The sequence below is a fragment of the Labilibaculum sp. genome (assembly GCF_041595635.1).
Lineage (GTDB): Bacteria > Bacteroidota > Bacteroidia > Bacteroidales > Marinifilaceae > Labilibaculum.
Genome location: NZ_JBFHJW010000023.1, coordinates 1 through 54,866, shown reverse-complemented (window position 1 = coordinate 54,866; position 54,866 = coordinate 1). Strand labels below are relative to the sequence as shown.

Annotated in this window: 45 protein-coding genes and 3 tRNA genes; 23 read left to right on the top strand and 25 right to left on the bottom strand. The window is 35.9% G+C overall.

Going from position 1 to position 54,866, the window contains the following annotated elements:
• Positions 1-37 precede the first annotated feature (37 nt).
• Positions 38-1,588, top strand: a complete 1,551-nt coding sequence (locus ABYT26_RS08830) for a hypothetical protein (protein ID WP_372752974.1) — start codon at positions 38-40, stop codon at positions 1,586-1,588.
• Positions 1,589-2,025: 437 nt separating this feature from the next.
• Here the strand turns inward: ABYT26_RS08830 and ABYT26_RS08825 are convergent, their stop codons facing one another.
• From ABYT26_RS08825 to ABYT26_RS08810, 4 genes are all read right to left on the bottom strand, one after another.
• Entirely contained in the window at positions 2,026-4,095 is a 2,070-nt protein-coding gene (locus tag ABYT26_RS08825) for an Ig-like domain-containing protein (protein ID WP_372752972.1), read from the bottom strand.
• Positions 4,096-4,347: 252 nt separating this feature from the next.
• A complete protein-coding gene (locus ABYT26_RS08820; protein ID WP_372752970.1) occupies positions 4,348-5,781 on the bottom strand; it encodes an MFS transporter in 1,434 nt (477 codons plus the stop codon).
• Positions 5,782-5,804: 23 nt separating this feature from the next.
• The gene (locus tag ABYT26_RS08815) at positions 5,805-6,521 is read right to left on the bottom strand and encodes a phosphatase PAP2 family protein (RefSeq protein WP_372752968.1); all 717 of its coding nucleotides are present in this window, start codon (positions 6,519-6,521) and stop codon (positions 5,805-5,807) included.
• Between the two features lie 144 nt (positions 6,522-6,665).
• Positions 6,666-6,739: transfer RNA gene (locus ABYT26_RS08810), tRNA-Asn, on the bottom strand.
• 373 nt (positions 6,740-7,112) lie between these two features.
• Here ABYT26_RS08810 and kbl point away from each other — a divergent pair.
• A complete protein-coding gene (gene kbl, locus ABYT26_RS08805; protein WP_372752966.1) occupies positions 7,113-8,303 on the top strand; it encodes a glycine C-acetyltransferase in 1,191 nt (396 codons plus the stop codon).
• A 90-nt stretch (positions 8,304-8,393) separates the two neighbouring features.
• Complete coding sequence (locus ABYT26_RS08800; protein WP_372752964.1) at positions 8,394-9,047, top strand: outer membrane beta-barrel protein; 654 nt, start codon at positions 8,394-8,396, stop codon at positions 9,045-9,047.
• 67 nt (positions 9,048-9,114) lie between these two features.
• On the opposite strand, the gene ABYT26_RS08795 is transcribed toward ABYT26_RS08800, so the two are convergent.
• The 4 genes from ABYT26_RS08795 to ABYT26_RS08780 form a co-directional block, all read right to left on the bottom strand.
• Positions 9,115-9,729 carry a deoxynucleoside kinase gene (locus ABYT26_RS08795; protein WP_372752962.1) on the bottom strand — a complete coding sequence of 205 codons (615 nt, stop codon included), beginning with the start codon at positions 9,727-9,729 and terminating at the stop codon, positions 9,115-9,117.
• Positions 9,730-9,799: 70 nt separating this feature from the next.
• Positions 9,800-10,417, bottom strand: a complete 618-nt coding sequence (locus ABYT26_RS08790) for a deoxynucleoside kinase (protein WP_372752960.1) — start codon at positions 10,415-10,417, stop codon at positions 9,800-9,802.
• Positions 10,418-10,516: 99 nt separating this feature from the next.
• Complete coding sequence (locus ABYT26_RS08785; protein WP_372752958.1) at positions 10,517-11,287, bottom strand: hypothetical protein; 771 nt, start codon at positions 11,285-11,287, stop codon at positions 10,517-10,519.
• A 5-nt stretch (positions 11,288-11,292) separates the two neighbouring features.
• Complete coding sequence (locus tag ABYT26_RS08780) at positions 11,293-12,804, bottom strand: GH3 auxin-responsive promoter family protein (protein ID WP_372752956.1); 1,512 nt, start codon at positions 12,802-12,804, stop codon at positions 11,293-11,295.
• Between the two features lie 137 nt (positions 12,805-12,941).
• Here ABYT26_RS08780 and ABYT26_RS08775 point away from each other — a divergent pair, with 137 nt between their 5' ends.
• From ABYT26_RS08775 to ABYT26_RS08760, 4 genes are all read left to right on the top strand, one after another.
• The gene (locus ABYT26_RS08775) at positions 12,942-13,481 is read left to right on the top strand and encodes a CvpA family protein (protein WP_372752954.1); all 540 of its coding nucleotides are present in this window, start codon (positions 12,942-12,944) and stop codon (positions 13,479-13,481) included.
• Positions 13,482-13,630: 149 nt separating this feature from the next.
• Entirely contained in the window at positions 13,631-14,482 is an 852-nt protein-coding gene (locus ABYT26_RS08770) for a DUF3667 domain-containing protein (protein ID WP_372752952.1), read from the top strand.
• Between the two features lie 98 nt (positions 14,483-14,580).
• Positions 14,581-15,873, top strand: a complete 1,293-nt coding sequence (gene tyrS / locus ABYT26_RS08765) for a tyrosine--tRNA ligase (protein WP_372752950.1) — start codon at positions 14,581-14,583, stop codon at positions 15,871-15,873.
• 68 nt (positions 15,874-15,941) lie between these two features.
• Positions 15,942-16,412 (top strand): DUF4625 domain-containing protein, encoded by a 471-nt coding sequence (locus ABYT26_RS08760; protein WP_372752949.1) that lies wholly within the window; start codon positions 15,942-15,944, stop codon positions 16,410-16,412.
• 51 nt (positions 16,413-16,463) lie between these two features.
• Here ABYT26_RS08760 and ABYT26_RS08755 read toward each other — a convergent pair whose 3' ends face one another.
• From ABYT26_RS08755 to ABYT26_RS08715, 9 genes are all read right to left on the bottom strand, one after another.
• Positions 16,464-17,651, bottom strand: coding sequence for a PP2C family protein-serine/threonine phosphatase (locus tag ABYT26_RS08755; RefSeq protein ID WP_372752947.1), 1,188 nt, complete (start codon positions 17,649-17,651; stop codon positions 16,464-16,466).
• A 160-nt stretch (positions 17,652-17,811) separates the two neighbouring features.
• Positions 17,812-18,381, bottom strand: a complete 570-nt coding sequence (gene efp / locus ABYT26_RS08750; protein ID WP_372752945.1) for an elongation factor P — start codon at positions 18,379-18,381, stop codon at positions 17,812-17,814.
• A 146-nt stretch (positions 18,382-18,527) separates the two neighbouring features.
• Positions 18,528-19,295, bottom strand: coding sequence for a DUF3108 domain-containing protein (locus tag ABYT26_RS08745; RefSeq protein WP_372752943.1), 768 nt, complete (start codon positions 19,293-19,295; stop codon positions 18,528-18,530).
• Between the two features lie 11 nt (positions 19,296-19,306).
• Positions 19,307-20,026 carry a tRNA (adenosine(37)-N6)-threonylcarbamoyltransferase complex dimerization subunit type 1 TsaB gene (gene tsaB, locus ABYT26_RS08740; RefSeq protein ID WP_372752941.1) on the bottom strand — a complete coding sequence of 240 codons (720 nt, stop codon included), beginning with the start codon at positions 20,024-20,026 and terminating at the stop codon, positions 19,307-19,309.
• A gap of 226 nt (positions 20,027-20,252) precedes the next feature.
• Positions 20,253-21,614, bottom strand: coding sequence for a TolC family protein (locus ABYT26_RS08735; RefSeq protein ID WP_372752939.1), 1,362 nt, complete (start codon positions 21,612-21,614; stop codon positions 20,253-20,255).
• Between the two features lie 112 nt (positions 21,615-21,726).
• The gene (locus ABYT26_RS08730) at positions 21,727-22,848 is read right to left on the bottom strand and encodes an efflux RND transporter periplasmic adaptor subunit (protein ID WP_372752937.1); all 1,122 of its coding nucleotides are present in this window, start codon (positions 22,846-22,848) and stop codon (positions 21,727-21,729) included.
• A gap of 32 nt (positions 22,849-22,880) precedes the next feature.
• Positions 22,881-24,131, bottom strand: coding sequence for an ABC transporter permease (locus ABYT26_RS08725; RefSeq protein ID WP_372752935.1), 1,251 nt, complete (start codon positions 24,129-24,131; stop codon positions 22,881-22,883).
• A gap of 26 nt (positions 24,132-24,157) precedes the next feature.
• Positions 24,158-25,411, bottom strand: a complete 1,254-nt coding sequence (locus tag ABYT26_RS08720; protein ID WP_372752933.1) for an ABC transporter permease — start codon at positions 25,409-25,411, stop codon at positions 24,158-24,160.
• 37 nt (positions 25,412-25,448) lie between these two features.
• Positions 25,449-26,162 carry an ABC transporter ATP-binding protein gene (locus ABYT26_RS08715; RefSeq protein ID WP_372752931.1) on the bottom strand — a complete coding sequence of 238 codons (714 nt, stop codon included), beginning with the start codon at positions 26,160-26,162 and terminating at the stop codon, positions 25,449-25,451.
• 417 nt (positions 26,163-26,579) lie between these two features.
• Here ABYT26_RS08715 and ABYT26_RS08710 point away from each other — a divergent pair, with 417 nt between their 5' ends.
• The 3 genes from ABYT26_RS08710 to ABYT26_RS08700 all read left to right on the top strand — a co-directional run bounded on the left by ABYT26_RS08710 (position 26,580) and on the right by ABYT26_RS08700 (position 28,795).
• Positions 26,580-27,926, top strand: a complete 1,347-nt coding sequence (locus ABYT26_RS08710) for a deoxyguanosinetriphosphate triphosphohydrolase (RefSeq protein ID WP_372752929.1) — start codon at positions 26,580-26,582, stop codon at positions 27,924-27,926.
• Between the two features lie 30 nt (positions 27,927-27,956).
• On the top strand, positions 27,957-28,481 hold the full coding sequence (locus tag ABYT26_RS08705) for a hypothetical protein (RefSeq protein ID WP_372752928.1): 525 nt from the start codon (positions 27,957-27,959) through the stop codon (positions 28,479-28,481).
• A 161-nt stretch (positions 28,482-28,642) separates the two neighbouring features.
• Positions 28,643-28,795, top strand: coding sequence for a hypothetical protein (locus tag ABYT26_RS08700; RefSeq protein WP_372752926.1), 153 nt, complete (start codon positions 28,643-28,645; stop codon positions 28,793-28,795).
• Between the two features lie 252 nt (positions 28,796-29,047).
• Here the strand turns inward: ABYT26_RS08700 and ABYT26_RS08695 are convergent, their stop codons facing one another.
• Positions 29,048-29,440, bottom strand: coding sequence for a pyridoxamine 5'-phosphate oxidase family protein (locus ABYT26_RS08695; RefSeq protein WP_372752924.1), 393 nt, complete (start codon positions 29,438-29,440; stop codon positions 29,048-29,050).
• 478 nt (positions 29,441-29,918) lie between these two features.
• Between ABYT26_RS08695 and ABYT26_RS08690 the strand changes: the two genes are divergently transcribed.
• Positions 29,919-31,571 carry a glycoside hydrolase family 43 protein gene (locus tag ABYT26_RS08690; protein ID WP_372752922.1) on the top strand — a complete coding sequence of 551 codons (1,653 nt, stop codon included), beginning with the start codon at positions 29,919-29,921 and terminating at the stop codon, positions 31,569-31,571.
• A 38-nt stretch (positions 31,572-31,609) separates the two neighbouring features.
• On the opposite strand, the gene ABYT26_RS08685 is transcribed toward ABYT26_RS08690, so the two are convergent.
• Positions 31,610-32,488 carry a radical SAM protein gene (locus ABYT26_RS08685; RefSeq protein WP_372752920.1) on the bottom strand — a complete coding sequence of 293 codons (879 nt, stop codon included), beginning with the start codon at positions 32,486-32,488 and terminating at the stop codon, positions 31,610-31,612.
• Between the two features lie 168 nt (positions 32,489-32,656).
• On the opposite strand from ABYT26_RS08685, the gene ABYT26_RS08680 reads away from it, so the two are divergent.
• Positions 32,657-32,929: an acylphosphatase gene (locus ABYT26_RS08680; protein ID WP_372752918.1), complete on the top strand. Its 273-nt coding sequence runs from the start codon at positions 32,657-32,659 to the stop codon at positions 32,927-32,929.
• A 30-nt stretch (positions 32,930-32,959) separates the two neighbouring features.
• On the opposite strand, the gene ABYT26_RS08675 is transcribed toward ABYT26_RS08680, so the two are convergent.
• Positions 32,960-33,030, bottom strand: a tRNA-Gln gene (locus ABYT26_RS08675).
• A 156-nt stretch (positions 33,031-33,186) separates the two neighbouring features.
• On the opposite strand from ABYT26_RS08675, the gene ABYT26_RS08670 reads away from it, so the two are divergent.
• On the top strand, positions 33,187-33,558 hold the full coding sequence (locus tag ABYT26_RS08670) for a hypothetical protein (RefSeq protein WP_372752916.1): 372 nt from the start codon (positions 33,187-33,189) through the stop codon (positions 33,556-33,558).
• A gap of 54 nt (positions 33,559-33,612) precedes the next feature.
• On the opposite strand, the gene ABYT26_RS08665 is transcribed toward ABYT26_RS08670, so the two are convergent.
• Positions 33,613-33,683, bottom strand: a tRNA-Gln gene (locus tag ABYT26_RS08665).
• A 165-nt stretch (positions 33,684-33,848) separates the two neighbouring features.
• Between ABYT26_RS08665 and ABYT26_RS08660 the strand changes: the two genes are divergently transcribed.
• The 5 genes from ABYT26_RS08660 to ABYT26_RS08640 all read left to right on the top strand — a co-directional run bounded on the left by ABYT26_RS08660 (position 33,849) and on the right by ABYT26_RS08640 (position 43,351).
• Complete coding sequence (locus ABYT26_RS08660) at positions 33,849-36,923, top strand: DUF2723 domain-containing protein (RefSeq protein ID WP_372752914.1); 3,075 nt, start codon at positions 33,849-33,851, stop codon at positions 36,921-36,923.
• Between the two features lie 256 nt (positions 36,924-37,179).
• Positions 37,180-40,239: a DUF2723 domain-containing protein gene (locus tag ABYT26_RS08655; protein WP_372752912.1), complete on the top strand. Its 3,060-nt coding sequence runs from the start codon at positions 37,180-37,182 to the stop codon at positions 40,237-40,239.
• Positions 40,236-40,856 (top strand): polysaccharide deacetylase family protein, encoded by a 621-nt coding sequence (locus ABYT26_RS08650; protein WP_372752910.1) that lies wholly within the window; start codon positions 40,236-40,238, stop codon positions 40,854-40,856. The genes ABYT26_RS08655 and ABYT26_RS08650 overlap by 4 nt, the downstream gene beginning before the upstream one ends.
• Positions 40,857-41,021: 165 nt before the next feature.
• Positions 41,022-42,293 carry a phosphoribosylamine--glycine ligase gene (purD, locus tag ABYT26_RS08645; RefSeq protein ID WP_372752908.1) on the top strand — a complete coding sequence of 424 codons (1,272 nt, stop codon included), beginning with the start codon at positions 41,022-41,024 and terminating at the stop codon, positions 42,291-42,293.
• Positions 42,294-42,370: 77 nt separating this feature from the next.
• The gene (locus tag ABYT26_RS08640) at positions 42,371-43,351 is read left to right on the top strand and encodes a DUF6427 family protein (RefSeq protein WP_372752906.1); all 981 of its coding nucleotides are present in this window, start codon (positions 42,371-42,373) and stop codon (positions 43,349-43,351) included.
• Between the two features lie 294 nt (positions 43,352-43,645).
• Here the strand turns inward: ABYT26_RS08640 and ABYT26_RS08635 are convergent, their stop codons facing one another.
• Positions 43,646-45,541: a DUF4114 domain-containing protein gene (locus ABYT26_RS08635; RefSeq protein ID WP_372752904.1), complete on the bottom strand. Its 1,896-nt coding sequence runs from the start codon at positions 45,539-45,541 to the stop codon at positions 43,646-43,648.
• A gap of 305 nt (positions 45,542-45,846) precedes the next feature.
• A complete protein-coding gene (locus ABYT26_RS08630) occupies positions 45,847-46,917 on the bottom strand; it encodes a YbhN family protein (protein ID WP_372752902.1) in 1,071 nt (356 codons plus the stop codon).
• A 387-nt stretch (positions 46,918-47,304) separates the two neighbouring features.
• Between ABYT26_RS08630 and ABYT26_RS08625 the strand changes: the two genes are divergently transcribed.
• Positions 47,305-49,527, top strand: a complete 2,223-nt coding sequence (locus ABYT26_RS08625; protein WP_372752900.1) for an amino acid permease — start codon at positions 47,305-47,307, stop codon at positions 49,525-49,527.
• Between the two features lie 65 nt (positions 49,528-49,592).
• Here ABYT26_RS08625 and ABYT26_RS08620 read toward each other — a convergent pair whose 3' ends face one another.
• Both ABYT26_RS08620 and ABYT26_RS08615 read right to left on the bottom strand, forming a co-directional pair.
• Positions 49,593-50,000: a hypothetical protein gene (locus ABYT26_RS08620; RefSeq protein ID WP_372752898.1), complete on the bottom strand. Its 408-nt coding sequence runs from the start codon at positions 49,998-50,000 to the stop codon at positions 49,593-49,595.
• A gap of 59 nt (positions 50,001-50,059) precedes the next feature.
• The gene (locus ABYT26_RS08615; RefSeq protein ID WP_372752896.1) at positions 50,060-50,629 is read right to left on the bottom strand and encodes an RNA polymerase sigma factor; all 570 of its coding nucleotides are present in this window, start codon (positions 50,627-50,629) and stop codon (positions 50,060-50,062) included.
• A 172-nt stretch (positions 50,630-50,801) separates the two neighbouring features.
• Between ABYT26_RS08615 and ABYT26_RS08610 the strand changes: the two genes are divergently transcribed.
• The 4 genes from ABYT26_RS08610 to ABYT26_RS08595 all read left to right on the top strand — a co-directional run bounded on the left by ABYT26_RS08610 (position 50,802) and on the right by ABYT26_RS08595 (position 54,108).
• The gene (locus ABYT26_RS08610; RefSeq protein WP_372752894.1) at positions 50,802-51,401 is read left to right on the top strand and encodes a hypothetical protein; all 600 of its coding nucleotides are present in this window, start codon (positions 50,802-50,804) and stop codon (positions 51,399-51,401) included.
• A gap of 69 nt (positions 51,402-51,470) precedes the next feature.
• A complete protein-coding gene (locus tag ABYT26_RS08605) occupies positions 51,471-52,586 on the top strand; it encodes a L,D-transpeptidase family protein (RefSeq protein WP_372752892.1) in 1,116 nt (371 codons plus the stop codon).
• 6 nt (positions 52,587-52,592) lie between these two features.
• The gene (locus ABYT26_RS08600) at positions 52,593-53,306 is read left to right on the top strand and encodes a L,D-transpeptidase family protein (protein ID WP_372752890.1); all 714 of its coding nucleotides are present in this window, start codon (positions 52,593-52,595) and stop codon (positions 53,304-53,306) included.
• A 58-nt stretch (positions 53,307-53,364) separates the two neighbouring features.
• Positions 53,365-54,108 (top strand): hypothetical protein, encoded by a 744-nt coding sequence (locus ABYT26_RS08595; RefSeq protein ID WP_372752888.1) that lies wholly within the window; start codon positions 53,365-53,367, stop codon positions 54,106-54,108.
• Positions 54,109-54,866: the final 758 nt, after the last annotated feature.

Sequence of the window (54,866 nt, the reverse complement as noted above, 5' to 3'; positions counted from 1 at the left end):
TTTAATCAGTCATTTTAAAACCAAAAAATAAGATACGATGAAAAAAATTATATATATGTTATCGCTTTTGGCATTTATTTTTGCTGGCTGTGATACGATGGAAGATACGTATGATGAATTAGAAGAAGCGGGTGTAAGTGACTACGTACAAAGTCTTACTTATACCTTAACCGAGGACGATTACGATTCCATGGGTGAGGAATATGGTGAGCCTGGAAAATATGACAATTTTTCAAGTTCTATTGATCCTGCTGATTACCTGGTAGACTTTATTGAAACTAAATTTGCTGTGCTTGATGCAGGGTCGGATGTGAACATCACTTACGATTACTATTTAGGTGGATTGGATTATATCTACGACTACGAGGATTTGAATTACTTCCAGCTTACAGATGATGACTACGATTCTATGGGAACCTCTTATGGCGAGCCAGGTTATTACAATAACTTTGCTTACAATATTCTTCCTGAAGACTACTTGCCAGATTTTTTGGCTACTGTTTATACTGATGCTGAAAGCGGATACACTGTAGAGGTAAACTATAAATATTATTCAGATTATACAACTTCTAACGTTTCTCAATATTGGGCTTACGATGGAAGTGTGTGGGCAAATGCAGCTTTAGATTCTTATACCTTGACTGATGACGATTACGATAGCATGGGAACAGATAAGGATGAGCCTGGAGAGTATAATAATTTTGCCTACGATGTGGCTATTGAGGATTTCTTACCAGATTTCTTAGCTACAAAGTACCCTGATGCTGTAGCTAACGATCTTGTAGATATTACTTACGATTACTACGATGGATCGGAATCTTCGACTTTAACCAGCTACTTTTCTTTTGATGGTTCTACTTGGAGTGTTTACGAATCTGGTATTGAAGTTCCGTCTGGAGTAACTCAGTACGATCTTGTTGATGCTGATTATGAAGAAATGGGTTTTGAGGAGTATTTTGATGAGGAAGACGATGCAGATCTAATTGCTACTTTCTTAGAGCAAACATATCCTTATGCTTCTGATGAAGAAATCTATTGTGTTACATTTAAGTATTTAGATGATGATGTAGTTACAAGAAGTGCTACTCAGTATACAAAAACTGATGGGGTTTGGACTGCTTACGAATCTTCTACTACTAAAACAGACCAATATATCTATTCTACTACAGGTTGGGTTTTCGATCCTTCGGTTCTTTATACATTTACTGGAGACGATTACCAAATTATTGTAGACTATGTTTCTGATAATTTTGGTTCTGATTATATCGATAGTTATGGTACAGCTGATTACTACTATGGTGCTGGTGCTTACTACGAAAACTTCAGTATTTCTTCAGGATATTGGAATGATGAAGTATTTGATACTTGGCAAGAAGCAGTAACTGAAGCAATCGGTGTTTGGTTGCCTCTTAAGTTCCCTACAGCTTCGGCTCAGGTTGATGGTGTTGATATTAACTACGTAATTACTTTCGAAACTTACGATGGTTCAAATACCAACTATAACATTACTTTCCAGTGTACTGAAACAGGTACTGGTTCTTCTAATCCTTCTACATTCGAATATGTTGTAGGTCCAACAGCAGAATAAAAGTATATTTAAATAAAATTGAAGGCTGAACCCACATCGGGTTCAGCCTTTTTTTGTGCTATAATTGGCTCGTTGTATGATCAGCTTAAAATAAATTCATTCGTATTAAATCGATTGGAAATCATTTTGACATCAGCAAAAGAATATTTTAGCCTTCGGTATAGTTCTAAACTGTGTTTTTAATGATATTATTGACTTGTAAGCAATAATAAATTAGTGTATGGGAGAAGTATTGGCAGAATCTATTTATCTGGTCTTAGGCTTTATTTATACTAAGATTATAACAGATTAAGCTAGTAGAGAAAAGGATTGCTTTCTTGCCTTAGTATTTTATATTACTGCTTGGTATTAGTTTTCTTAAAGAGGAAATTTTGATGAATAAAAAAAGACTGAGCCCAATTTGAGTTCAGTCTTTTATATGTAGTAATAAATGTATTTTACTGCTTTAAAAGTTTCTTGGTAATGGAACTACCACTCGTTGAAACGAAAGTCACAAAATAAATTCCTTTGGGTAAATCGCTAACAGAAATACTTGAGTCTGGTGATAGTAATTCAAGAATACGGCGTCCGGTTAAGTTGGTAATATGCATTGATTCAACATTATCCATATTAGTCAGGTAGATTTCTGTTCTTGCCGGATTAGGGTAGAATGAAGGTGCATCTCCATTGTTACTATATACATCTTCTATTCCTGTAGCTGTTTCGCTAGTAAACGACCATTCACTTGAAGAACTTATTCCTGCGAATGCAACTCCCTCTGAATTAACAAAAGCATCTTCATCAATAAGAACATAGTAATCAGTGTTTGATTCTAAATCTTCTGATAATTCTATTGTAACCATTTCTCCGTTGAAAGTGGCTGCTACTGATGCTAACATACTCATTATTTCAATACCGTCGTTGTAGATGGATATGTATCCGTTTCCAGCTTCTATTTCTTGATCAAAAGTAATTTCTAAATCGGTATCAAAAGCAACATTAGTACTGTTGTTTGTGGGGAAAAGTTCTACAATTAGCGGAGCGGGATAAATCGTAGTGAAGTTCCAGCTGGAACTACTTTCTATTCCTTCAAATGCGTTCAAAGAGGTATCGGTAATGGCTGCACTATCTATGGTCACATAGTATTTTGTTCCTCTATCAAATGAATTTTCAGGATTGATGTAAACAGTATCGTTCGAAAAAGTAACATTCGTACTAGCAATATTTATACTTTCAAATAAGGCATTATCGGCGTACTGATAAATGGAGATATTTCCGCTTCCAGCAGCTACCACTTCGCTAAATGATATTGCTAAATTTGTGTCGATAGAAATAGATTTACTTCCGTTTTCCGGATTTGTAGATACAATACTTGGAGGTGTTGCAGTACTTGTAAATGTCCAGATCGTATTGTCTGAGATCCCGTCGAATACATTCGACGCGCTATCGGTAAAAGCTCCTGAATCAATCTGAATGTAGTATTGAGTTTCTTCTTCCAGGCTATTTTCTAGATCAATAGTTACTGTATTGTTGGTGATACTGATTTGATCTCCTGTAACATCTATTGATTCCAAAACGGAATCATCGCTGTATCGTAGAATATTGATATTTCCAGTACCTACAAGTATTTCTTCCGTAAAGCTAATGCTTAAATCGGCTGTTAGTGAAACCGATACAGATGCATTTTCAGGCGATAAGCTGGCAATCATCGGCGCGTTACTGTCTGTTTCTACCCAAATACTATCTACCCATTCTGAGTGATCAATAAATGGATTTCTGTTTCCTTGTATGGCATATACTTTTTCATTGCGAATTATTTCAGTAGAATCAACTGGATCTTCTGTATTCCAGGCGATGAGTGTGGATAGCTTTCCGAAATATGGTTCCGTATAATTGTCTTTACTGTAGGTCATGTCGTTAGTCATCTCTAAATCAGGATCACCATCTTCTCCTTCATAGCAAACTGCCATGTAAAAGATCATTCTTGCGATATCTCCTTTTACAGCATCGCGTGGTTCCCAGGAATCATTATCGTAATAACATTCAGTAGCTTCGCTATGAGCTACTCCTCCTTCGTCGAAAAATAGATTGCTACGGTCACTATTTACACTTCTGTCGCATGCACGTAAGTGGTGAATATCCGTACCAGCACCTTCCTCGGTACCAAAATCGCCGTGAGATTTTGCCCAAATATGTTCCCTATTCCAAGCATCATCATCACCAGAACCAGTATCCTGATTTGCTTTCGGTTCACTTCTATTGGTATATATCAGAAGTACATTGTCTGTATTGTCAGGATCTTCATCCGTTTCTTTAAGTGCATCCCAAACGTCATAATCACTTGAGGTATACGGAAGTTCAGTATGATCGTGAATGATATAGTGAAGGGCTGTTTTTAACTCTCCGCCAGTTTTTCCAGTAGCGTTCAGGTAGTATTCTTCAGTGGTAGTTTGAGCCTTTGCCGAGAAAGCAAAAGCTGCGAAAACTGAGAGGAAAAATAAAATTTTTACGTGTAGAGTTTTTATCATATATTTTGCCTTAAAGTGATGTTAATTAGGCTGAGTATCATGCTACTAATTGAGTACTTTTAATGTATACGGAATAAAACAGTAAAAGTGATTTAATTGGTGTGCAAATTATAAAATATAATGCAGAAGTCCTTGATAATCTACTAGATTTTGATTGATTACAAAAAAAAATCCCGTTTAAACGGGATTAATTTATTTTAAACTACTTACATCTCAAGAATTACTGATTTTTATTAGATAGTAAGGGTCAACTTATTTTTTTTTATTCATGATGAATTTATCGTAAAAGAAAAGTGCAATTACGGCGCATAGTCCTATGGTTAAAATTACGTACCATATTTTGGATGGATTGTAGCTGTTCCAAAGGTAGTTGGTTAACTCCTGAGGTTTCATATTCATCGACTGAGCAGCCTGGTTAAAGTATTCGTTTTGCGATAGGTTTGCTGAAATTTCCAGACCTCTTTTAGCGACTTCCTGCTTTACGAAAACTGTTTTGTCCGACATATCCTGGTAAACGCTACCCGAAATAATACCGGCAAATACATTCCCCAAAAATACAGGAATAAAGGAGTAGCCCATATAAAGAGCTTTTTTATCGGCAGGAGCAATTCGACCAATGTATTCGGTAATTTTCGGCGAACCAGCCATTTCTCCAATTGCAAAAATATAGATTGCAGCGAAAGTAAAAAGTACATTTTGGGTAAAAAGAGTCAACGACATCCCTATAGCACAAACCAAGAATCCTGTCATCATGGTTTTAAGAGGCTTCCATTTCATTACAATGGTGGAAACAATAAGTTGGAAGATGATGATGAATAGGGCATCGAAATTAACGATGAATTCGGCTTCCATTTGTCCACTTGGAGTACCATAATTTTCACTGAAGAAGGGGATATTGCTTTGGAAATAATCGAAAAGAATCGATGTGTCGACCCATTGCGCAATAAATACTGGAAGCGTGAAGAAAAGTTGGTTGTACATGGTCCAGAAACCTGCAACAATGAGTAAAAAGAGCATGAACTTTAGGTCGACAACCACTAATCCGATATTCTTGAACACATTTAGAATTGAGGTTTTTAGGCTATCGGTATTGGGTTTACGGTCGGGTTCCTTGTAGAAAAGGAGTAGAATAAAGTTAAGAGCAACGATTCCTGCCGAGATGTAAAAAACCAAATTGTAAGAGGAGTGTTTGAATAGTAAAGTTACCATAGGACCAAAGAAAGCACCTACGTTCACCATCAGGTAGAAAATACCAAATCCGATGGAGGCTGTTTCGTCGGTGGTGGTTTTGGCTATGGTTGCAGATATGACGGGTTTAAAGAGGGCAGCTCCAAGGGCCAAATACAGATACATGATAAAAACACCTGTGAAAGTATCGAATAAGGGAAGAAGAATAAATGCTGAGGTGTAAATTACGAAGGCAATAAAAAGAACCTTTTTGTAGCCATATTTATCGGCAATCGATCCGGTAATTACGGGAAGGAAATAGAGAATTCCTGTACCAACGCCCATTAATATTCCCTTTTGTGCCTGTGTAAATTCAAGTCCTCCAGCATCAGAAGATCCCGTTAAGTAGTTCGCAAATAGCATAAAAAAACCATACCATGCCCAACGTTCGAATAGTTCGATTGTATTGGCAACCCAAAAGGTCTTGGGGAATTTTTTAAAGACTGCTGAGATATTCATATTTTGAATTTTTGGTTGTCTGCTTAAAATTTAATGACAATTCCATTCCCATTGAATAGGATTCGTTGATTTTCTCGTTTGTGAAAGTATAGACCTGCAAAGTAGCCAATTCCTCCTCCTAAAACAACATCTGATAACCAATGTCTATTTCGATACATTCTGCTGAAGCTTACCGAGGCAGGCACAAGGTAGATCCATTTGCTGTACTCTTCGGCAAATGGGGTGAATACCGCCCAGCTAAGGAATGCATGTCCCGAAGGAAATGATTTGGTATCGTTGTTATTGCCACCAAAGGCGTCGAAGTGCATATTTCCGCGGTTCATGTCAGGTCGCGATCGTACAGCTACCATTTTAATGCTTTCGGTTAGTAAAGCACCTGTTACTAGCGCTTTCGCTGATTTAAGGGCAGTACTCGATAAACGCTCATCTTTAATGGCTGTTCCAAGTGCCCAAGTGGCTATAGTGGCAGGAGCGATGTATTTTTTTTCGCCAAATGCAGTAAATAGATCAGTATAGGAATCGAGGAATGAATTTTGATTTTCTTGTAAGCGTTTGTTCGACCATTCGTCGAGAAGAAAGGAGCTTCCGAGTAAGCCTCCAAAAATCAATAAATTTTTGGAGCTGAAGACTTTTTTTCCCAAACCAGGGTTAAGTTTTTTATTTTTAGTAAGTAGGGTGCTGTCAATGTTTTCTTGAGAATATCCACGCAGAGGACTTATCAGGAATAAAGTTAGGCACATCAAGGTAAAGAAGCTAGATTGTTTCAAGTCGTGTAAATTTCTGTTGAAACAAAATTAAACGAAAATTATGAAGGAGAATGTTATTATCGTAGAAAATAAAAAATCAGAACGCAAAAAAAGCCACCCGTTATGGATGGCTTTTTGCTCCCTCTCTAGGACTTGAACCTAGGACCCTCTGATTAACAGTCAGATGCTCTAACCAACTGAGCTAAGAAGGAATGTTATTCCAAAATTCTTCTAAAGGGTACGTTTGACGCACTTTCTAGAGGAAAATTGCGATGCAAAACTAATAGGATTTGTTCAATAATACAACAGGTGTTTCAATATTTTTTCAAAAAAAATGATTTTACGAAGGCAAGAACAAGCTTAAAGGAGCAGTGAGAACGGCTATCTCTTTGTTTTTCAAGCTTTGAGTTTTTGGAGAGAAATACGATGGAAAAAATGATTTTTTATCCGATAAGAGTATTTCACTGTTGTAAAAGGAATAAAAAAACAGATTTTGAAAATCAATGAAGCGAAATTTTATTGTAATTTTGACTGAGAAACACACAAAATTTCAAGCAATAAACACACTTAAACTAACAAACACTCATGTACGGAAAATTCAAAGAATATTTGGCAGAGGAAATTCAATCCATTAAAGATGCCGGTTTGTATAAAAATGAAAGAATTATTACATCGCCACAAGGTGCAGAAATTAAAGTGAATACAGGAGAATCTGTATTGAATTTTTGTGCGAATAATTATTTGGGATTATCGTCTGATGTGCGTGTGATGGAGGGAGCTGCTAAGGCTTTAAAATCTCATGGCTATGGAATGTCGTCGGTACGTTTTATTTGTGGAACAACAGATATTCACAAAGAGTTGGAGCAAAAAATTGCTACTTTCTTTGGTATGGAAGATACAATTCTGTATGCTGCTGCTTTTGATGCAAATGGTGGTGTTTTTGAGCCCTTGTTTGGCAAGGACGATGCCATCATATCCGATGAACTGAATCATGCTTCGATTATTGATGGCGTTCGTTTGTGTAAGGCAGCCAGATTCCGCTACAAACATGCAGACATGGCTGATTTGGAGGATCAGTTAAAAATATCACAGGCACAGCGTTTTCGAATTATTGTTACCGATGGTGTTTTTTCAATGGATGGTGATATTGCCAAATTAAACGAGATTTGCGATTTAGCTGACAAATACAACGCATTGGTGATGGTGGATGATAGTCATGCCTCTGGTTTTATTGGCGATACAGGTCGAGGAACGCATGAATATCATCATTGCATGGATCGTGTAGACATTATCACAAGTACTTTGGGGAAAGCACTGGGTGGAGCACTGGGTGGATTCACAACAGGAAAGGCTGAGATCATTGAAATGTTGCGTCAGCGTTCTCGTCCTTATTTATTCTCAAATTCGCTTTCTCCGGTGATTGTAGGTGCTTCTATCGCCGTTTTTGATATGCTAAGCGAGTCTACGGAATTAAGAGACAAAGTAATTGCCAATGCTTGCTATTTTAGAGAAAGACTCGTTGCGGCAGGTTTTGATGTAAAGCCTTCCGATTCGGCTATCAATGCCTTGATGTTATACGACGCAGTTTTGTCGCAACAATTTGCAGCCAAATTATTGGAGGAAGGCATTTATGTAATTGGATTTTATTATCCAGTGGTGGCGAAAGGACAGGCAAGAATCCGGATTCAGCTTTCGGCAGCTCATACCAAAGAACATTTGGATAAAGCCCTTGCCGCTTTTATTAAAGTTGGAAAAGAACTAAAAGTAATCAAATAGAGATACTCAATTTATACTTGAAGAGAGAATTGATAAAGTTCCCTTTTCAAGTATTTTTGTTGATAAATTTGCTAATAAAATAGTAGCGGAATGAAACGAATTATTCTATTTTTCATTGGCCTTGTGTGCCTTTCTTACTTGGCAAAAGCTCAATTTTACGAAGATAAAACCTGGATGTTAGGAGCTTCGGTTGGTTATCAACATCCCACGGGGGATTTTGGCGACTATGCTAAGTCTGGACCCGTTTTTCGTTTGAATGGTTTACGGATGTTAAGTAGAAAAGTGGCTGTAGGAGCCGAATTAGGATGTAGTTTATTCGGACAAAGCGATATCTGGGATGTAGGTTATGCTTCAGCTTATGATGTGAAATATTACCTGTTTTCAGCTCAAGTAAAAGCATCCTACTTTTTTGATACCTGGGATCGCGATTTTAGGCCCTATATTTCCGGGGCTTTGGGCTATTTTCAATATCGGAATGTGATAGAGTTTATGTCGGTCAATTCTTCCGATGAAACCAAAAACACTCTCAAGGAAAATAAAATGGGCCTGACTCCAATTCTTGGTTTCCTTTATCATTTGTCGGACAATTGGACCTTTGATATGAACCTTCGTTATACATACATTCTTGATTTTTCGGGATACATAACTACTCAAGATGAAGATGGAGATGATTACGAGTATTATTTGGGATTCGATAAAATAGCTCTTCCTGAAATATCGGTTGGTTTATATTATCGCTTTTAGCAACTGAAAACCGGTTTTGGAACCTTTTCATTTTAGGATTTAGCTTCAGTGAGTCTATTATTAGAACCTAGAATAAACCATGAATCTGTGCTTCTACCTTATCAACAATATTGTTTAAGTCTTCATGATTTTCCAGAAAATCGATATTGTCAGCATCTACAATAAGTAATTTTCCACGATTATAATTCTGAATCCAGTTTTCGTAGCGGGTATTTAAGTTTTTCAGATAATCCAAGCGGATGGTTTCCTCGTAATTTCGGCCTCTTTTTTGAATTTGATTCACCAAAGTTGGAACCGATGAACGCAAGTAAATAAGAAGATCAGGAGCCTGAATCATTGATCCCATCAACTCGAACAGGTTGTTGTAGTTTTTAAAATCACGCTCAGTCATCAAGCCCATATCATATAAGTTGGGGGCAAAAATCATGGCGTCTTCGTAAATGGTGCGATCTTGAATCACATTTTTTCCTGCTTTTCGAATTTCCATGATTTGGTTGAACCTACTTTTCAGAAAGTAAATTTGAAGATTGAACGACCACCGTTTCATGTCATCGTAAAAATCATTCAAATAGGGATTTTCATCCACATCTTCAAAATGAGCTTCCCAACCATATTGTTTTGCAAGTAGTTCGGTAAGGGTGGTTTTACCAGAGCCAATATTTCCTGCTATCGCGATGTGCATAAGTATAAAATTATAGATTTTGAATGATCTGTTCGAGACTTTAACATTTATTCAAACAGATGCGAACAGATTATTGAAAGAGACCGTTTAGTTGAGCATCTATTTTATTGATGACTTCGCTTAGGTCTTTAGGATTTTTTAGAAAATTAATGTTGTCAACATCAATAATCAGTAATTTGCCATTTGAATAGCCAGAAATCCAAGCTTCATAACGTTCATTTAAGCGTTTCAGGTAATCCAGACGAATGGTTTCCTCATAATCTCGACCGCGTTCCTGAATGTGGCTAACTAGGGTTGGAATGCTGGCGCGCAAATAAATGAGTAAATCGGGTGGTTGAATTAGGGAACTCATGATATTGAATAGCGACAAATAGTTGTCGTAATCTCGTCGAGGCATTAAACTCATTGATTCCAAATTGGGTGCAAAAATATAAGCATCCTCATAAATGGTTCTGTCCTGAATGATTTCTTTCCCTGTTTTTCGTAAGGCCAAAACCTGATTGAATCGACTATTTAGAAAATGAATTTGTAGCGCGAACGACCATCGTTTCATGTCTTCGTAAAAGTCATTTAGATAAGGATTTTCGTCGACATCCTCGAAATGAGCTTCCCATCCGTAATGTTTTGCTAACAATCCTGCGAGCGTAGTTTTACCAGCTCCAATATTTCCTGCGACTGCAATGTGCATATTTATGTTTACTTTGTGTAAAAAAGGCAACTAAAATTAAGAATATTTTTCAGGAATTCAATTGGGAAATAATGCGCTAAAAACGCAGTTTATTTTTAATCAGAGCTTTAGTGCTTTAATCGTGATTGTTTTTTTATTAAAAATGTACAAATTATTGTTTTTTAGGATCAATTTCTCACCTTCATACTCTTTGCTCTGGAAAAGTAATTTGTCATCCAGTTCTAATGATTTCCACGAGAAAATACCCTTTTCAGTTGTGTAAAAAAGGGTGTTTTTAGTGATTTCAAAATTGCGTATGCCTGGAATGAAATTTTTTTTCTTGAATTGTCCATTCTGATCCAAATGTAAAATACCCTGTTCCGGATAAAGAAGGTATAAATTACTGTTGTACTCTTTCATTTTTGTGGGTAACACATCCTCAAAAAAAGAATTTAGAAATAGACTCTGATTTTCTTTTTTGCCTGTATCCGAAATATGAACGCTTTGTTTGTCGCTGGAGTTGTAGATCCAAAATCCGCCATTAGGCGAAGAGCAAACCAATTCGGTTTCATTATCGGAGTAGGTATAAAGATCGATCGCATTACCAATTTCGGCCAGATTTCGATCCAGAAATAGAATTTGATTAAAATCAGAATAAAAAATTAGAATTTGCAGCGGATTATTCAGGTCGATATCAGAAATTCTACCAAGCATTGAATTGGAAAAAGAACTTTGTTTCTCTCCTTGTGGATTGAATTTGATTAGCTCCGAATTATTTACTGCAAATACATTGCCCAGATGATCTACAGCAATAAAATCATGCGGTTGGTTGATCTGAATATTCTCTCCGTTTGGAAATAGCAGGAAAAGGCACAAAAGGATTTGAAACATGCTAACTAGTTGTTTATTTTTAGTAGTTCTTCTATAATAGTTCTATTGTTGGAAAGTCGGGGAACTTTATTTTGACCTCCGAGCTTTCCTTTTTCTTTTAACCATTGGTAAAATAAACCTGCTTTGGCAATGCTGATGAGCGGCTTTTCCAAGGTAATATTTTTGTACCTTTTTGCTTCATAGTCCGAGTTCAAACTCATTAGGGCATTATCTAAAATAAAAGTAAATTCATCTATATTCTGTGGTGATTTTTCAAATTCAATCAGCCACTGGTGACTTCCTTTCCGATTCGAATCCATAAAAATTGGAGCCGCGGTATATTCTTTAATCACCGAATTTGTTTTTACACAAGCCGTTTGAATTGCTTTTTCAGCATTGTCTATAATCAATTCTTCGCCAAAGGCATTGATGAAGAGTTTTGTGCGGCCCGAAATTTTAAACTTAAAAGGTTCTTTTGAGGTAAATTGAACGGTATCTCCAATCTGATAGCGCCACAAACCACCATTGGTAGTAATAAGGATTGCATAATTGGTGTAAAGTTTAACATCTTCTAAACTAATTGCCTTAGGTTCATCAGTACCCAAACAATCTATGGGAATGAATTCGTAGTAGATACCATAATCTAACATTAATAACATGGAATCATCCAAAGGATTGTTCTGAATGCCAAAAAAACCTTCCGAGGCGTTGTAAGTTTCTAAATAGTTCACCTCTTTAGATGGAAGAAGCTGCTTAAACTGTTCGCGGTATGGAGAAAAATTAACGCCACCATGAACAAATAATTCAAGATTGGGCCATATCTCGAGAATGTTACTTTTGCCAGATACTTTTAAAATGTGCTTTAATAGAACCAAAAACCATGAAGGAACACCAGAAAGGCTCGTTACATTTTCGCCAAGGGTTGCTTCTGTCATTTTCTCCATTTTTTCCTCCCATTCCTCCATGAGTACAATTGAAGTATCGGGAGTTCGAATAAAATCGGCCCAAAAAGGAAGATTTTGAATGAGTATGGCGGACAAATCACCATAGTAGGAATCGTTGTTGATGTTGTTGATTTGATGACTTCCACCCAAGGTTAAACCTTTGCCTTTTAAAATACCGGTTTCTGGAAACAGGTCTGTGTAAATGGCTAAAATATCTTTTCCACCTCTAAAGTGACAATCTTCGAGGGCTTCTTTGCTAACCGGAATAAATTTGCTTTTTGAATTGGTTGTGCCCGATGATTTGGCAAACCATTTTATTTCGGAAGGCCAAAAAATATTTTGTTCACCCCTGCGCAGACGACGGATATAAATCTCAATATCTTCATAGGTCTGTATGGGTAACCTTTCCTTAAATGTTGATAGACTATGAATACTCCTAAAGTCGTATTTTTTGCCCCATTCGGTGTTCGAAGCTTGTTCAATCAGCTGGGTAAGAGTTTCCTTTTGAATCTCGATCGGATGATTTTTAAAAAAATCGATTTGAGAGAGTCTTTTAGTATTTAACCAGCTAACAAGAGAGTTTATTAAAGCCATAGCAATTAAGTTTACTGTTCTTAAATATAAAGAAATTTTAGTTTCAATATTGCCTCTTGTGCATTTATTATGCCTAGGTTATGTTAGTTTTTACTTATATTTGATGAGCATTGTTTGAAATTAGAAAAAGATCGCAAATGAGTATCATTGATGTAATAATTGGAATTCCACTGCTTTGGGCAATGGTTAAGGGTTTTAAGAATGGTTTTATATTTGAAGTGGCTACATTAGTTGCCTTGGTATTTGGAATTTATGGTGCGATTCACTTCTCCGATTTTACAGCTCAATTCATAAGAGATCGATTCAATTATGATTCGGAATATATGGGATATATTTCTTTCGGACTTACCTTCGTTGTTATTGTTCTTTTGGTACACGTTATTGGTAAGCTTCTTAATTCATTAATCGAGGCAATCGCATTAGGCATGTTTAATAGAATATTAGGCATGGTATTTGGTTTGCTCAAAGGGGTTCTAATTATTGGTATTGTTGTTTATTTTGTAGATTATCTGGATCGTAAATTTGAATTCATTCCGGATGAGAAAAAAGAGGCTAGTATTCTTTACAAACCAATGACCATTGTTTCTGAAACGATGTTTGATCTATTTAATTCCGACTTTAGCGATACAAAAGCCAAAATCAGAGAAAAAGTAAAAGAAGAACTCCCTCAGGTATAATGAAAGAAAGATGTAAGAAGCTTCTAAAGAAATTTCACAAACCTAAAGATGTAATTTTTGATGGCTTTTGTGCAAATTGCGCTAATCCTTTAAGTGGGGAATATTGTTCTCATTGCGGACAATCGGCAAAAGACTTTAAAAAACCATTTTTGAGTGTTTTATTAGAATCTTTGGGTGATTTGTTTTCTTTAGATAATAAGTTATTCCATACATTATGGCCTCTGATTGCTCGTCCAGGATTTTTAACTAAAGAGTTTATGGCTGGCAGAAGAGTACAATATACGCCTCCTTTTCGCTTGTATTTATTCCTAACATTTTTTGCTTTTTTTCTACTTTCCCACAACCACAAACCCAAAACCCAGCTCGATAATAATTTAAATTTTACCAGCCAACAAGGACAAAAAGTAAATCTACTCCCTTTTATCGAGAATGCTTTTGGAAAAGATAAGCAATGGAATGTTCTGGTAGATTCTTTGGATAATGTGAAATTCAATGTCGAGAAAACAAGTAAGTATGAAAGAGATACAATAGTAGAGAAAGAAGGTAAAGTGGGGAATTTAATTGTAGAGAATTCGGATGTGAAAAGAGTATTAGACATGTGGCGACTGAATCCTGCAATAATACTCGATCTTGTTTTTAAGAAATTATCACAGACTTTATTCATTATTTTTCCAGTTTTCGCTTGCTTTTTGGCTCTTTTCTATATTCGTAGGAAACACTATTTTATAGAGCATTTATTGCTCTCATTAAATTTTCATTCCTTTGTTTTTGTGATTGTTATTTTAAGTGAATTGTTGAATATGACCCAAATAGGTTTTTTGCAACAACTTGCTTTATATTTCTTCCTTCTGATTCCTCTTCAACTATTTTTAAGCTTGAAATTTTATTTCAGACAATCGTTAAGGAAAACCATTGTGAAGTTTGTGATGCTGTCATTTGTCTACAATATTTTGTTGTTTTCGGGGATTTTATTTGCGTTATTTTCGGTCGTTGCTGAATAGAAAAAAATAAGCAAGAAGGAAATATTAAAATTCTTATCTTTGTCCGTCGAATACAAAATTGATTAATAGATCCCTATCAGGAAAAAAATACTAAACACATGAATTTTATAGAGGAACTCCAGTGGCGAGGCATGATTCACGATATGATGCCTGGAATAGAAGAACAACTAGCAAAAGAGCTTACATCGGCTTACGTAGGAATTGATCCAACGGCAGATTCTCTGCATATTGGCCATCTTGTAGGCGTAATGATGCTAAAACATTTTCAGGTAGCCGGACACAAACCTATTGTTTTGGTGGGTGGTGCAACGGGTATGATTGGAGATCCATCGGGAAAATCGCAGGAAAGAAATTTGTTGGATGAAGAAACACTTCGCCACAATCAAGAATGTTTGCGAGCACAACTCTCAAAATTCATGGATTTCGATTCTGATGCCGAAAATGCAGCCGAAATGGTGAACAATTACGATTGGATGAAAGATTTTTCTTTTCTGGATTTTATTCGTGACATTGGGAAGCATCTTACCGTGAACTATATGATGAGTAAAGATTCGGTAAAGAAAAGATTGAGTAATGAATCAAAAGTAGGAATGTCTTTTACAGAGTTTACCTACCAATTGGTTCAAGGAACTGACTTTTTAGAATTATATCGTTCAAAGAACTGTAAACTGCAAATGGGTGGATCGGATCAGTGGGGAAATATTACCACTGGAACAGAATTGATCCGCAGAAAAGAAGGGGGTACAGCTTGGGCAATTACTTGTCCGTTAATTACTAAGGCCGATGGTGGAAAATTCGGAAAAACAGAATCTGGTAATATTTGGTTAGATCCGAAACGTACTTCTCCTTATAAATTCTACCAATTTTGGTTGAATACCTCCGATGAAGATGCTGCTAAATACTTAAAGATATTCACACTCTTGTCAAAGGATGAGATATTTGCTTTAATTGAAGAACATCAGGAAGCTCCACATTTGAGAAAATTGCAGCAACGATTGGCCAAAGAAATCACCATCATGATTCATTCGGAGGAAGATTACAATACTGCCGTTGAAGCCTCTCAAATTTTATTTGGAAAAGCAACTGCTGATGCATTGAGAAAATTGGACGAGGAAACTTTCCTATCCGTTTTTGAAGGCGTTCCACAGTTTTCGCTAGCCAAAGAGGAGTTTGAAAATGGAGTTGATGTTTTGGAATTATTGGCAGTTAAAACCGATGTATTTCCATCAAAAGGTGAATTGCGTCGATTGTTTAAGGGAAATGCCATTAGTATCAATAAAGAAAAGGTACAAGATTCTGAATTGGTGATTACTAAAGAACATCTAATTGCAGATAAATATCTTTTAGTACAAAAAGGAAAAAAGAATTATTTTCTTGTTGTCGCTTGTTAATGTAAAGTGCATCAACTATTTTTAATAGATTAAAACCTAATCTAAAGGATAAACCAAAACCAAAAGCTATGAAATTTTTGAAGTATACCCTTATTGTCTTGTTAGCACTTAGTTTATTTTCCTGTAAAAGCAGTAGTGGTGGAGATGACGATGATGAAACAAATCCTACGATTTCTATTTCAAGTCCAATAAGCTCCACTTCAGTAGATGCAGGCGACGAATTATTGGTTCAGTTTACAGCAACTGATAATGTTGGTTTGAGCTCCTATGTTTTAACTGTTGATTATAGTAGTAGTACCAGTACCACTAGTGTTGCAAGTGTATCTACTAAAACTGTTGAAAAATTTTCTTTTACCAGCGTAACTGGTAAAGATGCTGATGGAAACAATTTGCCTAGTATTTCAGGAACTTCTTCAACTGTTAGTTTCGATATGGCTATTGATTACGATGCAGAACCAGGAATGTATAAAATGACTGTTACCATTACCGATAGTTCTGATAACGATAAAAGCGAGGATGTAACCTTCGAAATCGAATAAGAATCTTACTATATTAAAAGGAAAAGGATCGGTTGTGGCCGATCCTTTTTTTTATGTGCTAGGCTTATTAAATTCAATGCCAAATAAGGAAATATCATCTATTACGACTTTGTTCTCTTTTCCCATATCGATATGCTTAATTAAATCGGTAAACGTATCGTTTATGTTTTTTGAGCTTGTAAATATGTTCGTTAAAGATTGCATTCCAACTTCCATGCGATCATCTCTTTCGAGTTCGATTAATCCATCGGTATAGCAGAGTAACTTAGAATGCTTTGTAACGAGTGTTTCCCCAACGTTTATTCTTGGAATTTCATCGAGCATTCCCAAACCAATACACCCTTTCTTCAAATAGGAAGTTTTTCCGCTCTCAAAATCATAGAGCATAGGTGGGTGATGACTTGCATTTACATATTTTAGTTTTCGGGTCTTGTAATTGTATATTCCAATGAAGAAAGTAATGAACTTCTCACTAATAGAGTGTTCGCAAACTTTCTGATTGAGTTGAATCATGAGTTCATCAAGAGGTTTTTCGGGACGGAAAAGAGCTCGTAAGGTGGCCTGGAAATTAGACATGATTAGGGCGGCCGGAATTCCTTTTCCTGAAACATCGCCAATACAAAAGCCTAATTCGTGATCATTAAAGTTGATGAAGTCATAATAATCTCCACCAATTTCAAAATGCGGTTGGTAGTAAGCACAAGTTGATACACATTGGTTTTGTGGAAGTGAATTTTGATTTGGAATGAGAAGGTTTTGAATTCTTGAGGCTAATTCCATTTCTTTTTTAAAAGCTTCCTGTATTAACAATTGTTTGTACAGTTGCTTGTTTTCCATGGCCACAATAATAATGTTAGAAATGGTTTGTATAAAGCTTAGGTGCTTTATGGCTGGACTCATTCCCTCCATTTCTTCATCTATATCTCCAATTAAAATGTAAGCAAGTATTAAATCTTTATGGAATATTGGTATGATAAAATCGAAAGCCCAAAATACTTTCGGCAATTCCTGCGATACATAGGTGATTTCTGTAAAAGAACTCAGATGATCATCTATCTTAATCTGATCGATGCATTCTTGTGAGATTCCTGAAACCAGCAATTTTTCCCAGTGAGAGTTTAATTTATAAACAGCAATTTTTCCAATTTTAAGCTCATTAAATAAAATTTGTTTGTATTGTTGCAATAGTTCATTTACCGATAAATTCTCATTTATAGCCTGAGTGATTTTCAGGATCATATCGAGTTTAAATTTGCTATTTACAGATTGTTGCTTTATCACGATGGGGCTTTTATGTTGTATGCTAAATTAGGAAATATCAAATCATAAGCAAATGGGATGAATGAAAAAAAAAAAGGATTCCATAAAGAATCCTTTTTTGATGGTGAGTTTCGTAAAATTATGCTTTTACACGTTCCGAGTAGGAGTGATCACGTGTGTCAATTTTAATTTTATCGCCTGTGTTAATAAACAAAGGAACCATAATGGTTGCTCCAGTTTCAACAGTAGCAGGTTTTAAAGAGGAAGTAGATGAACTATCGCCTCGTATGCCTGGTTCGGTATAAGTTACTTCCATAATTACGTGAGCAGGAAGTTCAACATACAATGGGGTTTCAGTATCGGCATGAAAAACTGCTTCTACATTATCTCCTTCTTTTAAAAGATCGGGAGCATTAAATAATTCCTCAGGTAAAGCAATTTGTTCGTAGGTCTCAGTATGCATCAAATTGTAACCCATATCATCTTTATATAAGAATTGATGAGGTCGTCTTTCAATACGAGCAATATCAATTTTTACTCCAGAGTTAAAAGTATTATCAATTACTTTGCCTGTTTTCACATTTTTAAGTTTTGTTCGAACAAAGGCAGGACCTTTACCTGGTTTTACGTGTTGAAATTGAGTAATGGTATATAAATCTCCCTTATAGTGGATACACAATCCATTTTTAAAATCTGTAGTAGACGCCATGATAAAATATTAATTTTTAAAGAATCATTTCTAACTCAAAGAATTTTTGATTTCCCTTAGAGTTTTGCAAAAATAGGCTAAACAATTAATATTCTGAAATATTATGAGTTTTTGTTTGAAATTGATCCTCAGGAAATGATCGTTATTTAGTCTTCATCGATTAGTGAATCGTAGGAAAAATCTGAGAAATTAAGTAGATCACAGCGCAAGGAACCAATAAATAAATCGAACTGTACGCGCACAGGAATTCGATTGGCATCGGCCGAAATCCATATTGTCATGTCATCCTTGTCTTTAAAAGCCCGGCCAGTTTCTACAATTGGAATAAATTTGTAGCATCTCACTTCGCCAATTTTACTGTCGATATTTTCGTATCCCATGAACCGAAACTGAAGAAGAAATAGTTTGTCGGAGAAAAAGGTTTGAATTTTTACTACTTCTCCAACTTTCAGATCTGGATTAAAATAGTTGACTCTCGCAAAGTAGAAAGCCGATAAAATATCTTGCGTGCCAACGGGAACTTTATGAATTCCCGATCGTGTTGAATTTACTTCATTCTTTTGCCGATCAAAAACAACTTCGTTATATCTTTCATAATTTCCTTCCCGAATGTCGCGAATGGCTTTTTCGGGAAGCAAACTTTTCGGATCGATAAAACTCTCATAGGTGTCTTTTACTTTGTAGAGGCTGTTGAATAGGCCAACTGTTTTACCGGTGAGAGTGGCATGGTATAAATCCTTGCCATCGATATTTTCCATTTTGATTTTTAGGCTTGCTTTGCCACCTTTAATAATTCCATAATGTATAATATATCTTAAATGTTCTCCTTTTTCAGTATCCCTAAGGGGATATTCGGCCCTCGAAATTGCAGGACTGAATAGAAACAGTAGAATAGTAAGAAAAATTTTATACATATGCCTAATTTTTAGATTCTATTAAAGATATTCTTTTTAGGAGTAGTAGCAACAAAATCTTTTAAATAAAAGGGTTCGAAATAGGCGACGTCCTCAAATTCCTGATTTTGAAATTTTGTTTCGGCCAATTCAATCATTCCTTTTGCCGATGGTGTAACATCATCAAGAAAGATGCCATTTTTGCTTTTGATGACTTCTTTGCATTTGGATGAGCCATCTCCGAAGAAAATAATTTCTCTTTCATGTAGTTCTTTCGAATAAGAGTTTTCATCGATAATATCAGCCGAAATATCTTTAACGAGTTCTATTTTTTGATTGAAAAAAGCCGTGTAAACTTCCATTCTTCGTGCATCTATCATTGGACAGTAATAGGCTTTGCTTGGATTTTTTACTTGAGCTTGTAAAGTTGCGTTTTCTTGCAAAGGTTTTGTCATGGCTTGCAGGGTGTTAATTGCAATTAGCGGCAAATTTGCCCCGTAACAAATTCCTTTGGCGGTTGAAACACCAATGCGCAAACCTGTATAAGATCCAGGTCCCATGCTAATGGCAAGGCCGTCTAAATCTTTTGGAGTTAAGTTATTTTCCTTTAAAATCTCATCGATAAATACGCTTAGCTGACTAGCGTGTTTCATTCCTTCTTTGGTTTCTTTAAGCGCAAGTAAGCTGCCATCTTTGCCCAAAGCAACAGAACAAACCGCAGTTGAAGTCTCAATATGTAATAGTAATGCCATTTTCTTTTCATTTAAAATCATTGCAAAATAAGGGATAAAATAGGAATTGTAAACGATAAGAACTGAAATATATACCAATAGCAATTGAAAATTTGTGAAATAGTAAGAACCGAAAGGGTATAAAGTACCTGTTTTTGATGAGAATTTTTGTTGCAAATATTTCTGTGGCGAATAAAAAAACTCCCAACCAAATTTGGCTGAGAGCTTACTTAAATTTGAAACTTGACTATAAACTTATTTCGATACCGTTGTAAAAGTCTAGAATTTTAGTTCGGAAAATATACTCGTATTTTGCTTGTAATAAATCTGATTTTGCTTTAAATAGGTTGTTTTTTTCCTGATTGTAATCTACAGAATTTAGGAGACCTAAATTAAATTTTTCTTCGGTGTAGCGGAAAGCCTCTTCGGTTGATGATACTGCTATTTCGCTAGAGAAGAAGCTTTTCATGGCCGCTTTTGCATTAACGTGCGCCTGTTGAATTTCTTTGCGTAAGGTATTTTTCGAATTGTCCATATTCAAACGGGAGCGATCGATACTTATTTTTGCATTGCTGATATCGTTGTTTACCGTTCCGCCATTAAAAATGGGAATGCTTAGCGAAAAACCAAATTCTTTCCATTCACGTGCTTTTAATTGGTCATTCAATTTCATTTCCTGACGAAAAATAACGGTTGAACCATCACTATCAGTTCCATATTCAGGATAATCGTTGGAGTAGTAGGAACCCCAATATCCATGCATGGATAAAGAGGGTGAACGTTGTCCTTTTGCAATAGATAAGCCTTTCTCGGAACTTTCTAAACGATATTGAGCGGCTTTAATTTCAGGACGAAAAGTTAATGCATTAATGAATACCGATTCCGGATCGATCATCGATTTTGTTGCATTTAAAACAGGAAGTTCAGGACTTACTATGTCAAAGCTTCTTGTATCTTCTAAATCCAGGAGTTGAGCCAGGTCGAGTAGGGCAATGTCAAGTGAGTTTTCGGCATTTACCACATCTAAATCCTCCCGCGAAGCCTGAGCTGTTTGTTCCATTAAGGTTCCTTTGGGTATGGTTCCCGCTTCTACTAAAATTTCGCTTCTTTTAATTTGCAGTTGAGTTACTTTAAGTTGTTCCTCAGCTATCTGAAGCAATTCTTTTTTATACAGAATATCTAAATAGTAGGAGGTGATGTTTAGGGCTAAATCTTCCTTTGCCTTCTCCACATCCTGCAGGTAAGCTAACAAATCTAGTTGATCCTGCTTTAGCGTATTCCATTTCTGGCGTCCGTTAAAAAGGGTCATGTTTGATGATAAGTAGAGAGAGCCGCTTTTTGAGTTCTGATCGGTATAGGTATTGTTTGCATTTAGGGTACGACCATAGTCATAGTTGTATGAACTGCTTCCATTAAGTGTGGGCAGTAAGTTTAGCTTCGATTGATTGGTGTTATTCGCTTGTGTTTTAGCATCCAGCACTTGTAGCTTTAAGCTGATATTATTTTCCTTTGCATAGCTAATGCATTTCTCCAAATTCCATTTTTCCTGGGCTTTTATCCCCGAAAAGGAAAAGGCGAAAACAAGGATAAGTAAGGCTATTTTTCTCATGAGTATTTCTGTTTTTTTTAGATCCGAAAGAACTAATCAGGCTTTGTATTGAAAAGTAAATGTTTATATGGGTTCTATTTTCTAAAGGAATAAAACCCATAAAAGGACTATTTTATTCTTCCTTTTCCTCTTTTATTTGTTCAATTTTCTTCTTTTTTTCTCCTTTTAGTTTGTCGTCTTTGGTGATTCCTTCCAATACTTCAATATTAATTCCATCCGAAAGTCCAGTTTTAATATATCGTTTTTCGAATTCTTGTTCCGAAGTTTCTACTTCCACAAATGTGGAATCGTTCTTGAATTCGAGAAGACTCTCGTTTACGGCTAACACTTGCTCACGTTTGTCTAGAACAATTTCGGCATTGGCGCTGTATCCAGAACGGATAAAGAAGTCTTTCTTTAATTTAACCGAAGCTTTAATTTCAAATTGAATGGCTCCATTATCTTCCACTCCTTTGGGCGAAATATATTCCAAATGAGCATCGAATTTCACGTCTTCGATGGCACCAATGGTTAGTTCCAGGTTCATTCCCTGAACAATTTTTCCCACTTCGGTTTCATCTACCTGACCTTGAAAAATCATTTCGCCCATATCGGCTACAATGGCAATTGTTGTTCCATCGTTAAAGGTATTACTTTGAATTACTGAATTCCCTTCTTTCACGGGAATGTCAAGAATCATCCCTTCAATAGTCGATCGGATGATGGTATTGGTGGCACTGGCAGACTTTTTACTTACCCCTTCTTTAATAAGCTGAAGATTGTCTTGAGCCGATTGCAATTCTTCTTCCGAATTTCTAAAAGAAAGTTGTGTTTTCTGAAAATCAGATTCTGAAATCACCTTTTTATCGTATAAAGATTTGTCTCTCTTGTAATTGATTTCAGCATCTTCATAATTAATTTGAGCAATGTTTACTCTCGATTCGGCAGTATTCAAACTAATCATATCAGGAATGATCTTAATTTTGGCAATGCGATCGCCTTTTTTAATCGTTTGCCCTGCTTCAACATACAAGGTTTCAATAATTCCAGAAACTCCCTGAGGTTTGATTTCGATTTCTTTTCGGGGAACAACCGATCCTGTTGCAATTGTTTTTTTCAGAATATCGGTAATCTCCGGTGATTTTGTGTTGTAAATAATGGGTTGATCTTGCGACTTTTGATATAGGAAAACGAGGGTTCCTAGAAAAAGGAGGATTAAAAAGACAACCAATGTAACTCTAAAAGCTTTCTTCATGATTTGGACTATTTTCGGATTATAAATTATGACTATTCGTATCTTAGTGCATCTACGGGCTTAATTTTAATGGCTCTTTGTGCAGGAATTAATCCGGCTAATACACCAAAAAACACTAAAACTCCGAGTGCTATAAATGCTACATTAATATCAACATAAGGATTTAATATTTGAGGGTTAGGATCTCCCTCGGTCAATTTTCCAATTGCTTCTACAAGCAAAACTCCTAGTACTAAGCCCCAAAATCCTGCAAAAGTGGTTAGGAAAACCGCTTCGTTGATTATTTGACCAACAATAGAAATAGGACTGGCACCAATGGCTCTTTTAATGCCCAGTTCTTTGGTTCTTTCTTTTACCACCACATGCATAATATTGCTCACTCCAATAATACCAGTAAGAAGTACTCCTAAACCAATCACCCAAAACAGGAAGCCAATGCTATTAAAAAGGCCAAATATTTTATTAAACATTTTAGCGATGTTGAAGTTACCAATTGCTTGTCGGTCGTCTGGATGAATGGAATGTCTTCGGGCAAGAATTTCAAATATTTTATCCTCTAATTTGGCAACTGATTCACCCACTTTTGCTGTGGCCAGAAAAACATAGAATTTATCGCCCTGATTGTACAATTGCTGTAAAGTTGTGAAGGGCATTTGTACGACATCTTCGCGCATTCCCATATTCTGACTAAGAGGTTTAATGGTACCAATAATTCTGAAATAAATTCCGTTCACTTTCAGGTATTGTCCAATGGGGTCTTCGTCTTTCTCAAACATTAATTCCTGTACTCTTGGAGCAATGGTAATTACCTTTCTAAATTCTTTCAGGTCATTTTCATTGATGAACCGTCCAGCGGTTATTTCAACAGGGTTTACATTGTTCATTTGGGGTGAAGTACCCTTAATTCTAAAATTGCCTTTTTTATCTTTTCGAAAAGTATTGTTTGTTGCACTTCCACTCCAGCCACTGATATCTGGAGCAATATCCTGTAATTCAGGAATAGAGCGTTTTAAAGCGATTAAATCATCATTGTTGAATTGGTAGGATCGGTTTCGAGGTAGGCCTTTGTAAGCCATAGTTGTTTTTTCGACCCAAAAAACAGTCGAGTTGGTTGCAAAATTTCCCAAAGAGGATTGAATATGGTTCTGAAACCCTCTACCAATACCAAGTAAGGTTACCAGAATTAAAATTCCGAACATCACGCCCAAACCGGTTAGAAAGGTTCTTAGTTTATTCTTTTTAAGGGCGGCGGTGATTTCCTGCCATTTATCTAAATCGAACATCTGATTTGTTGTGTTAGTCCAAGTTATTATTCGTCTCGTAAGGCTTCAATAGGTTTAATTGAGGCTGCTTTTCGTGCTGGGAAAAATCCAGCTAATGTGCCTGTTACTATTAAAACCAAAGTTGCACCCATGGCTATTCCTAAATCTACCTGCGGGTTTAAAAAGTAGATAGCCGCTGGTGGATATATTTTATAGATGAGATCGAACTTGTTGATGATTTCAAGCAGGCCAACACCTGCAATTAAGCCAAAGTAACCCGAGGCGGCGGTAATAAAGATGGCTTCCATTAAAATCATGCCGACTACCGAGCGGGGCGAAGCGCCAATGGCTTTTCGAATGCCAATTTCTTTGGTTCTTTCCTTTACAACAATCATCATGATGTTGAAAACGCCAATGACTCCGAGTAAAATGGTAAAAATTCCTATGATCCAAACAAACATTTCTATAGCACTAAAAATAGATGTAAATGTCTGTGAATTTTCAATATTATTTTGAATCCAAAGGGCATTTTTATCTTCGGGGCTAAATTCATGTTTGGCGGCGAGCTGGTAAGTAATAAATTGCCTTATATCTAGGCTTTCTTCCAAAGAGACATCATTCAGTGTGAAGGAAATTCTTTGAAGATGATCGTTGTTGTTGAAAATCTTTTGAGCTACTGTAATGGGTATGTATATGTCGCGAGAACTTTCATCGAAGCTAGGCTGATTAAAAACGCCAACGACTTTAAATTTAATATTATTGATGTTGATGAATTTGTTAATGGCCTCTTCTTTTGGGAAAAGAACTTCTTTAACTGCATCTTGAATGGCAACTACTTTTCGATGTTCTTGAATGTCTTTTTCGTTTAGAAAACGACCTTGAAGAATTTCAAAGTTTTTAATTTTTTTGTAAGTGTCGTGAACGGGAGATACATTAAAGTTTCCGAAGTTATTTTTGTAGGAAATTATTTCTGCTCCGGGAATGTAAGACATGGCTGAAATCGCATCAATTTTTTCGATGGACTTTTTCAAATTCAAATAGTCGTCGTTCACCATTTGAATTCGTTTTCCTTCCGGAGTTCCTTTGTATGCCATCGTTGTTCTACCGCCATATATTTGCATACTGTTGGTAGCATCCTGAGCAAAAACATTTGTCATGCCATTTCGAAGGCCTCTTCCGGCTCCCAGTAAAAAAATCAACATGAAAATACCTGTTGCAACCGAAAAACCGGTGAGTAGGGTTCTGGTTTTATTTTTACTAATGGTGCTAAATATTTCTTGCCATTTATCTCTGTCGAACATGGTAAAATTCTGGGTTAGATTTTGGTAGCCTTGTTTATTACTGCGATACGTTTATCGATTTTACATTCCTGGAGTGGTTGTTTTCAATGATGGATTCAATGAGGCCGTCTTTTAGGTTGATGATTCGATCGGTCATGTGGGCAATGTCGTTTTCGTGTGTTACGATTATTACAGTAATTCCCGAGGCATTAATTTCTTTCAGAATGTCCATCACCTCAACCGAAGTTTTTGAATCTAAAGCTCCAGTTGGTTCATCAGCTAAAATAATTTTAGGCTGAGTGATCATCGATCGGGCAATGGCAACACGTTGTTTTTGTCCCCCAGAAAGTTCATTAGGCATGTGTTCGGCCCATTCTTTAAGACCCATTTTGTCTAGATATTCTAAAGCCATTTTGTTCCTTTTTTTTCGGGAAACTTTTTGGTAGTATAAAGGAAGAGCAACATTTTCTACAGCATTTTTAAACGCAATTAGGTTAAAAGACTGGAATACAAAACCCAAAAGATTATTCCGAAGCTTAGCGGCTTTGGTCTCGCTCATGGATTTTATTTCCTCATTATTTAAATGGTAAATGCCTTCGTCGTGATTGTCTAAAAGTCCGAGTATGTTAAGTAGTGTAGATTTTCCAGAGCCAGAAGACCCCATGATGGAAACCAATTCGCCTTCTTTAATATGCAAATCAATTCCCTTTAAAACATGTAGTTTGTTCGTGCCAGTAATGTAAGATTTGTGAATGTTTTGTAGTCGAATCATGCTATTTGTTGATATTGAAAAAAGATCTATGTACAATATTACTATTTACACATAATAGTTCAAATTTTTTTAGATAAACGTATTGCCATATCGATAAAAGTGTTTTTTTAACTGATAAGATTATTTTGGCAATGAAAAAATGGAACTAGATAAATTATTTTTATGTTCTATTTTTTAATCAATAGCTGTGCCATTGAAATAATAGGTTTGATTGTTAGTGTTTTATGTGTTTGTTACTTTGAGTGTCTTATTTTATATGTGTTCAGTTTCATTACATAACGTGTACGATAATGTACAACTTTTTAGGTGATTTTTTGTTTTCTTAAAGGATATAATCTTAATAAATGTGAATTAATAGGATGGCATACAGGCAAAGCCAATTTTTAGTGTAATTTTGGGTCTATTAAATGGGAAATAATGAATTGGAATAGTTTACTATCGGCAAAACGATTTGGCCAGGAGAGTCAATTTTATTCAGGCAAACAGACAGATGTGAGATCGCAATTTCAGCGCGATTACGATCGAATGATTTTCTCATCTCCTTTTCGACGACTACAAAATAAAACACAGGTATTTCCTTTGCCAGGAAGTATTTTTGTTCACAATAGATTGACTCATAGCCTAGAGGTATCTAGTGTAGGTAGATCTTTAGGAAATGCTTTGGCAGATATGTTAGTTCAGTTGGAATTGGTGGAGGACAATCATGAAATAAAGGAAATTGGTAGCATTGTGGCTGGTGCTTGTTTAGCCCACGATTTGGGAAATCCTCCTTTTGGTCATTCAGGAGAGAAGGCCTTGTCTCACTATTTTTCAGATGGAAAAGGAAAAAATCTGAAAAATAAATTTACTGCAGAGCAATGGCAGGATTTGACCAATTTTGAGGGCAATGCGAATGCCTTGCGTTTGCTTACGCATGCTTTTCATGGCCGCAGAAATGGTGGATTTGCACTTACCTATTCAAGTATTGCCTCCATTGTGAAGTATCCATGGGAGAGCAATAAAATTGCGCAAGTAAACAAGAGAAAATATGGTTTCTTTCAATCGGAAAAGGAAGATTATTTAAAAATAGCAAGAGAACTTGGAATTCCCGAAGTTTCACCAGGAATATTTGCTCGTTTTCCTTTGGTTTATTTGGTAGAGGCAGCCGATGATATTTGTTATCAAATTATGGATATTGAGGATGCGCACAAGTTGAATATATTAACCACTCAGGAAACAAAAGATTTGCTTCTTGCTTTTTATCATCCCGAAAGGGACAAGAGTAGTTTAAAGAGAATTGAGGAAACTTGTCAGGAGGTTACTGATATTAATGAGCAAATTGCCTACATGCGGGCTGGAGTTATTGGAAAATTAATTGGGGAATGTGTTGGTGTATTTGCGGATCATTACAAGGAAATTATGGAAGGTCAATTTCAATCTACATTGATCAAAAATGTGGATGAGGTTTCATTAATGGCCTACCAAAAATGCACGAAAGTAGCTATTTCACGAATCTACCGTCATCGTTCGGTGGTGGAAATTGAATTGGCAGGTTATAAAATTTTAGGAACATTACTCGATGAATTTGTAAATGCAGTGTTCGAACCAGGGAATTTTTATTCGAAGAACCTACTTTCCTTAATTCCCGAGCAATATAATGTAGGTGAAGGAAATGACTACGAAAAAATGATGTCGGTACTTGATTTTATATCTGGGATGACCGATGTATTTGCTTTGGACTTGTACCGAACCATTAAAGGAATAGAATTGCCAGGAATTAATTAATAGCGACTTAGTTAGGTGAAAAAAAATCAAATGAAAAAAATAACTTTTATAGTGGTGATCTTTTTGTGGGTCACCAATAGTATATTCGCGCAAAGCGATTGGGTGAGATCAGGCTCTGAGAAATCCAAAATAAGCTTTGAAATGCCTGAAAATCCGACAATACAGGAGCGTGAACTTAATGGAATTAAAGTCGAGATTTTTGGTTATAAGGATGCTGCAACGGTTTTTGGAGTGGTTGCTTCGGACTTTTCTGATATAGGATTGGATTTTACCTATTCCGATCCTAGCGAATATTACGAGCAAATGAAGGAAGCAAGTTTGGTGACTGGAGATGCCATATTGGTTTCGGAGCAATCCGTTGCTTATCAAAAAATGTTGGGAAAGGAAATTGTTTACACGCAGTTGGTAGGCAAACATGAGTATACCTACTACAAGAGGTTCTTTTTCCGAAAAAAATTCATTTACCAAGCTGCCATTGGTGGTCCTACGCGAATGAAACAATTTTTGGTAGATAAAAAGAATATCTTTTTTAATACTCTTGAGTTTATTGATTAGTGGAAGAATGCAAATAGTTAATTGAGAATACGTGAATGTTAACTGAAAGAACGTTTTTAGAAAGCTATAGTACTTGATTGTTAAATCATAGCAAAATAGCTTGAGATTATCTTTTAATCGTCTTAAATTTAGCTTGTTTAAGAATCGATAAAATTAAGTAGATGAAAATGATAAGAAAAATGAAAGAGTTGTTCACTTTTTCCCAAAATGAAGATTTTGTAGTGGTTGATTTGACAACCAAGATCATTCATTCGATGAATTCGAGAGACTGGAGTCGCTTGCGCGACAAAAAGAAATTTATGATTATTAAATAGTCAATCATATTACTGAGTTGTCTTTCTTATATTGAGTACAGAAAGTGTTCTTTCTACAAGTTTTAGAGTGGAAAGTTTTGCCCAAACTATTTTTACTTTTCGGATTTTATCATGATTCCTGAAAAAGTTGAATCTGGAATTTTGTACTATTTGTCGATTTACTGTATTTTTAATTCATGCGATATGCTTTAATACAAAATACGCCCATATAATCATTAATAAAGTATATCGATGGACGTATTTTTCTTGTTACTATTGTATCTTTTCAGCTCCCGAGTATATTTCTTCGATTGTAATAACGGCGGCACCATGACCAGGTAAGTGTTTTGGATTCCATTCTTTCATATTATCAAATGCATTTCCTTTGGTTATATACTCAATACTTCCTTTTATTTGGTAAGCTTTCGGTTTATCATCTTTTGTTATAAAAAGAATTGAACCTTTACTACCAGCTAAAATATTCGTCATCGTTTTATCGAAGAAGTTATTTGCAACAATAATTTTATTGCCATCATAAAGAGATGTACAGGTCACATAAATAGAATTGGCGATTGAATCTTCTGATACCGTTGTAAAAATAGCTTCCGCTTTTTTGTTTTCCCAAGCTAATTTAACGGCTTTAGGTAATGTTTTATTCATTTTCATTAGTAATGTTTTTAATTAAAATAGTAGTAAGTACTGTTGAATTATCAATTTCATGCAAATAGATATTAGTAACGATTAAATTTTATAGCATAAATTGTAAAAAAGAGCAAATATGTACAGCACTTATACAATATTTATAACGAGAATATTCTCATTATAAATATAGTAGGAAAATTTTAATTTGTATAATACTTCAATAAGCTCATCTGTTTTTCTTTTAAAAAAGAAGAAGCCAGTTTAGGGCTAGGGCAGTATTTTTTGTGGAAATTGTGACATTGCTACACTACCATGCTTCCTTTGCAATTACAGTGTAAATAGAGGAATTGAAAAGGCTTAGACAGGTTTGTTCTCAAGATTGGAGTAGAAGTAGGTTGAAGAAAAACATTGTCTGTCTTTTTCTTATATTGGCATTCTTTTAAAATATCGATTGTAGAATTTTTCCATTTTTCAGAAATGGGATTTTTTTTATTTAAAACTCATGCCAACAACTTCTAGTTCTCCTAATTCAAAAGCTTTTTTTTCTCATTTCCGATATGAAGGGAAGGATGATTTTTATTCTAATAATGAATTGAGTTCGAATCAGTTTTACAACCCGATTCTTCCGGGTTTTTATCCCGATCCTTCTATTTGTAAAAAGGGAGACGATTTTTATTTGGTGACCTCTAGTTTTTCTTTTTTTCCGGGAATACCGATTTTTCGGAGCACCGATTTAATGCATTGGCAACAGTTGGGACATGTACTAAATCGTCCTGATCACTTGAATTTAGAGGGTTTAGATATTTCGCAGGGAATTTTTGCGCCTGATATTAGCTACAATAAAGCTAACGATAGCTTTTACCTAATTTGCACCCTTGTGGGTGGAATAGAGAATTTTTTGGTGAAGGCAAAAGATCCTGCAGGTCCCTGGAGTGATCCGATTCTGCTGCCCGAAATTGAAGGATTCGATCCTGCCTTGTTTTTCGATGAGGATGGGAAAGCATACATCGTTCACAACTCTACACCCGATGAAAAATCGCGTTATGACGGACATCGTACCATACGCATGTGGGAATACGATGTGGCGATGGATAAAGTGATAGGGGAAGGGAAAATAATTGTGAATGGAGGTACTGATCTCTCTAAAAATCCTATTTGGATAGAGGGGCCGCATCTTTATAAAATAGAAGGGAAGTACTATTTGATGTGCGCTGAGGGAGGAACTGCCGAGAATCATTCTGAGGTAATTTTTCGAAGTAAGGAAGTTGGAGGATCCTACATGCCGTACGAACAGAACCCGATTTTATCGCAGCGACAGCTAAATCCGAAAAGGGAAAAGCCAATAACCTGCACTGGTCATGCCGATATGATTGAAGACAAAAATGGAAAATGGTGGGGCGTATTTTTGGGCTGTCGGCCTTATGACGATGATTGTTTTAATACCGGTAGAGAGAGTTTTCTTGTGCCAGTTAGCTGGAAAAATGGATGGCCTTTGTTTTTAGAAACAGATAGGAAAGTGGAACTGATTCAGGAAAATACGGGTTTACCTTCCACAAATAATGCTGCGGATTGTGTTCCCAATGGTAATTTTATTCATACCGATAATTTCGATTCGGAGGAACTAATAGCAGATTGGAATTTTATTCGAACGCCATACAATAAATGCTACGTAATTAATACGAAGCAAAAAAGATTGGAGCTCGAAAGCTTACCCGTAAATATTCGTGATTTTGGCCAGCCTGCTTTTATTGGCCGTCGACAGCAGCACACTAATTTTGAAGCACAGGTAGAATTAGATTTTCATCCCTCAAAGGATCAAGAAGCTGCAGGATTAGTATGTTTTCAGAATGAAGCACATCATTTTTTCTTTGGAAAATTACAGGATGATGGGCGTATTTTTCTTCAATTAGAGAAAGCTGTGCCATATGAGAATGGAGTTGCAAAAGTTTTGATTGAAAAATCAGAGTTATTTGCAGAAGGAAGTATAAAGCTAAAAATAGAAGGCAAAGGGCGATATTATGACTTTTACTATTCGCTAGATGCAGAAAATTGGATAATTTTTGGCGAGAATATCGATGCAAGACTTTTAAGCACTATGGTAGCAGGAGGATTTGTGGGAACTTACATTGGAATGTATGCTTCTTCAAATCATTAATTTATATAGTAATTTTTGTATTGTAATCGTCCGAAAAACTACAAGCCTCGCATCCGCTCTAATCGTAAGCGGGCATTGGCTGGATCCTTTATTACAGCATCAATACGCTTTAGCATTTCCTGTTTATCGCGAGGAAAATTTCCCCGAAGTACTAAATAGTTGGAAGCATGATCGCTGCGAAAAATACTTTGAGATAATTCCAATTTTTCGATAAAGATTCTCATTTCGGCAATGAGCTCAATGGGATTTAAAGGGATAAAATCACCCTCGAATTTGTTCTGAAAATGTTCTTCGCCGTAAGGAAAGCTGAGCACAAGAGTCGATAGAAATTCGGGTTGAATTTCGTTGATGATTCTAGCAGATTCAAGAGCATGCTGTTGTGAATAATTCTTTCCCCCCAAACCGTTGATAATCATTACCGAAAGTTTGATTCCAGCTTTTCGTGCTCGTTGCAGTGCGTGACTAGTACTGGCAAAGTTTTCTCCTTTGTGAATTCTGTGTAAAAGTTCATCGTCGCCCGATTCTATGCCTACGTAGAGCAATTTTAGTCCTTTTTGGGCTAGTAGTTGTAGTTCTTTGTCGCTTTTTGCTTCAATATCTTTTGGTAAGGCGTAGGCCGATACACGCGTGAGTCGTGGAAAGCTAGTCTGTAATTGATCTAATATTCGCGAAAGTTTATCGAAAGAAAGTACCATGGCATTTCCATCGGCTAAAAATACCTTCCGGTACCGATCTGCATATCGCGACAAGGATTCAATGTCAGCAAAAATAGCTTCCTCTTTACGGATTTTGAATTGCTTACTGCTATACATCTCGCAGAAAGCACACTGGTTCCACGCACAACCTAAAGTTATCTGAAGAATTAAAGAGAGTGCCTCGCTAGGAGGGCGAAATAAGGGCTCGTGATAATTGATCATGTGGTAAAAATAGAAAAAGAAGCTTCAAGTATCAAGGAGAAAGTAACTGATATCAGACTTAGCTTAGTTACACTATGAATTAGAAGAGGGTGGGGAATGCATTTTTAATTTCTAATTATTCATTTCTCATCTGTTTAATTTTCTATCTTGTGATGAAAATGCTAGGAGATGTACGAAAAGACGATAAGCATACGAGTGTCGGGTAGGGTGCAAAATGTAGGGTTTCGGTATCATGCCAAAGAGGCAGCGATTGGTTTTGGTTTGAGGGGTTTTATAAAAAACCTATCAGATGGCACGGTTTATGTCGAGGTTGTAGGAACAAGTTTGGCTATTGAACTATTTTGTGATTGGTGTCGGAAAGGTCCAGATTGGGCGAGAGTAAAGGATGTTTTTATTTGTAATTTACCAGATCAGGATTACACTGGTTTTGTAATCAAATAAAAAAAGCTCCTGATAAATCAGAAGCTTTTGTTGTCCCGTAAGGACTCGAACCTTAAATGCCTGGACCAAAACCAGGTGTGTTACCATTACACCACGGGACAATTCCCTGTCAATCATTTCTGATTAAGACGCTGCAAATATAGTAGAAATATTCATTAGCCGAAACCAAAAAATGCAAAAAAATTACAAGCTTTGCATCTTTGTTAGGGTGTTGTAATTGTAATTATTCTGATTGTCAATTTGAAAGGGTAAAAAAAATGGAGCAAAAAAAAATAGAATCATTAACAGGAAAGTGGCTTTACGAGGAAGATTATGGCTATGGAAAGGCCAAAGGAGAGCTTTTATTGACTCAGGATGGCAAAAAGCTAAGTGGAAAAATCATTTTTTCTGAGAATATCGAAGATGAAGATACTTTTATGATTCAGGAAAAATTGGAAGGTGATATCACGGTCAATCGAATTCAATTAAAAGCAATCGAATATGATGTGATTCATTCCGATTTTGAGATTCGTTATGAATTGGATTCTTGGGATGGGATGTTGATTAATGAAACGACTATTGAAGGTGATAGTTTGGATACACAAGGTGTAGCGGGTAGTTTTAAGTTCGAAAAGGTAGTTGATGCCTGAACCTAAGGGGTATAGGTACAAAAAAAAGCTTCGAAATTTTCGAAGCTTTTTTTGTTGTCCCGTAAGGACTCGAACCTTAAATGCCTGGACCAAAACCAGGTGTGTTACCATTACACCACGGGACAATCAGAATTGCCTTTTTCCAAAGACTCTGCAAATGTAATACTTTTTTTATTTGGTCAAACAAAAAGTGGAAAATTTTCCTGCATAATTCGGGGGAACTCTTAAAATTGACTATTTTCGTTCCAAATATTATACGACATAAGAAAATAATAAACGAAAATAGATACATGATGAAATCTAATTACAATTTGGTTAACAGTTTGTTAGGCTGGCTGGTTTTTGTGATTGCTGCGCTAACTTACTTGTTAACTATGGAACCTACTGCAAGTTTGTGGGATTGTGGCGAATTTATTACCACGGCCAATGGTTTAGAGGTTGGGCATCCTCCAGGAGCTCCTTTATTCATGATTATGGCGCGATTTTTCGCTCTTTTTGCTCCCAGTTCTTCTCAGGCGGCTCTAATGGTGAACTCCATGTCAGCTTTAGCATCGGCTTTTACCATTCTATTTTTGTTTTGGACCATTACTCATCTTGCTAAAAAATTAGTGAGTAACAAAGGTGAACTTTCTCAAGGAAATCTGATTGCCGTTATGGGAACAGGTTTAGTAGGAGCTTTGGCTTATACATTTTCCGATACATTCTGGTTCTCGGCAGTCGAAGGAGAAGTATATGCTTCTTCTTCTCTATTTACAGCCGTGGTTTTTTGGGCCATACTAAAATGGGAAAATGTAGCAAATGAGAGGTATGCAAATCGTTGGATTATATTAATTGCTTACCTAATGGGTTTATCTATTGGGGTTCACTTGTTGAATTTATTAGCGATTCCTGCCATTATTTTTGTTTACTATTTTAAAAAATATACACCTACACGAAATGGTATTATCGGAGCATTTTTGCTTTCAGTGCTCATTCTAGGTGTTATCATGTATGGTATTATTCCGGGGGTAATTACAATTGCTTCATGGTTTGAATTGTTGTTTGTGAATCAATTAGGTTTGCCTTATAATAGTGGGGTGATTGTTTATGCAATTACTCTAATTGCACTTGTGGTGTGGGCAATTAATTTCTCGATAAAAAAGGGAATGGTTGTTTTAAATACCATTGTTACAGCTTTTGTTGTGATCATGATTGGTTACTCCTCTTTTGCGATGATTGTGATTCGTTCTTCGGCAAATCCACCCATGGATGAAAATAATCCAGATAACGTATTTGCTTTGCTTTCCTATTTAAATCGAGAGCAGTACGGTGATCGTCCATTGGTTTATGGAGAATATTACAATGCGCCAGCGGTCGATTTGGTAGAAACCAATCCTATCTATATTCAAAAAAAGGATAAAAAAGGCAAGGATCGTTACATTGTTGCTTCTCACAAACAGAAATACGAATTCGATTCAAGATTCAATACTTTTTTTCCTCGTATGTATAGTTCCAGATCAGCTCATATTCGGGAGTATGAGTATTGGGGCGATATTAAAAAGGATAACCCCATAATGACATCTGATGGAGAAACGCTCTATAAACCAAGTTTTGCATCTAACCTGCAGTTCTTTTTAAGCTATCAGGTGGGACACATGTATTGGCGCTATTTTATGTGGAATTTTGTAGGTCGTCAGAATGATATTCAGGGACATGGCGATATTTTAAGAGGAAACTGGATTTCGGGTATTGATTTTATCGATGAGATGAAAGTTGGGAATCAAGATAAATTGTATCCGGAAATGGCGAATAAAAAATCGCGTAATACTTATTTCTTTCTGCCTTTCTTGTTGGGATTAATTGGGATGTTTTATCATTATAAGTCGAGTAAGGAAGGAAAGCAAGATTTCTTTGTGGTTTTACTACTTTTTATCTTTACCGGATTGGCGATTGTTGTCTACCTAAATCAAGCACCTTACCAGCCACGTGAGCGTGATTATGCTTATGCAGGTTCGTTTTATGCATTTGCCATTTGGATTGGTTTGGGTGTGATGGGCTTGTATCAATTGCTAAGTAAAAAAGGTCCTTCCGTTCTTGCTGCAGGAGCTGTAACTGCTATTTGTTTAGTAGCCGTTCCGGGTTTAATGGCTCAGCAAAATTGGGATGATCACGATCGTTCGGGACGATATGCAACTTTGGCGTATGCGAAAGATTACCTTAATTCTTGTGCTCCCGATGCTATTTTGTTTACCTACGGCGATAACGATACTTTTCCACTTTGGTATGCGCAAGAAGTGGAAGGCATTCGTCGCGATATTAGAATTGTAAATTTGAGTCTTTTGGCTGGCGATTGGTATATTAATCAAATGAGAACAAAAGCTTACGATTCGGACTTTATTCCTATGACCCTTACAGCAGATAAGGTGGAGCCAGGAATTCGCGATCAGGTTCCTGTGATGGAACGATTGAAAGATCCAGAGCTTTTAATTGACATGGTGAAATTTGTAGCAAGCGATAATGAGGCTACAAAAGTGGAAACCCAATCGGGAAAAAAATTGGATTATTTTCCAGGGAAAAATGTTTACATTCCTGTTGATTCGGCCAAGGTAATTGCAAATGGTACGGTTCAACCAAAAGATGCTCATCTAATTGTGGATCGATTGGAGTGGAAGGTGAATAAAAGTTACCTCTATAAAAATGATGTGATGGTGTATGATATCATTGCTAACAACAATTGGGAGCGTCCGATTTATTTTTCGGTTGGAATGGGTGAGGATAGCTTTTTAGGCTTGCAGAAATACTTCCAGCTGGAAGGAGCAGCTTACCGTTTGGTTCCTATTGAAACAAAAACGGAGCGAAATCAATACGGACATATCAATACAGATGTTTTGTATGATAATTTCATGAATAAATTCACTTTTGGAGGAATAAAAGATCCTGATGTTTACATCGATCAATTTCATATTTTAACAGTGAATATTATGTCATTCCGTTCTAATTACTGTCGTTTGGCTAGTGCTCTTAACGATGAGGGAAAGAACGAAAAAGCAATTGCGGTTTTAGATCGATGCATGGAAGAATTGCCAACAAGCAAAATTCCTTACGACAATACACTTGTCGGTTTTATTCAGGAATATTACCGAGCCAATGCCGTAGATAAAGCCAATAATCTGTTGGAGCAAATGGCACAGCAATCCTACGATAAGATGGACTATTATTTAAGTTTAGATGTTCAAAATGCCAATGCTTTTCGAAACGATCAGGAGCGCGAAGTACATGTAATACAAATGCTGTTAAGTTTGGCCGATATGGGCGAGCAAACGAAGCTACGTGAAGATCTGCAATTGAAATTTGAATTGCTTTTTAAATCTGCTTCGGAGCAATAAAAAATTAATTATAAATAAGGTATGGCTGCTTTTTTTTAAGGCAGCCATTCTTCATTTCTGGTATTCTTATTTTGTGAATTTTTTTTAAGTTGTTAGCAATCCTTTTTGCTTTATTTGAAAGAGTTAAGAAGGATTGCTTTTCAAAGACATAGCAGGAAGGCCTGTTAAGTAATTTTCACATAATAAAGATGAATAGTTTATGGCAAAAGTGCTAACTTCGCGCTTTGTAGCTAAAAAATATCTAATCTTATAACTCATGAGTAAGTATCAGAAAGCAAATATTTTTGTAGGATGGATTTCCTTTGTTATAGCAGCCCTCGTATATTTACTATGTCTTGAACCAACGGTTAGTTTTTGGGATTGTGGTGAGTTTATTACCTCGGCTTATAAGCTGGAAATTGGTCACGCACCAGGAGCACCTTTTTTCTTGTTGTTGGGAAGGTTTTTCTCCCTTTTTGCTTCGGGTCCCGAACAGGTAGCTGTTCTTATTAATTCACTTTCGGCATTGGCCAGTGCATTTACTATTCTCTTTCTTTTCTGGACCATTACTCATCTTGCTAAAAAATTACTTGCCTCTGGCGAGGAGCTAAGTACATCTCAAATAGGGATAATTTTAGGAAGTGGATTTATTGGCGCCATGGCTTACACTTTTTCTGATACTTTTTGGTTTTCGGCTGTCGAGGGAGAAGTTTATGCAACATCCTCTCTATTTACGGCAGTGGTTTTTTGGTGCATTCTAAAATGGGAAAATGAAGAAGGAAAAGATTTCGCAAACCGTTGGCTGATTCTGATTGCCTATTTAATGGGATTGTCAATCGGAGTTCATCTGCTCAACTTATTGGCCATTCCTGCCATTGTTATGGTCTACTACTTTAAGAAGTACGATGTAAATGCAAAGGGGGTGTTAAAAGCCTTTGGCCTTGCCATAGTTTTGCTTGCCATAGCCATGTATGTGATTATTCCAGGTGTGGTAAAAATGGCTTTTCTTTTCGATCTGTTCTTTGTAAACGAAATAGGGTTACCGTTTAATTCAGGGGCCTATTTATTTATTCTTTTACTGACTTTGGCTCTTATTTGGGGCATTCGATACAGTATTTCGAAAGGAAAAGTAGTTTTGAATACAATCTTAACGGCCTTAACAGTTGTGTTAATTGGTTATTCATCCTATTCATTAATCATGATTCGTTCGGCTGCAAACCCTGGGCTCGATCAGAATAATCCTGAGGATATAAATTCATTGCTTTACTATTTAAATCGTGAACAATATGGCGAAAATCCTCTGATTTATGGAGAATATTTTAATGCTCCTCAAACAGAAGACAGTCCGGTAGATGATAAGAAAGTCTACATCAAAAAAGAGGGAAAATATGTAGTCTCTTATGTTCAAAAAAAGGCAAAGTACAAGAGCTCACACAAAACACTATTTCCTCGAATGTACACCAAGGGAGTGTCGGGCCGAAATCCTGAGGAATACGCCAAATGGACAAATGTAAAAGCCAATCAGAAGGAGAAACCAAGTTTCGCAGATAATCTGGAATTCTTTTTTCGCTATCAGGTCGATTACATGTACATTCGCTATTTTATGTGGAATTTCTCTGGACGTCAATCCGATCGCCAATCCTATGGTGGTGATCTAGAAGGCAACTGGATTTCAGGTATTCCTTTTGTCGATAATCTGCGCTTGGGCGATCAAAGTCTTCGTCCCGATCATATGGCCAATAACAAAGGCAATAATAAGTACTATTTTCTGCCTTTGCTACTTGGTTTGGCCGGATTGCTTTATCAGTATAGAAAAAGCAAGCAGGGAAAGAAAGATTTTTATGTGGTTCTACTGCTTTTTCTATTTACCGGATTGGCTATTGTTGTTTATTTGAATCAGCCACCTTTGCAGCCTCGCGAACGAGATTATGCTTATGCCGGATCGTTTTATGCTTTTGCCATTTGGATTGGCTTGGGATTTTTGGCTGTTCTGCAATTCTTCACAAAAGTGCTGAAGAAGGAGAAAATTGCTATTCCTGTTGCTTTTACGATTTGTTTGTTAGCTGTTCCAGTGCTAATGGCTCAGCAAAATTGGGATGATCACGATCGATCGGATCGATATGTAGCTCGCGATTTGGCTTACGATTACTTAAATTCATGTGCACCTAATGCCATTTTATTTACCATGGGCGATAATGATACTTTCCCTCTATGGTACCTTCAGGAAGTTGAGGGAGTAAGAACCGATGTGCGTGTTTGCAATTTAACTTATCTTTCTACCGATTGGTACATCGATCAGATGAAACGGAAAAATTACGATTCTGATCCACTTCCTATTCACCTTAGTAAAGAAAAGTATTTGGCAGGAAAACGCGATGTAGTTTACCTTATTGATGATCCGAGGCTGACAGCTTATGTTGATGAAAATCGAGGGTTAGACCTGAAAGATGCTGTTGCTTACGTTGAAAGCGAAAAGAAAAGTACCAAAACAATTCATGGCTACGATCAGCGAATTGATCATTTTCCCGCTAAAAAATTTCGTTTGAATATCAATAAGCAGCAAGTCTTAGACACAAAAACGGTAGGTGTGAAAGATTCAGCCAGCATTGTTTCGCAAATGGAGTGGGAGTTGGATCAAAATTACATGGAGAAAAATGGTCTAATTCTATACGATATGCTCGCTAATAACGATTGGGAGCGTCCTATTTATTTCGCAATTACTGTTCCGTCGAGTGGATATTATGGATTAGAGAAGTATTTTCAGTTAGAGGGTTTTGCCTACCGATTGGTGCCTATTAAAAGTGAAAATGACGATAATCAGGTTGGTTCCGTAAATACCGATATGATGTACAATCGCTTGATGAATCAATTTAAATGGGGAAACTTGAATAAGGATAATGTTTATATCGATGAAACCATTTCGCGTTTAGGTACAAACATGAGAAACAATTTTCTACGCTTATCGGAGAGTTTACTAGATGAACGCAAAAGAGATTTGGCTGTTCAGGTTTTGGATAAATGCATTGAATTAGTTCCTAACGAGAAGGTTCCTTTCGATTATCTATCCATTTTATTGGCGCAGTCCTATTATCGTGCCGAGGAAGAAGAGAAAGGCAATGAGATGATTCAAATCATATTCAATCGTTTGGTGCGGGAGTTGAATTACTATTCAAACCTACAGGCAGTATCTACTTCTAAATTTCCTCGTTCAAGAAATAGAAATCTGGCTCTTATGCAAGAATTACATCGAATTACAGCTCGTTACGAACAAAAAGAATTGAACAAAAAAATAGAATTTGAATTCGATAAAATATTGAAAAGTTATAAAAAGGAATGATGAAGTTGAGATGGTTGAGAGCGCCGGGAATATTTAGAAGGTTTTTCCCAAATTTGATATGGCGATACAGTTCGACAGCTAAAAAAGTGTACCTTACTTTCGATGATGGTCCAATTCCTGAATCTACTTTATGGACATTGAACATGCTGAAAGAGAAGAAGATAAAAGCGACTTTTTTTTGTGTGGGCGATAATGTAAGAAAATACCCCGAATTGTTCCAACAAATTATTGAAGAGGGGCATGCGGTTGGAAACCACACTTATAATCACTTGAAAGGTTGGTCGGTGAGCACCAAGCAGTACCTTGATAATGTTAAGAAAGCAGCAGAGGTTATCCCATCGAATTTGTTTCGGCCTCCTTATGGTCAAATTAAAAGGGCACAGGCAAAACAGCTTATTTCCGAATATAAAATTATCATGTGGGATGTTTTAACGGGTGATTATCGAAAAGATATTAGTCCCGAAGAATGTTTGTCCGATGCGTTAAAAGCAGTTCGTCCGGGGTCCATTATATCTTTTCATAATAATTTAAAGGCGGAAAAAAATATGCGTTTTTCCGTACCGCTACTAATTGATGAACTAAAACTTCAGGGGTATAAGTTTGATGTGTGTCAGTAAGAAATCAGAAATTCCTTACTTTTCTATCAGGTAAACTGCAATTGAATCCGTAAATTTGCTTCGATCAAACTATTAATACCATTTTATAACCAAAACCATTTGAAATTCTTACTTTTTGTGCTTCAATTCGCAAAATAGGGAATGGTTACTAATTAAGACTATTAGATGAAAGTACTTCTTTTGGGTTCCGGAGGCCGTGAACATGCTTTTGCATGGAAATTTGTTCAAAGTAAGAAATTGGAAAAACTATATGTTGCTCCTGGAAATGCTGGAACTGCAGCAATTGCTGAAAATGTGGATCTTAATCCAAACGATTTTGAGAAAATAAAAGACTTTGTTCTTGAAAATGGAATTGATATGCTTGTAGTTGGACCAGAAGATCCACTGGTAAATGGCATTCATGATTTTTTCCTTGCCGATGAAAAAATCAAAAATATACCTGTAATTGGACCAGAGAAATTGGGTGCTCAATTGGAAGGAAGCAAAGATTTTTCGAAGGAATTTATGTTCCGTCATAACATTCCAACCGCGAAGTACAAAAGCATCACTTCTGAGAATTTGAACGAAGGTCTTGCCTTTTTAGAAAGCCTAAAAGCTCCTTATGTGCTAAAAGCAGATGGTTTGGCAGCAGGGAAAGGTGTTCTTATTATTTCTGATTTACAGGAAGCGAAACAATCCCTTAAAGAAATGATTGGTGGTATGTTTGGCGATGCGAGTAGTACAGTTGTAATTGAAGAATTTTTGGCTGGAATAGAGCTGTCTGTTTTTGTGCTAACCGATGGGAAAAGCTATAAAACACTTGCCGAAGCTAAGGATTATAAACGCATTGGAGTTGGCGATACAGGTCTTAATACAGGCGGAATGGGTGCAATTTCACCAGTTCCTTTTGCTACTCCTGATTTTATGCAAAAAGTAGAAGATAGAGTGATTATTCCAACTATTGAGGGACTTCAAAAAGACAATATCCCTTACAGAGGGTTCATTTTTATCGGTTTAATGAATATTGATGGCGATCCTTATGTTATTGAATACAATGTGCGTATGGGAGATCCAGAAACGGAAGTAATTGTTCCTAGAATTAAATCTGATCTGCTGGAATTGATGGAAGCGGTTGCGAAACAGGAATTAGATCAGGCACATTTCGAGATGGATGACAGGACAGTTACTACTGTGATGTTGGTTTCTGGAGGTTATCCTGAAGCTTACGAAAAAGGCAAAGTTATTAGTAAGTTGGATGAGGTGGAAGGAAGTCTGGTTTTTCACGCTGGAACTACTCTTTCGGGCAATGATATTGTTACGAATGGAGGCCGTGTAATTTCAGTGAGTTCATACGGAGATAGCATGCCGATTGCTTTAAAAAATTCCTTTAAAAATGCAGAATTGATTTCTTTTGAAGGAAAATATTATCGAAAAGATATTGGTTTCGATTTACAATAAATAAGAGATAGAAGCTGCCACTCTTTTTGTAAAGGAGTGGTAGTTCTTGTTTTGTTCGTTATATAAAATACAAACTCATGCTCTTAAAGACTCTTAAAGGACGACATCCTATTTCATTGGTATTTGTACCCATTATTATTGTACTGCTTAGTTTGGATTCATTCTTTCGACCAATGATTTTAACCAGTGGCAATAAGCAAATGCCATTGTATGATTTGCTACTGTATGTTAGCGGGGAAAATAGTCTTATTTTAAATTTGATAGCATGTATTGTTTTGGTTGTAATGGCCTTTGGTATGGTTCGCCTGAACGAGGAGCATGTTTTTATTCGTCAGCGTACCGATTTGCCAGCTTTTGTATATGCTTTTATTGCTACAGGCTGCTTAAGTACTGGCAGTGGTATGCATCCATCATTGTTAGCAGCGTTTTTCTTATTCCTTGCTGTCGATCGCATTTTTAAGATCTATCAGGGAACAGCAACTATTTCTGGTTCTTTTGATGCTGGGTTTTTAGTAGGCATAGCAAGTTTATTTTATCTTTTTGCATCAGTATATGTATTCTGGTTATGGATGGCTCTGGCTGTTTTGGGATATTTAAGGGCTAAAGAGATATTTGCTAGCATTATAGGGTTCATTCTGCCTATTTTTTGCGTGCTTTTCTGGTATATTTGGAAAGGTAGTTTGTTTGGTTTTTTCGAAACAGTGAGTCAAATTTTCCAATATAAAAATGAATTGCAACACGCCTCTGTATTTCAATATTTATATTGGGGAATTTTAGGTGTTTTGGTACTACTATCTTCTTTGTATATGTTGACTGTTTATGAGGAGAAGAAGGTGAGTTCACGAAAATATTTTATTGTTTTGTTGAGCTTCTTCCTTTTGTCGGCTATTTGCTTTATCTTCTTTCGGGGTGCTGGTGTAGAACAGTATTTTATAAGTATTATTCCCGTAACTTATATTATCAGTCATTATTTTGTACTTCAAAAGCATTCCTGGATTGGCGAGGTTTTGTTTTATATTCTGATTGTTTCCAGTATCCTTATTCATTTTCTGAGATAAGAAAGATTTCATTTATTTTTAAATAGTATTTTGAAGTTCATTATCGTAATGAGATCCAATTACGAATGCAGTTCAATAAGAGTATCTTCCATATGTAAACTTATTTGCTTTATAAATGGTATTTATATCATTAAAAAAACATTCAATTATCGATGGCTCATTCTTTGTTTTCCTCGGGTAATAGATTTCCACGTTATGGTATAACGGCATCCAGGAATATTCTTATTATTTGACAATTAAGGCAAAAAAAATGCCATTTCTTAAGAAATGGCATTTTAAATAGGGTTCAATGATTTACTTTACTACAATATCTGTTAGATCGAAAGCAGTTGCCACATTGGCATCTTCCTCATTGTCGTTTATTGTAAATATAATGTCATTATAATCTTTATCTCCTGAAGGCAACTGAACATCCTCAAAACTCAATACTAAGTCTTCACAGGTTGATTCTTTAAACAGAACGTGCTGCTGATTGCCATCTGTATTCCATTCGGTATTTGTATAATGCTTATAATTACCATCACCAGTAGCTCCATAGTTCCATCCATTTGCAATTAAACAGAATCCTATAACTGTGTTTGCTGGAAAGCTTGAATCTCCTAACTGAACACGATCCCCGGTAGAAAGTCCTCCTCCTTCATCAACCATAGAAACATTTTCAAAAAGCATGTGAAGTTCAACATCATCTGCGCTTTCTGGAACATCATCTGCATCATAGGTATAATATGCTAATGAATTTTTCCATCCGGCATTTTCATAGATAAAAGTAAGATATACAGGTGATTCTTCTACTAATTTTAGAATTAGATTATTATCATCTGAGAATAATTCAGAGTTAGCGGTACTGTTGTCTTCTCTTTCGGGAAACATTTCAATGATATCGTCTACCAAAGTTTCACAAGGTTTTGTTTCGATGACGTCATCAGGTACACCATTATCTATCCCGATGGTAATAATTTTTAACCCACCAGTACCGGCAGCAACAAAAATATAGTCTCCTTTGGATTTTACGTAGTTAACTGAAGCGTCAAAATCCATGCTACCCAACATTGTTACTTCGTCATTATTTTCAGGAACCATTGCGCCAACATAAACACCAGCCCCACCATTTCCGATGAGTAGCAACTCATCATTTAAACTTACAGAGTTGGTCACATAATTTGCGTCATTACCATTTTCAGGAGTAGTAGGGCGATCAAAATGTTCTTTAAGTGTTCCGTCAATGTCTAGGATATCCAGACCTGATTCATTCATAGCTGCAAGGATATAGTCATCGCTTACGTCAATTTCTGTTTTAGAATCGCTAGTAATGTCATAGTCAAGATCTATGGAAGTTAGTTCACTAAAATCTGATTTTTGAAACGAGCGAATAACGCTATTGGTTGCACCAAGTACGTAAATATTATCTGAATTGATACTAAGTGACCTTGCATCGCTAATACTTGTTTCTGAAAGTATAGAATTGTCGCTACGATCTAAGATGGTTAAATTTCCATCAGAACCACTAGTTGTATATATATAATTCTCATCTACAGCAATGTCAGTAGCAACATAAGAAGGAAGGTCAATAAGGTCGAGAACTGCTGCAATTTCATTAGAACTACTTAATTCTAGAGAAACAAGAATAGCAGGTGAATCCAATCCATAACCATCAGTTGCAGGATCTATAGCACCAACTAGATAAATTACTCCATCGTAATAGTCAACAGCACTTACATCAACATTTGAGATTAATACTTGTGCCTGCAATGTTGGATTGTCTTCATCCGAGATATTGAATACTTCAACACCTCCACTATATTCGCTTCCTTTTGTGTTGTAGGAAACAAATGCTAGGTCGTCTGATATTTTAACATGAGTAGCTTGAACGCTTGTACCATTTATAGTTGGACATTCAACTTCAGCTTTCAATGTAAAGGCATAGTTTTTAGTGTAATCTACGTCGAATGATTCATTATCAGAATCAGTTGCATCTTTAGCATTGATTGTACTACTCGAAGTAATATCATTGATAATTACCAAACTATTTGTTTGGCTAACTCGGCTAGAAAGTTCGGCTGTGTTGTTATTAATTGTAATATTTTCGGTTATAGTTGTTGTTAGGTCTGATTGTTGACTGACATCATTATCATCCGAACAGGATGATATGAGAAAGGCAAGTCCCATTATCCCTAGTAAATATTTTTTCATAGGTTTTTGTATTAAAGGTTTATTTATTTTTATCTATGATACTAAATTACATTCTTTACTTGAAATAGCCTGTTTAATTATGGTTAAGTATTATGGGGTTTTGATTAAAGTGTGTTTTTTCTATATGAATATCATTATATTCTATTTAAATGTGTTGATATTCAAATTGATCCATCTCTATGTGTTAACATTGAAAGTTATTATTAATGTTCTTTATTTTTAAGGCTTTGGAGCGCATTTTTCTAGAAAATATACGATTTTACCCTTTATTATTTTAGGGAAAAGATTGGATAATAAGGATGAGTTTAGTCCGAAAAATGTTTTTTGATCCACTTAGGAAGAATAAGAACTCCGATTATAAGATATGGATAATAGGAAATTAATCGCCAAATTAAGGCAATTGTAGCAGCAACACCAACCGATGGAAGAAATTCGCCTAAATATTTTGTGAAAACCCATTCTGAAAATCCACTTCCACCTGGAGTAGGGCTTACCAGCATCATGATCCACATTACTAATTGTCTGGCAAATATCATGATGTGATCGGAAAGCTTATACCCTTGAAACATAAAGGCAAGAAGAATTACATTGACAACCCAATATCTAGCCGTCCAAGACCAAAAAGTGGCCATGAAAGCTTTCAGCCAAAAAGAGAAAGGTTTTTGTCGAAGTTCTTTCGAGCTTTCTATGATATCGGACCCTGCTTGGTTGGCTCCACGTTTCCATTTTCGAAGTACAGGAAGTTTAAAGATCCATAGCAATAACCATTTTAAACCTCGAGGATTCCAAAACAAACCATAAGTAAGTACAATAAAGTAAATGGTTTTTACTAGATAGCCCAAAAGGGCAAAATAAAGCAGTGAGTTTAGCCACATCGACTGGTTTGCTGCATCGGTCATGAATAATTGGTTACTATCTAAAAATAGAATTAGGATGGGAAACATGAGGATAAAATAAAGTTCGTCGAGGAAAGAGGTGGACATAACCACTGCTGAACTACGACCCACTTTAAGACCTTCTTTATTTAGATATAGAATGGCAACCGAGGTTCCTCCAATTGCCGAGGGAGTGATGGCAGAAGTAAATTCCCAAAGCATAATGATTCGAAACGATTTTCTCCAGGAAAATTGTTTGTCCGTAAGGATCCGTAATCGTGCCATATAGCCCAAATCTCGGATGATCATCATTACCAATGCCAGGAAAAGCCAGAATAACGATTGCCATGAAAGTTCAACTAAAGAGAGTGTATTGCTATCAACTTCCTTACCTATCATGTAAACCACTACAGCAATTCCAATTAGTATTGGGTAGACAATTCTACTCGGACGAACTCCGTTAAGCAATTTTTTTTGACTCTCTGATTGTTTTCTGTTCATTACATCTGCTTAAGCAAGTTAAACTTACGGAATTTAAAGATTTGATGCCTACAATTTTTAAGAATGAATTGTTAAAAAAATAAAATTTAGGAAGAATTTTATTTGGTGAAACCTAACTATTTTCTGGTTTAATTTACGTTCTGCATCTATGTTTTCCTGAGGTAATGAAGATATTGCCATCCTTATTTGTTATGAAGAAACCAGGGGGATTTTGCTTGCTCTTATCTTTTAACAATAAAAAGATAGGTAGAATTAGTGTCTAATTCAACGTATCTACAGTCAAATTGCTTTTTTATTCCTATAAAAATAGGAGCTATGAATTCTCATCTGCGAATAAACTGATTGTTTTTTTGTAATTTTTAATCATTAAATTTTACAACGGAATCTATGTCTGATACTACTTCAATTAAAAAATTCGGAACTGCACCTGTCTTTTTTACCGCTATTTCGACCATTCTAGGAGCTATATTATTTCTACGATTTGGCTTTGCGGTTGGGATGCTTGGGTTTTGGGGTGTAATACTTGTTGTATTATTGGGACATTTAGTTACCATTCCTACCGCCATGGCTATTTCCGAATTGGCAACCAACAAACGAGTAGAAGGAGGAGGTGAGTATTTTATTATTTCTCGTTCATTTGGCTTAAATATTGGCGCAACCATCGGTATTGCTTTGTATTTTTCTCAGGCCATAAGTGTTGCCTTTTATGTAATTGCTTTTACCGAGGCTTTCGAACCTCTTTTTAATTGGGCAATGAACGATTTAGGGTATAGTTTACCTCGACAAATACTTAGTGTTCCGGCTATGCTCTTACTATCAATTTTAATTCTGAAAAAAGGAGCCAATTTAGGCGTGAAAGCATTGTATTTTGTGGTGACTATTCTTTTGGCTTCTTTGGTTTTTTTCTTTCTGGGCTCAACAGATTATAGTAGTGTTTCGGATATTACTATAAGCAAGCTGGATCTTCGCAATACGGATGATTTTTTTATGGTTTTTGCGATTATTTTCCCTGCTTTTACTGGTATGACCGCAGGAGTTGGATTGTCAGGAGATTTAAAGAATCCTTCTAAATCAATCCCTTTGGGAACTACAGCAGCTACTCTGCTTGGTATGATTATTTATTTCTTTGTGATTTATAAGCTTGCAATATCTGTGAGCACAGCTGATTTATTGGAGAATCAGCTAATTATGGCGAAAATTGCCATTGGTGGAAGTTTTTTGATTCCTATGGGTTTGGCTGCATCAACAATATCATCAGCTTTAGGATCGGTAATGGTGGCACCACGAACTCTTCAGGCTTTGTCCAGTGATCAGTCTTTTCCTTCTAAATCATTAAATAAATGGTTGGCAAAAGGACGCGAATCGGACAATGAACCCCGAAATGCTTCCCTTGTTACCTGTATAATTGCAATGGTTTTTGTGGTTTTAGGCGATGTAAATGCTGTTGCTGAAATCATATCCATGTTTTTTATGGTGACTTATGGTTCTTTGTGTTTGATTTCTGTTTTAAATCATTTTGGTTCATCGCCAAGTTACCGACCTTCCTTTAAGTCGAAATGGTTTCTATCCTTAATCGGATTTGTAACCTCTGTGTGGGTCATGTTCAAAATCAACTTTTTATATGCTTTTGTAGCAGTGTTGGTAATGTCTATTATTTATATTTTCATCAATCGATATCACAAAAATAGAAATGGGATAGAATCAATTTTCTTGAACTCACTTTATCAATTAAATAGGAATTTGCAGGTTTTTTTACAGAAAACGAGAAAGAGAAAAAGTAGGGAGTGGAGGCCTAGTGCCATCTGTATTTCGAAAGATTCTTTTGAACGTGATATTGCATTTAAATTATTAAATTGGATCTCCTATAAATATGGATTTGGGACTTATTTGCATCGAATTGAAGGATACTATTCAAAAGCTACATTTAAGCAATCAAAAATGGAACTGAATCGATTGATTAAAAGTTTTGATAAAATAGAGAATCATGTTTACGTTGATACCATGATTTCTCCTTCTTATACATCGGCAATAGCTCAGGCTATTCAGTTGCCCGGAGTTGCAGGAATGGAGAATAATATGGTAATTTTTGAGTTCGATAAAGCAAATCCTGAACGTTTGGATTTAATTATTGATAATTATTCATTGGCGCGAGCAGGGAATTTCGATTTTTGCATATTGGGCAGTTCTAATCGTGAGCTTGATTTTAAGAAAGATATTCATATTTGGATTAAGCCTTCGGATACCGATAATGCGAATTTAATGATTCTACTCAGCTTTATTATTGCAGGTCATTCCGATTGGAAAAAGGCAGATATAAAAATCTTTAACATTTGTAAGAAAGAACAGGCCGAAGAAACCAGAAAGCAACTCGACGAGTTAGTTGTTTCGGGTCGTTTGCCAATTACCACCTCTAATATTGAGATTATTCATGAACAGGAAGATGTAGCGGCAAAAGAGGTAATTAATAAACGCTCAGCTGATGCTGGTTTAACGATTATTGGCTTTAGAGGTGAAATTTTGAAGCATGAGAAAGCAGAACTATTTAAAGGTTATGATTACTTAGGAAATGTGTTGTTTATCAATGCAAATAGCTATAAAACCATCGAGTAGCTAGTAATAATTAGCTAAATTTAAATAGAGATTCTGTATAAGGCAAACTATATAATTGAGTCCGTTTATATGGATTTTTTATCCATAATAATTCCTTTATGAGTGAGTAAAATGGCGAACCGGTGATGTTTTTTGTCGCGAATAATAGATTCAAAATACTTTCCTTTGTTGTTGGTAATTTCAATTGTACTCATTATTTCCCCTTCTGTTTTTATGGCATCACGAATAGGTGCGGGAACTCGTTCTAAAGGGAGATTTACTTTAAGGCTCACATAAATTCCGTTTTCTTGATATGTGGCAATGTGTTCTAATTCGTTCCTGTAGAAAACAGCTTCGTAACAATCATTGCTTTTGTGCCATTCGGTATTTATAGGCGAATTAAATTGGAAATTAAATGCGGCAATAATTGTTGGTGGTACTTTTGTAGTTTCAGAATCACTAATAAGTTTGCGAAATAGTTTTTTAAAATCCATGTTTTTATTTGGTTGATTGCTTCTTTTTGGCGGAAATTGACAAAATAGTAACACTAATTCTACTCTTTTTGATAGTGTTTTTTATAAAGGTAAATAACTCGGGTTTTTGCTCTTTTTACTCTCATTTTCACCGCATCTTCAGTTATCCGAAGGGTTTGTCCAATTATTTTACTTGATAAATTGTCTTGGTATTTCATGAGTAGTAGAGCTTTCTCTTCAGGATGGATCATTTCCAGTATGCTCAACAAATTTTCATAATTAAAACTTTCCAGGTCTGTTTCCGATTCGTCAATGATATCAGGTATTTCATTTTCTCTGTTCCAATTTGGGTAATGCAGTTTCTTTTTAAGTCGCAAATAGTCAATAGAGTAATTGTAGGTGATGGAGTATAGCCACGATGAAAAGGCGGAATTTCCTTTAAAACTTGGTAGCTTTTCGAAGGCTTTTGCCATAATATCATTAGCAAAATCTTCAGCAAGTTGTTTGTCCTTAACAAAGCTGTAACATTTGTCTTTTACTTTATGGAAGTAACGGTGATAGATCTGCTCGAAAAAAACAGGTTTATTTTCCTGAATCATCATGTAGATAAGCTCTTTGTCACTTATTTCCTCAAACATATTTTTCTGCATATCAGTATCTTGAGAAGTTGTGTTTTTTTTATTTAATTTTTTTTGTTCTTTGCTGTTACTTCTGCAAAATTTTGCGTCTAAATGGAAATTTCAATTGTGATTTAATTACTTAAATGAAGGTAGTTATTGATATTGAAATAGAAACAAAGGAAATAAAATTTACTTATTTAAAATGAAAAAGAAGTTATTATTCGTATTGACAGTAGGAACTACTGTTTTATTGAGTAGCTGTGGAAAAGCTCCACAAGTAGAAATTGATGCTGCTTATACAGCAATCGAACAAGCTAAATCTGTAGGTGCGAATGTTTATGTGGCCGAAGATTTTATAGCACTTCAGGATTCTATGAGTTCGGTAAGCGAAAATGTGGAACTTGAAAATGGAAAACTTTTTAAAAATTTCGATAAAGTTAAGTCTCAATTAGCACTTGTGAATGCAATGGCTATTGAAACAAAAGTGAAAGCCGAAATTCGAAAAGAAGAAATAAAATTAGAGGTTGCCAATCTTAAAATGGAGCTTGATTCAATTATTTTGGAAGACCAAGATTTAGTGTCGCAAGCTCCTAAAGGAAAAGAAGGTACTGCAGCTTTGGAAGCAATTAAAGGTGACATAAGTGCCATTGAAGCTTCTGTAATCGAAGTTGAAAATTTTGTTAGTGAAGATCAGTTGGTTGCTGCTTTAAATAAAGCAACAGCTGCAAAAGAGAAAGCGCTTGCAATAAATGATGAATTGAATGAAGTGATTGCAAAATATACAAAGCATAAGCGGAATTAAAATCAGTTAAAAGTTAAAAACAAGTGTTATTTCCCTGAAGATTTTTCTTCAGGGATTTTTTATAACTACATGAGGAAAAGGAAATTTCAGTTTTTGATTGGCTCTATTGCTTTTCTTGCAATAAGTATTGCCGTTTTTAGCTTTATCTATTTGCAACCGCTGGCTCCTCATTTGGAATTAAGAAGAGCACGATTCGCACTAAATACAGCTCAAAAATCTGGAGCTGATAAATATGCAAGTTCATTGTACATAGATGCTAAGCAGTTTTACGATTCAGCAATGAATTCCTGGATGATTCAAAATGAAAAGTTTTTCTTACAACGCGATTACAAGCAAGTTCTTGAATTTGTGCAGCAATCAATTAACAAAGCTTCCGAAGCAGAGCAAAAGGCTTTGAGCCAGATCGAAAGCTCAAATAAAATTGCCCGACAAGCAATTGAAGAATTGGAGACTAAAGTAATGCTTTACAATAGGGTTTACAAGCCTATGCCTTTGTCTCCTGAACTTTGTAAAACGCATAAGTTAGGGGCAATTAAATTAGCCGAAGCCAAAATTGCTTATCAAAGTGGAAAGTATATTGAGTGTTTTGCAAGTTGTAGCGAAGCATCTAAATTGGTAAATGAGTCCAATTTAAAGGCAGAAAATAGCTTAGTAAGCTGGTTCGCTGATTATTCAAAATGGAAAGAACTGGGAAATAGAGCAATTAGTTTATCAAAACAAGGACGCAAGATTATTTTGGTTGATAAAATGGCCCATCAATGTATCGTGTACCAAAATGGTAAACAATTAAGAGGTTTTACCGTGGAGTTAGGAGTTAATTGGATGGGAGACAAACGTCATAAGGGCGATAAAGCCACTCCCGAAGGTATTTATCAAGTAATACAAAAAAAGAACAGTTTGCAAACTAAGTTTCACAAGGCACTTCTACTTAATTATCCAAACCATGAGGATAAAGAACGTTTTTCGGAAGATCAGAAAAAAGGGCTTCTTTCTTTTCAGACACACATTGGAAATTTGATTGAAATTCATGGCTGCGGAGGGAAAGGGATTGATTGGACCGATGGCTGCGTTGCCTTGAAAAACGATGATATGGATGTTTTGTATCGTATTGTGGATGATGGAGCATCAGTAATTATTGTTGGATCACTAAAATCTTTAGAAGAGATTTATGAAAATAAAGAATGAGGAATCATGATAAATGATGAAAACAATTTAGAAGGAGAATTAAATACCAGAAGCAAAAAAAGAAAGCTGATTAAGTTTATTATTTGGTTGCTTATGCCTATTTCCCTTTGGTTTACTATTCTGTTTTTAGTAGTAGGAGTACACAATCTAGAAAACAGTCCTTTTATATTTGAGAAAATTCCGAGTGCAATTCAGCAAAGTGAGAATAACAGTAAGCTTGAAAAGGAGTTGCAGACAGAAATTGCGCAGATACAAAAAAAAATGGATCGATTAATTCCCGGAGGTGCCTATTTGATAGTAAATACCTTTGATAATACTTTTTCTCTGTATCGCAATAAAACACTTGTTAGGGAAGGTTTATGTTCTACAGGGAGCTATATAAAACTGGAGGCAGACAATAATAAAAAATGGATGTTTCAAACGCCAAAAGGTGTTTTTTCTATTAAAGGTAAAATTACTTCACCCGTTTGGAGAAAACCCGATTGGGCTTTTGTAGAGGAGGGTTTGCCAATTCCTGGGCCTAATTCTTCAGCTCGTTTCGAGGCTGGTGTTTTAGGTGACTATGCGCTTAGTTTGGGCAAAGGATATTTAATTCATGGCACATTGTATAAACGATTTTTAGGACAGCCTGTTACCCATGGATGCATTCGAATGAATGATGAGGATTTAAAGACTGTTTATCAATCTTTGCCAATTGGGGCTAAAGTTTTTATCTACTAATATGAGGGAGCAAAAAAATCATAATTTTAGAAGTTCACATTCATACAAAAAGCATATTGTGTATGCAATTATGGTTGTTACAATTGGAATTGCATTGCAGTACGGTATTTTTTCTGTGATAGGTGTGCGACAAAAAATGAAAATGTTTGATCGGCAAGTTGATGCCAACTTGCTATCGTTAAACGAAAATTATATTGATTCGAACATTGTAGATCTGTATCAGAAGAAGGTATTTCTGGAAACTCGTTTTCAGATGTCGAAAAACGATTCAATCAATTTATCCTTAAATTTAAAGGACAGCCTACTTCAACTGGAAATGAAAGGAGTGGTGATAAAATCGACTAAAATTATTGATTTTGAAGTTGATCAATTTCTGTATCATTTAAAACCAGCCACCTATCAGTATTTGTTTGGTTCTCAATTGCAAGTAAATAGCTATTTGTCTACAATTAGTAAAGCTCCAATTGTGATAAAAAAAGCACCCAAATACGCAGGCGAAGCACTAGTTTCTAATGCAAAAATAGATTCAGTAAAAACGGAAGCAGTACATTGGATGCTATGCTTAGACAAAGAAATTATTTTAAAAATTGAAGGACGGGATCAATTTTCTCAATCCAATTGGTGGAGTGGACATATGTTTTGGTGGCGAGAGGATTTGAACAACTTTAAAAAAATAAAGAAAGCAATTCTATTTACAGTCCCCGAATATCATCCTGAAATTAGAGTTGTGGTATCCGAATCAGAGGCCAAAGCCATTTATCGAGCATTGCCAGTAAAGCCTTTTGTTGGTATCAGATTATAGTTTTTTAGGAATCGCTTGATAGAACAGTCGGCTATGTTTTGCGGTAACTTAAGTAAAATGAAAAGTCCGGGAACCACCCCGGACTTAATCTAACCCATTTTAATCTATGAAAACCTAATCCTTTCGGAAAGGATAGTACAAACTTAAATAAAGTCTGTGGATTGAAAATGCTAAAAGATGTTAATTAAGCTTAAACAAAACTGCAATACTCCTTACTCGCCTAGCAAAAATTCCTTTGTCAATTTTTCTTGCTGTATCTGCTGTTTTGTCCAGTAATCCAATCTTTTGGCTTTCTATTTATTCCCTTTTGTAAAGAAATTCCCTTGAAAATTTAACTTCATTGTTTCATTTTTTATGGTGTAATGGTTGTGAATTAATAATGTCTCACTATTTAAATAGATATTTGTGAAAGATTGTAAGGGAATGTCAAGTTTTTTGCGCAAAAAACTTGACATTTTTGTTTGGGGTGAAATCCCCTAAGGGAAATTGTTGAGAACCGTAATATGATAATATTTTGGGAATTCTATCTACAGAGAAACCCGTGTAAACCAAGTATTGTTTAAAATCAATTGGTTATATATTGAGATAAACTGTGTAAACCTTGGTGTAGTCTGTAAGGCATTGGTATTCAATTTGTAATGGGGTGATTTACAGGTTTACACAGAAAATTGAAATACTTACTATAGTTATAGATAAGATTAGTCCTTATACCAAGGAGTAATTTTATTTTTTGAAAAAATAAGAGATAGATTGTTAGT

Bases quoted from the DNA above. Each gene is read 5' to 3' on its own strand.
- ABYT26_RS08695 (WP_372752924.1), bottom strand. From the start codon at position 29,440: ATGAAAATGAATAAAACATTACCTAAAGCCGTTAAATTAGCTTGGGAA.
- ABYT26_RS08615 (WP_372752896.1), bottom strand. From the start codon at position 50,629: ATGCAGAAAAATATGTTTGAGGAAATAAGTGACAAAGAGCTTATCTAC.
- tyrS (WP_372752950.1), top strand. From the start codon at position 14,581: ATGAATTTTATAGAGGAACTCCAGTGGCGAGGCATGATTCACGATATG.
- kbl (WP_372752966.1), top strand. From the start codon at position 7,113: ATGTACGGAAAATTCAAAGAATATTTGGCAGAGGAAATTCAATCCATT.
- ABYT26_RS08735 (WP_372752939.1), bottom strand. From the start codon at position 21,614: ATGAGAAAAATAGCCTTACTTATCCTTGTTTTCGCCTTTTCCTTTTCG.
- ABYT26_RS08640 (WP_372752906.1), top strand. From the start codon at position 42,371: ATGCTCTTAAAGACTCTTAAAGGACGACATCCTATTTCATTGGTATTT.
- ABYT26_RS08730 (WP_372752937.1), bottom strand. From the start codon at position 22,848: ATGAAGAAAGCTTTTAGAGTTACATTGGTTGTCTTTTTAATCCTCCTT.
- ABYT26_RS08815 (WP_372752968.1), bottom strand. From the start codon at position 6,521: ATGTGCCTAACTTTATTCCTGATAAGTCCTCTGCGTGGATATTCTCAA.
- ABYT26_RS08825 (WP_372752972.1), bottom strand. From the start codon at position 4,095: ATGATAAAAACTCTACACGTAAAAATTTTATTTTTCCTCTCAGTTTTC.
- ABYT26_RS08600 (WP_372752890.1), top strand. From the start codon at position 52,593: ATGATAAATGATGAAAACAATTTAGAAGGAGAATTAAATACCAGAAGC.
- ABYT26_RS08755 (WP_372752947.1), bottom strand. From the start codon at position 17,651: ATGATCCTGAAAATCACTCAGGCTATAAATGAGAATTTATCGGTAAAT.
- ABYT26_RS08660 (WP_372752914.1), top strand. From the start codon at position 33,849: ATGATGAAATCTAATTACAATTTGGTTAACAGTTTGTTAGGCTGGCTG.
- ABYT26_RS08680 (WP_372752918.1), top strand. From the start codon at position 32,657: ATGTACGAAAAGACGATAAGCATACGAGTGTCGGGTAGGGTGCAAAAT.
- ABYT26_RS08670 (WP_372752916.1), top strand. From the start codon at position 33,187: ATGGAGCAAAAAAAAATAGAATCATTAACAGGAAAGTGGCTTTACGAG.
- ABYT26_RS08800 (WP_372752964.1), top strand. From the start codon at position 8,394: ATGAAACGAATTATTCTATTTTTCATTGGCCTTGTGTGCCTTTCTTAC.
- ABYT26_RS08785 (WP_372752958.1), bottom strand. From the start codon at position 11,287: ATGTTTCAAATCCTTTTGTGCCTTTTCCTGCTATTTCCAAACGGAGAG.
- ABYT26_RS08715 (WP_372752931.1), bottom strand. From the start codon at position 26,162: ATGATTCGACTACAAAACATTCACAAATCTTACATTACTGGCACGAAC.
- ABYT26_RS08725 (WP_372752935.1), bottom strand. From the start codon at position 24,131: ATGTTCGATTTAGATAAATGGCAGGAAATCACCGCCGCCCTTAAAAAG.
- ABYT26_RS08650 (WP_372752910.1), top strand. From the start codon at position 40,236: ATGATGAAGTTGAGATGGTTGAGAGCGCCGGGAATATTTAGAAGGTTT.
- ABYT26_RS08830 (WP_372752974.1), top strand. From the start codon at position 38: ATGAAAAAAATTATATATATGTTATCGCTTTTGGCATTTATTTTTGCT.
- ABYT26_RS08820 (WP_372752970.1), bottom strand. From the start codon at position 5,781: ATGAATATCTCAGCAGTCTTTAAAAAATTCCCCAAGACCTTTTGGGTT.
- ABYT26_RS08610 (WP_372752894.1), top strand. From the start codon at position 50,802: ATGAAAAAGAAGTTATTATTCGTATTGACAGTAGGAACTACTGTTTTA.
- ABYT26_RS08790 (WP_372752960.1), bottom strand. From the start codon at position 10,417: ATGCACATTGCAGTCGCAGGAAATATTGGAGCTGGTAAAACTACGCTC.
- ABYT26_RS08620 (WP_372752898.1), bottom strand. From the start codon at position 50,000: ATGGATTTTAAAAAACTATTTCGCAAACTTATTAGTGATTCTGAAACT.
- ABYT26_RS08625 (WP_372752900.1), top strand. From the start codon at position 47,305: ATGTCTGATACTACTTCAATTAAAAAATTCGGAACTGCACCTGTCTTT.
- tsaB (WP_372752941.1), bottom strand. From the start codon at position 20,026: ATGGCATTACTATTACATATTGAGACTTCAACTGCGGTTTGTTCTGTT.
- ABYT26_RS08635 (WP_372752904.1), bottom strand. From the start codon at position 45,541: ATGAAAAAATATTTACTAGGGATAATGGGACTTGCCTTTCTCATATCA.
- ABYT26_RS08605 (WP_372752892.1), top strand. From the start codon at position 51,471: ATGAGGAAAAGGAAATTTCAGTTTTTGATTGGCTCTATTGCTTTTCTT.
- ABYT26_RS08630 (WP_372752902.1), bottom strand. From the start codon at position 46,917: ATGAACAGAAAACAATCAGAGAGTCAAAAAAAATTGCTTAACGGAGTT.
- ABYT26_RS08690 (WP_372752922.1), top strand. From the start codon at position 29,919: ATGCCAACAACTTCTAGTTCTCCTAATTCAAAAGCTTTTTTTTCTCAT.
- ABYT26_RS08745 (WP_372752943.1), bottom strand. From the start codon at position 19,295: ATGTATAAAATTTTTCTTACTATTCTACTGTTTCTATTCAGTCCTGCA.
- ABYT26_RS08710 (WP_372752929.1), top strand. From the start codon at position 26,580: ATGAATTGGAATAGTTTACTATCGGCAAAACGATTTGGCCAGGAGAGT.
- ABYT26_RS08780 (WP_372752956.1), bottom strand. From the start codon at position 12,804: ATGGCTTTAATAAACTCTCTTGTTAGCTGGTTAAATACTAAAAGACTC.
- ABYT26_RS08760 (WP_372752949.1), top strand. From the start codon at position 15,942: ATGAAATTTTTGAAGTATACCCTTATTGTCTTGTTAGCACTTAGTTTA.
- ABYT26_RS08655 (WP_372752912.1), top strand. From the start codon at position 37,180: ATGAGTAAGTATCAGAAAGCAAATATTTTTGTAGGATGGATTTCCTTT.
- ABYT26_RS08775 (WP_372752954.1), top strand. From the start codon at position 12,942: ATGAGTATCATTGATGTAATAATTGGAATTCCACTGCTTTGGGCAATG.
- ABYT26_RS08720 (WP_372752933.1), bottom strand. From the start codon at position 25,411: ATGTTCGACAGAGATAAATGGCAAGAAATATTTAGCACCATTAGTAAA.
- ABYT26_RS08685 (WP_372752920.1), bottom strand. From the start codon at position 32,488: ATGATCAATTATCACGAGCCCTTATTTCGCCCTCCTAGCGAGGCACTC.
- ABYT26_RS08705 (WP_372752928.1), top strand. From the start codon at position 27,957: ATGAAAAAAATAACTTTTATAGTGGTGATCTTTTTGTGGGTCACCAAT.
- ABYT26_RS08700 (WP_372752926.1), top strand. From the start codon at position 28,643: ATGAAAATGATAAGAAAAATGAAAGAGTTGTTCACTTTTTCCCAAAAT.
- ABYT26_RS08795 (WP_372752962.1), bottom strand. From the start codon at position 9,729: ATGCACATCGCGATAGCAGGAAATATTGGCTCTGGTAAAACCACCCTT.
- purD (WP_372752908.1), top strand. From the start codon at position 41,022: ATGAAAGTACTTCTTTTGGGTTCCGGAGGCCGTGAACATGCTTTTGCA.
- efp (WP_372752945.1), bottom strand. From the start codon at position 18,381: ATGGCGTCTACTACAGATTTTAAAAATGGATTGTGTATCCACTATAAG.